Origin of the sequence: Mycolicibacterium duvalii, assembly GCF_010726645.1 — a bacterium.
Taxonomy (GTDB): domain Bacteria; phylum Actinomycetota; class Actinomycetes; order Mycobacteriales; family Mycobacteriaceae; genus Mycobacterium; species Mycobacterium duvalii.
In genome coordinates this window covers 3,980,745-4,036,158 of the sequence record NZ_AP022563.1, presented here as the reverse complement: position 1 = coordinate 4,036,158, position 55,414 = coordinate 3,980,745, and the positions used below count along the sequence as shown (strand labels likewise).

The 55,414-nt window shown below is 69.9% G+C and carries 60 protein-coding genes and 1 riboswitch (3 of these 61 cut by a window edge); of the genes, 27 read left to right on the top strand and 33 right to left on the bottom strand.

The features are described from left to right. Nucleotides 1-656: the 5' portion of a DUF899 domain-containing protein gene (locus G6N31_RS19085; protein ID WP_098001046.1), read on the bottom strand. The gene continues 82 nt to the left of window position 1, outside the view; the window shows 656 of its 738 coding nt (coding positions 1-656); the start codon lies at nt 654-656; its stop codon lies beyond the left edge, outside the window. An 85-nt stretch (nt 657-741) separates the two neighbouring features. Here G6N31_RS19085 and G6N31_RS19080 point away from each other — a divergent pair, with 85 nt between their 5' ends. From G6N31_RS19080 to G6N31_RS19065, 4 genes are read left to right on the top strand one after another with little or no spacing between them, the layout of a single operon-like run. Beyond that, nucleotides 742-1,074, top strand: coding sequence for an ArsR/SmtB family transcription factor (locus G6N31_RS19080; RefSeq protein ID WP_098001044.1), 333 nt, complete (start codon nt 742-744; stop codon nt 1,072-1,074). Next, nucleotides 1,071-1,532 carry an SRPBCC family protein gene (locus tag G6N31_RS19075; protein ID WP_098001042.1) on the top strand — a complete coding sequence of 154 codons (462 nt, stop codon included), beginning with the start codon at nt 1,071-1,073 and terminating at the stop codon, nt 1,530-1,532. The genes G6N31_RS19080 and G6N31_RS19075 overlap by 4 nt, the downstream gene beginning before the upstream one ends. After that, entirely contained in the window at nt 1,510-2,049 is a 540-nt protein-coding gene (locus G6N31_RS19070; protein WP_098001040.1) for a GNAT family N-acetyltransferase, read from the top strand. The genes G6N31_RS19075 and G6N31_RS19070 overlap by 23 nt, the downstream gene beginning before the upstream one ends. Nucleotides 2,050-2,054: 5 nt before the next feature. Continuing rightward, nucleotides 2,055-2,345: a hypothetical protein gene (locus G6N31_RS19065; RefSeq protein ID WP_098001038.1), complete on the top strand. Its 291-nt coding sequence runs from the start codon at nt 2,055-2,057 to the stop codon at nt 2,343-2,345. On the opposite strand, the gene G6N31_RS19060 is transcribed toward G6N31_RS19065, so the two are convergent. Further along, nucleotides 2,327-3,079, bottom strand: a complete 753-nt coding sequence (locus G6N31_RS19060; RefSeq protein ID WP_098001036.1) for an MBL fold metallo-hydrolase — start codon at nt 3,077-3,079, stop codon at nt 2,327-2,329. The genes G6N31_RS19065 and G6N31_RS19060 overlap by 19 nt on opposite strands. 23 nt (nt 3,080-3,102) lie before the next feature. Between G6N31_RS19060 and fgd the strand changes: the two genes are divergently transcribed. Genes fgd through G6N31_RS19040 form a run of 4 tightly spaced genes read left to right on the top strand, consistent with a single transcriptional unit; the run spans nt 3,103 to nt 8,412 of the window. Next, entirely contained in the window at nt 3,103-4,113 is a 1,011-nt protein-coding gene (gene fgd / locus G6N31_RS19055) for a glucose-6-phosphate dehydrogenase (coenzyme-F420) (protein ID WP_098001034.1), read from the top strand. 15 nt (nt 4,114-4,128) lie between these two features. Beyond that, the gene (locus G6N31_RS19050) at nt 4,129-5,100 is read left to right on the top strand and encodes an endonuclease/exonuclease/phosphatase family protein (RefSeq protein WP_098001032.1); all 972 of its coding nucleotides are present in this window, start codon (nt 4,129-4,131) and stop codon (nt 5,098-5,100) included. 40 nt (nt 5,101-5,140) lie between these two features. Then, complete coding sequence (gene pta / locus G6N31_RS19045; protein WP_234815150.1) at nt 5,141-7,198, top strand: phosphate acetyltransferase; 2,058 nt, start codon at nt 5,141-5,143, stop codon at nt 7,196-7,198. A gap of 5 nt (nt 7,199-7,203) precedes the next feature. Further along, complete coding sequence (locus G6N31_RS19040) at nt 7,204-8,412, top strand: acetate kinase (RefSeq protein ID WP_098001141.1); 1,209 nt, start codon at nt 7,204-7,206, stop codon at nt 8,410-8,412. On the opposite strand, the gene G6N31_RS19035 is transcribed toward G6N31_RS19040, so the two are convergent. The 4 genes from G6N31_RS19035 to glnX form a co-directional block, all read right to left on the bottom strand. Beyond that, a complete protein-coding gene (locus tag G6N31_RS19035) occupies nt 8,332-8,790 on the bottom strand; it encodes an STAS domain-containing protein (protein ID WP_098001028.1) in 459 nt (152 codons plus the stop codon). The two genes, G6N31_RS19040 and G6N31_RS19035, sit on opposite strands and share 81 nt — an antisense overlap. A 304-nt stretch (nt 8,791-9,094) precedes the next feature. Further along, a complete protein-coding gene (locus tag G6N31_RS19030) occupies nt 9,095-11,365 on the bottom strand; it encodes a serine/threonine-protein kinase PknG (protein WP_098001026.1) in 2,271 nt (756 codons plus the stop codon). Then, nucleotides 11,365-12,342: a glutamate ABC transporter substrate-binding protein gene (locus G6N31_RS19025; protein WP_098001024.1), complete on the bottom strand. Its 978-nt coding sequence runs from the start codon at nt 12,340-12,342 to the stop codon at nt 11,365-11,367. Before G6N31_RS19025 ends, G6N31_RS19030 begins: the two co-directional genes overlap by 1 nt. Then, nucleotides 12,342-13,661 (bottom strand): protein kinase G-activating protein GlnX, encoded by a 1,320-nt coding sequence (glnX, locus tag G6N31_RS19020; protein WP_098001022.1) that lies wholly within the window; start codon nt 13,659-13,661, stop codon nt 12,342-12,344. The genes G6N31_RS19025 and glnX overlap by 1 nt, the downstream gene beginning before the upstream one ends. 115 nt (nt 13,662-13,776) lie before the next feature. Here glnX and G6N31_RS19015 point away from each other — a divergent pair, with 115 nt between their 5' ends. Continuing rightward, complete coding sequence (locus G6N31_RS19015) at nt 13,777-14,268, top strand: NUDIX hydrolase (RefSeq protein ID WP_098001020.1); 492 nt, start codon at nt 13,777-13,779, stop codon at nt 14,266-14,268. Here G6N31_RS19015 and thiE read toward each other — a convergent pair. Next, nucleotides 14,252-14,920: a thiamine phosphate synthase gene (gene thiE, locus G6N31_RS19010; protein ID WP_098001139.1), complete on the bottom strand. Its 669-nt coding sequence runs from the start codon at nt 14,918-14,920 to the stop codon at nt 14,252-14,254. The genes G6N31_RS19015 and thiE overlap by 17 nt on opposite strands. Nucleotides 14,921-15,081: 161 nt before the next feature. On the opposite strand from thiE, the gene thiO reads away from it, so the two are divergent. The 8 genes from thiO to G6N31_RS18970 are packed head-to-tail and all read left to right on the top strand — an operon-like array spanning nt 15,082 to nt 21,957. Continuing rightward, the gene (thiO, locus tag G6N31_RS19005; RefSeq protein ID WP_098001018.1) at nt 15,082-16,137 is read left to right on the top strand and encodes a glycine oxidase ThiO; all 1,056 of its coding nucleotides are present in this window, start codon (nt 15,082-15,084) and stop codon (nt 16,135-16,137) included. Then, nucleotides 16,137-16,334 carry a sulfur carrier protein ThiS gene (gene thiS, locus G6N31_RS19000; RefSeq protein ID WP_098001016.1) on the top strand — a complete coding sequence of 66 codons (198 nt, stop codon included), beginning with the start codon at nt 16,137-16,139 and terminating at the stop codon, nt 16,332-16,334. The genes thiO and thiS overlap by 1 nt, the downstream gene beginning before the upstream one ends. After that, the gene (locus G6N31_RS18995) at nt 16,327-17,094 is read left to right on the top strand and encodes a thiazole synthase (protein ID WP_098001014.1); all 768 of its coding nucleotides are present in this window, start codon (nt 16,327-16,329) and stop codon (nt 17,092-17,094) included. Before thiS ends, G6N31_RS18995 begins: the two co-directional genes overlap by 8 nt. Beyond that, complete coding sequence (locus tag G6N31_RS18990) at nt 17,091-17,843, top strand: SGNH/GDSL hydrolase family protein (RefSeq protein WP_098001012.1); 753 nt, start codon at nt 17,091-17,093, stop codon at nt 17,841-17,843. Before G6N31_RS18995 ends, G6N31_RS18990 begins: the two co-directional genes overlap by 4 nt. Continuing rightward, nucleotides 17,840-18,745: an ABC transporter ATP-binding protein gene (locus tag G6N31_RS18985; protein ID WP_098001010.1), complete on the top strand. Its 906-nt coding sequence runs from the start codon at nt 17,840-17,842 to the stop codon at nt 18,743-18,745. The genes G6N31_RS18990 and G6N31_RS18985 overlap by 4 nt, the downstream gene beginning before the upstream one ends. Next, the gene (locus G6N31_RS18980; protein ID WP_098001008.1) at nt 18,742-19,491 is read left to right on the top strand and encodes an ABC transporter permease; all 750 of its coding nucleotides are present in this window, start codon (nt 18,742-18,744) and stop codon (nt 19,489-19,491) included. Before G6N31_RS18985 ends, G6N31_RS18980 begins: the two co-directional genes overlap by 4 nt. Nucleotides 19,492-19,508: 17 nt before the next feature. Beyond that, on the top strand, nt 19,509-20,420 hold the full coding sequence (locus tag G6N31_RS27550; RefSeq protein ID WP_098001006.1) for an alpha/beta fold hydrolase: 912 nt from the start codon (nt 19,509-19,511) through the stop codon (nt 20,418-20,420). A gap of 1 nt (nt 20,421) precedes the next feature. Continuing rightward, the gene (locus tag G6N31_RS18970) at nt 20,422-21,957 is read left to right on the top strand and encodes a M28 family peptidase (RefSeq protein ID WP_234815149.1); all 1,536 of its coding nucleotides are present in this window, start codon (nt 20,422-20,424) and stop codon (nt 21,955-21,957) included. Nucleotides 21,958-21,964: 7 nt separating this feature from the next. Here G6N31_RS18970 and G6N31_RS18965 read toward each other — a convergent pair whose 3' ends face one another. The 11 genes from G6N31_RS18965 to G6N31_RS18920 form a co-directional block, all read right to left on the bottom strand. Further along, complete coding sequence (locus tag G6N31_RS18965) at nt 21,965-23,203, bottom strand: uracil-xanthine permease family protein (protein WP_179964203.1); 1,239 nt, start codon at nt 23,201-23,203, stop codon at nt 21,965-21,967. Between the two features lie 8 nt (nt 23,204-23,211). Next, complete coding sequence (locus G6N31_RS18960; RefSeq protein WP_098001004.1) at nt 23,212-24,414, bottom strand: APC family permease; 1,203 nt, start codon at nt 24,412-24,414, stop codon at nt 23,212-23,214. 56 nt (nt 24,415-24,470) lie between these two features. After that, nucleotides 24,471-24,737: a DoxX-related protein gene (locus tag G6N31_RS18955; protein ID WP_098001002.1), complete on the bottom strand. Its 267-nt coding sequence runs from the start codon at nt 24,735-24,737 to the stop codon at nt 24,471-24,473. A 7-nt stretch (nt 24,738-24,744) separates the two neighbouring features. Further along, nucleotides 24,745-26,235, bottom strand: coding sequence for a flavin-containing monooxygenase (locus G6N31_RS18950; RefSeq protein ID WP_098001000.1), 1,491 nt, complete (start codon nt 26,233-26,235; stop codon nt 24,745-24,747). Nucleotides 26,236-26,265: 30 nt separating this feature from the next. After that, a complete protein-coding gene (locus G6N31_RS27545) occupies nt 26,266-26,904 on the bottom strand; it encodes a DUF4190 domain-containing protein (protein ID WP_234815148.1) in 639 nt (212 codons plus the stop codon). Between the two features lie 14 nt (nt 26,905-26,918). Next, nucleotides 26,919-27,539, bottom strand: coding sequence for an alpha/beta hydrolase family protein (locus G6N31_RS27540; RefSeq protein ID WP_234815147.1), 621 nt, complete (start codon nt 27,537-27,539; stop codon nt 26,919-26,921). Next, a complete protein-coding gene (thiD, locus tag G6N31_RS18940; RefSeq protein WP_179964202.1) occupies nt 27,533-28,372 on the bottom strand; it encodes a bifunctional hydroxymethylpyrimidine kinase/phosphomethylpyrimidine kinase in 840 nt (279 codons plus the stop codon). The genes G6N31_RS27540 and thiD overlap by 7 nt, the downstream gene beginning before the upstream one ends. Beyond that, a complete protein-coding gene (gene thiC, locus G6N31_RS18935; protein WP_098000998.1) occupies nt 28,369-29,961 on the bottom strand; it encodes a phosphomethylpyrimidine synthase ThiC in 1,593 nt (530 codons plus the stop codon). Before thiC ends, thiD begins: the two co-directional genes overlap by 4 nt. Then, nucleotides 29,953-30,062: riboswitch (TPP riboswitch) on the bottom strand. (Overlaps the previous gene by 9 nt.) A 45-nt stretch (nt 30,063-30,107) precedes the next feature. Beyond that, a complete protein-coding gene (locus G6N31_RS18930) occupies nt 30,108-30,923 on the bottom strand; it encodes an exodeoxyribonuclease III (RefSeq protein WP_098001129.1) in 816 nt (271 codons plus the stop codon). Nucleotides 30,924-30,928: 5 nt separating this feature from the next. Then, entirely contained in the window at nt 30,929-31,816 is an 888-nt protein-coding gene (locus tag G6N31_RS18925) for an N-acetylglutamate synthase, CG3035 family (RefSeq protein WP_276057859.1), read from the bottom strand. Nucleotides 31,817-31,828: 12 nt separating this feature from the next. Further along, a complete protein-coding gene (locus tag G6N31_RS18920; protein WP_098000994.1) occupies nt 31,829-32,422 on the bottom strand; it encodes a peptide deformylase in 594 nt (197 codons plus the stop codon). Between the two features lie 174 nt (nt 32,423-32,596). Between G6N31_RS18920 and napA the strand changes: the two genes are divergently transcribed. From napA to G6N31_RS18895, 5 genes are read left to right on the top strand one after another with little or no spacing between them, the layout of a single operon-like run. Continuing rightward, nucleotides 32,597-32,905 carry a nucleoid-associated protein NapA gene (gene napA / locus G6N31_RS18915; protein WP_098000992.1) on the top strand — a complete coding sequence of 103 codons (309 nt, stop codon included), beginning with the start codon at nt 32,597-32,599 and terminating at the stop codon, nt 32,903-32,905. Nucleotides 32,906-32,958: 53 nt separating this feature from the next. Next, on the top strand, nt 32,959-33,414 hold the full coding sequence (locus G6N31_RS18910) for a LytR C-terminal domain-containing protein (protein WP_098000990.1): 456 nt from the start codon (nt 32,959-32,961) through the stop codon (nt 33,412-33,414). Between the two features lie 25 nt (nt 33,415-33,439). Further along, nucleotides 33,440-34,147, top strand: a complete 708-nt coding sequence (gene sodC, locus G6N31_RS18905) for a superoxide dismutase[Cu-Zn] (RefSeq protein ID WP_098000988.1) — start codon at nt 33,440-33,442, stop codon at nt 34,145-34,147. Continuing rightward, entirely contained in the window at nt 34,128-35,258 is a 1,131-nt protein-coding gene (locus G6N31_RS18900; protein ID WP_098000986.1) for a glutamate--cysteine ligase, read from the top strand. The genes sodC and G6N31_RS18900 overlap by 20 nt, the downstream gene beginning before the upstream one ends. Before the next feature lie 2 nt (nt 35,259-35,260). Next, nucleotides 35,261-35,893, top strand: a complete 633-nt coding sequence (locus G6N31_RS18895; RefSeq protein WP_098000984.1) for an LON peptidase substrate-binding domain-containing protein — start codon at nt 35,261-35,263, stop codon at nt 35,891-35,893. Nucleotides 35,894-35,896: 3 nt separating this feature from the next. Here G6N31_RS18895 and G6N31_RS18890 read toward each other — a convergent pair whose 3' ends face one another. From G6N31_RS18890 to G6N31_RS18855, 8 genes are all read right to left on the bottom strand, one after another. After that, nucleotides 35,897-36,670 carry an SAM-dependent methyltransferase gene (locus G6N31_RS18890; RefSeq protein ID WP_098000982.1) on the bottom strand — a complete coding sequence of 258 codons (774 nt, stop codon included), beginning with the start codon at nt 36,668-36,670 and terminating at the stop codon, nt 35,897-35,899. After that, nucleotides 36,651-37,019, bottom strand: a complete 369-nt coding sequence (gene mnhG / locus G6N31_RS18885; RefSeq protein ID WP_098000980.1) for a monovalent cation/H(+) antiporter subunit G — start codon at nt 37,017-37,019, stop codon at nt 36,651-36,653. The genes G6N31_RS18890 and mnhG overlap by 20 nt, the downstream gene beginning before the upstream one ends. After that, complete coding sequence (locus tag G6N31_RS18880; protein WP_098000978.1) at nt 37,016-37,303, bottom strand: monovalent cation/H+ antiporter complex subunit F; 288 nt, start codon at nt 37,301-37,303, stop codon at nt 37,016-37,018. Before G6N31_RS18880 ends, mnhG begins: the two co-directional genes overlap by 4 nt. Next, nucleotides 37,300-37,836 carry a Na+/H+ antiporter subunit E gene (locus tag G6N31_RS18875; protein ID WP_098000976.1) on the bottom strand — a complete coding sequence of 179 codons (537 nt, stop codon included), beginning with the start codon at nt 37,834-37,836 and terminating at the stop codon, nt 37,300-37,302. The genes G6N31_RS18880 and G6N31_RS18875 overlap by 4 nt, the downstream gene beginning before the upstream one ends. Nucleotides 37,837-37,844: 8 nt before the next feature. Further along, nucleotides 37,845-39,458, bottom strand: a complete 1,614-nt coding sequence (locus G6N31_RS18870; protein WP_163722257.1) for a Na+/H+ antiporter subunit D — start codon at nt 39,456-39,458, stop codon at nt 37,845-37,847. Continuing rightward, nucleotides 39,455-39,925, bottom strand: a complete 471-nt coding sequence (locus G6N31_RS18865; protein ID WP_098000974.1) for a Na(+)/H(+) antiporter subunit C — start codon at nt 39,923-39,925, stop codon at nt 39,455-39,457. The genes G6N31_RS18870 and G6N31_RS18865 overlap by 4 nt, the downstream gene beginning before the upstream one ends. Further along, nucleotides 39,922-42,816 (bottom strand): Na+/H+ antiporter subunit A, encoded by a 2,895-nt coding sequence (locus G6N31_RS18860; RefSeq protein ID WP_098000972.1) that lies wholly within the window; start codon nt 42,814-42,816, stop codon nt 39,922-39,924. Before G6N31_RS18860 ends, G6N31_RS18865 begins: the two co-directional genes overlap by 4 nt. Nucleotides 42,817-42,931: 115 nt before the next feature. Further along, nucleotides 42,932-43,651 carry a potassium channel family protein gene (locus G6N31_RS18855; RefSeq protein WP_098000970.1) on the bottom strand — a complete coding sequence of 240 codons (720 nt, stop codon included), beginning with the start codon at nt 43,649-43,651 and terminating at the stop codon, nt 42,932-42,934. An 85-nt stretch (nt 43,652-43,736) separates the two neighbouring features. Here G6N31_RS18855 and G6N31_RS18850 point away from each other — a divergent pair, with 85 nt between their 5' ends. Further along, entirely contained in the window at nt 43,737-45,227 is a 1,491-nt protein-coding gene (locus G6N31_RS18850; RefSeq protein ID WP_098000968.1) for a potassium/proton antiporter, read from the top strand. Here G6N31_RS18850 and G6N31_RS18845 read toward each other — a convergent pair. From G6N31_RS18845 to G6N31_RS18820, 6 genes are all read right to left on the bottom strand, one after another. Next, the gene (locus tag G6N31_RS18845) at nt 45,172-45,630 is read right to left on the bottom strand and encodes a DUF1707 domain-containing protein (RefSeq protein ID WP_098000966.1); all 459 of its coding nucleotides are present in this window, start codon (nt 45,628-45,630) and stop codon (nt 45,172-45,174) included. The genes G6N31_RS18850 and G6N31_RS18845 overlap by 56 nt on opposite strands. An 89-nt stretch (nt 45,631-45,719) precedes the next feature. Beyond that, nucleotides 45,720-47,933 carry an AAA family ATPase gene (locus G6N31_RS18840; RefSeq protein WP_098000964.1) on the bottom strand — a complete coding sequence of 738 codons (2,214 nt, stop codon included), beginning with the start codon at nt 47,931-47,933 and terminating at the stop codon, nt 45,720-45,722. A 3-nt stretch (nt 47,934-47,936) separates the two neighbouring features. Continuing rightward, complete coding sequence (locus G6N31_RS18835; protein ID WP_098000962.1) at nt 47,937-48,800, bottom strand: CDP-alcohol phosphatidyltransferase family protein; 864 nt, start codon at nt 48,798-48,800, stop codon at nt 47,937-47,939. Further along, a complete protein-coding gene (locus G6N31_RS18830; protein WP_098000960.1) occupies nt 48,797-49,495 on the bottom strand; it encodes a phosphatidylserine decarboxylase in 699 nt (232 codons plus the stop codon). The genes G6N31_RS18835 and G6N31_RS18830 overlap by 4 nt, the downstream gene beginning before the upstream one ends. 26 nt (nt 49,496-49,521) lie before the next feature. Then, nucleotides 49,522-50,706, bottom strand: coding sequence for a molybdopterin molybdotransferase MoeA (gene moeA / locus G6N31_RS18825; protein ID WP_098000958.1), 1,185 nt, complete (start codon nt 50,704-50,706; stop codon nt 49,522-49,524). Continuing rightward, nucleotides 50,707-51,624, bottom strand: a complete 918-nt coding sequence (locus tag G6N31_RS18820) for an SDR family NAD(P)-dependent oxidoreductase (protein WP_098000956.1) — start codon at nt 51,622-51,624, stop codon at nt 50,707-50,709. A 39-nt stretch (nt 51,625-51,663) separates the two neighbouring features. Between G6N31_RS18820 and G6N31_RS18815 the strand changes: the two genes are divergently transcribed. The 4 genes in view from G6N31_RS18815 to G6N31_RS18800 are tightly spaced (at most 48 nt apart) and all read left to right on the top strand, a layout consistent with a single transcriptional unit that may run on beyond the window. Next, on the top strand, nt 51,664-52,146 hold the full coding sequence (locus G6N31_RS18815) for a PH domain-containing protein (RefSeq protein WP_098000954.1): 483 nt from the start codon (nt 51,664-51,666) through the stop codon (nt 52,144-52,146). A 29-nt stretch (nt 52,147-52,175) separates the two neighbouring features. Then, nucleotides 52,176-53,585, top strand: a complete 1,410-nt coding sequence (locus tag G6N31_RS18810) for a PH domain-containing protein (protein ID WP_098001125.1) — start codon at nt 52,176-52,178, stop codon at nt 53,583-53,585. A gap of 48 nt (nt 53,586-53,633) precedes the next feature. Further along, nucleotides 53,634-54,449: an HAD-IIA family hydrolase gene (locus G6N31_RS18805; RefSeq protein ID WP_098000952.1), complete on the top strand. Its 816-nt coding sequence runs from the start codon at nt 53,634-53,636 to the stop codon at nt 54,447-54,449. A gap of 40 nt (nt 54,450-54,489) precedes the next feature. Beyond that, a protein-coding gene (locus G6N31_RS18800) for a TIGR03621 family F420-dependent LLM class oxidoreductase (protein ID WP_098001123.1) crosses the window boundary here: on the top strand, nt 54,490-55,414 show its 5' portion. The gene runs 8 nt beyond the window's last position; 925 of the gene's 933 nt are visible here — the first part of the coding sequence; the start codon lies at nt 54,490-54,492; its stop codon lies beyond the right edge, outside the window. Further along, nucleotides 55,403-55,414, bottom strand: partial view of an ABC transporter ATP-binding protein gene (locus G6N31_RS18795; protein ID WP_098000950.1) — the final stretch only. It continues 801 nt past the right edge of the window; 12 of the gene's 813 nt are visible here — the last part of the coding sequence; its start codon lies off the right edge, out of view; it ends in the stop codon at nt 55,403-55,405. The genes G6N31_RS18800 and G6N31_RS18795 overlap by 20 nt on opposite strands.

Sequence of the window (55,414 nt, the reverse complement as noted above, 5' to 3'; positions counted from 1 at the left end):
TGGTAGGGCGCAGATTGCGGGTATCCGTCGGGAGAGTCCTCCCACGTTTCCTGTCGGCCCAGCGCCGTCATGTCGAGAAAGCTCCAGGTGTTGACGAAGGCCTCGTCGCCGCGGTTGTTGATGAAGTAGGTGCGATACACCTGATCACCGCCCTCGCCGGGCCAGCGGATGAACGCGTTGGTGCCGTGGTACTCGTCCACGCCGAAGTCGACGTCGAATGCTCCCCGCTCATCGGGAAGCATTGTGTACCAGGGGATCTTCCACCCCATGCGCTCTTTGATTCGCGTCAGATCCCGCTGCTGCGCGCGCGATGCGTAGACCAGGGTGGTGTCTCTGGCGTTGAGGTGCGCGAGGTTGCCGATGTGGTCGGCCATCAGCGAACAACCGACGCACCCGTGTTCGGGCCAGTCGTCGACGCCCGGATCCATGAAGGCGCGGTACACGATGAGCTGGCGGCGCCCCGCGAAGAGATCCAACAGGTTCACCCGGCCGTCCGGTCCGTCGAACAGGTAGTCGGCGCGTACCGGCGTCCACGGCATCCGGCGGCGCATCGCCGCCATCGCGTCGCGGGCCCGTGTCAGCTCCTTCTCTTTGACCAGCAGTTCCGCCAGTGCGGTTTCCCAGTCCGCCGGCGGCACGATCGCGGGAATGTCCATCAGCCTCTGCCCTCCCAAAATATTAAACAAAGTAGTTGAATGTCTGCCTCCAGCTCACCACGGGCAGGCCGCTATAGTCAACAAGATGGTTGAAGATTCGGTGCTCGACCGCGCGTACGGGGCGCTCGCCGATCCCACCCGCCGGCGATTGCTCGAAGCGCTGCGGAACGGCGATGCGCGCATCACCGATCTCGCAGAGCCGCTTCCGATGTCGTTCGCAGGGGTTTCGCGCCACGTCGGAGTGCTGGAGGCGGCGGGCCTGGTCCGGCGGGAAGTCCGAGGCCGCGAACATTGGCTGTCGTTACAGCCCCACGCCCTCGACCACGCCCGGCAGTGGATGGAGGAACAGACCGAGTTCTGGTCGACGCGCGCCGATGCGCTGTCGGAACGTCTGCTCAGAAAGAAGCGCAGCCGGTGACCGCCGCGCCCGTGGTCCGTGTCCAGCGCACCCTGCCCGCTCCGCCCGGGGACGTGTTCGACGAATGGCTGGATCCCGACGCTCTGCTGGACTGGATGTGTCCCCGTCCGTCGCGCTGCGTGGCGGTGCACATCGACGCGCGGGTCGGTGGACGCGTCCGGTTCGACGTCGACGACGAGGGAACCCGGGTGATCATCACCGGACAGTTCCTCGACATCGACCGGCCACATCTGTTGCGGTTCACCTGGAGTCACTCGGGGTGGAGCGACCCGACGGTGACGAGCATCGTGCGGGTCGCGTTCGAACCCGTCGGCGACACCGAGACGCTGATGTCCATCGAGCATTCGCTGCTGCCGGCCGAGGCGTTCGACGACCACGATCACGGCTGGGCCGTGACCGCCGATCAGCTGCTGGCCCTGCTGCCGCGGCGCGCGGATGCGCCGGCCGGCCGTGGATGAACTGCACTTCGTGCCGGTCGGTCAGGACGACCCGCTGGCCGCGCCGCTGATCGACGAGCTCGCCGTGGAATACGCCGACCGCTACGGCGGGCGCCGCGAGAGAGTGCACGCCTGGCTGCGCAGATACCCGGCCGCGGAATTCGAGCCGCCCCACGGGGCCCTGCTGGTCGGACTGCTCGACGGTCGACCTGTGACTGGTGGCGCCTTTCGCCGGTTCGACGACGACACCGCCGAACTGAAGCGGATCTGGACCGATGCGCGGCACCGCCGCCGGGGCCACGGGCGGGCCCTGGTGTCGCGGCTGGAAACCGACATCGCCGTCGCCGGCTATCGCCGGATCTATCTGACCACCGGCGACCGGCAGCCCGAGGCGGTGGCGCTCTACGAGTCTCTGGGCTACACGCGGCTGGCCGCGCCATTGCCGACCGACGGAGACGAGGTCTACCCGGTGGCGTTCCTCAAAGAGCTGGCCCCTCCGCCGACACGCCCTGCGCGACGGCCCCGCTCTATAGGCTGAAACCCGTGTCGGAAGCCACCGTCGGTGTGATGCTGCTGGGCGCTGCCGCACTGACGTTCGTCATCGGGGGCGTGTCCCGGCTGCTCGTGGGGCGCTACCGCCAGAGCCGAGCGGTCCGCGCTCTGGTGCACATGTTCCGCCGCACCGGTATCGCCCGGGTGTTCTTCGGGCGGTTCGAAGGCGACGTGCTCGACGACGACGAGATCGACACGATGATCTTGATGCCGTCGATCGTGGTCGCCTGCGGGCTGTGCCTGACGGCGTTGTTCCTGCTGGGCTACGACACCCTGGCGTGAGCAGCGGCGACGGCGTCGCGCACCGGGCCCCGCCACACCGGGCCGTGTCCGGGCAGCAGTACGTCGCAATCGAGCATCCCCAAAGCGTCCAGGCTGCGACGGCAGGCGTGCTCGTCATGGTTGAACACCGACGGCAGCAGCTGCGGGCCCGGTCGCGCGGCCACCGGATGGCCGGTGACCAGTGCGTCCCCGCTGACCAGCACCCCGTCCACCAGGTAGGAGCAGTGACCGCCGGTGTGTCCGGGCGTCGGCACCGGCATCGGCGCGCCCGGGAGGCCGGCCGCCACGTCGGCGGTCAGCGGCTGTGCGCCGGGGATCCCCGCGTGGGTCAGCGCTCCTTTGCGCATGATCGCGACCGACCAGGCCAGCCAACGCGGTTGCCACGCGTGGGCGGCGATCTGCAGCGGCGCGGCCTGCTCGAGGTACTCGCGGCGGGTGTGCCCGACCTCGTCGGCGTGGCAGTACACCGGCACCCCGTGGGTGTCGGCGAACCAGATCGCGGTGCCGAGGTGGTCGACGTGGGCATGGGTCAACACGATCGCGCGCACGTCGGCCGGACCGAAACCGATCTGCCGCAACGAATTCAGCACATCGTCACGACTGCCGGGGAAGCCTGCGTCGATCATCATGACTCCGCCCCCGCTATCGATGTCGCCGGCCACCAGCGTCCAGTTGACCAGGTCGGTCTCAACGAAATGAACGCGGTCGGTGATGGCTGTCAGCGCCGGGGCCATTCGGCGAGTGTAGAAACATAGTTATGGCTGAACTGAAACTGGGCTACAAGGCGTCGGCGGAGCAGTTCGCGCCGCGGGAACTCGTCGAACTCGCTGTCGCCGCCGAAGAGCACGGCATGGACAGCGCTACCGTCAGCGACCACTTCCAGCCGTGGCGCCACGAGGGCGGTCACGCGCCGTTCTCCCTGGCGTGGATGACGGCGGTGGGGGAGCGCACCAAGCACCTCACGCTCGGCACCTCGGTGCTGACCCCGACGTTCCGCTACAACCCCGCCGTCATCGCCCAGGCGTTCGCGACCATGGCGTGCCTGTACCCCGGCCGCATCTTCCTCGGCGTCGGCACCGGCGAGGCGCTCAACGAGATCGCCACCGGCTACGAGGGCGAGTGGCCCGAGTTCAAGGAGCGCTTCGCCCGGCTCCGCGAGTCGGTGCGGCTGATGCGTGAGCTTTGGCTCGGTGACCGCGTCGATTTCGACGGCGACTACTACCGCCTCAAGGGCGCGTCGATCTACGACGTCCCCGACGGCGGGGTGCCCGTCTACATCGCTGCGGGCGGCCCCGTCGTCGCCAAGTACGCCGGCCGGGCCGGGGACGGGTTCATCTGTACGTCGGGCAAGGGCGCAGAGCTCTACCAGGACAAACTCATCCCCGCGGTGAAAGAGGGCGCCGAGAAGGCCGACCGCGACGTCGCCGACATCGACCGGATGATCGAGATCAAGATCTCTTACGACACCGATCCCGACCTGGCGCTGGAGAACACCCGGTTCTGGGCGCCGCTGTCGTTGACCGCCGAGCAGAAGCACTCCATCGACGACCCGATGGAGATGGAGAAGGCCGCCGATGAGCTGCCGATCGAGCAGGTCGCCAAGCGGTGGATCGTGGCGTCGGACCCCGACGAGGCCGTCGCCAAGGTGAAGGACTACGTCGACTGGGGTCTCAACCACCTCGTCTTCCACGCGCCGGGGCACGACCAGCGCCGCTTCCTCGAGCTTTTTCAGCGGGACCTGGAACCCAGGCTCAGACGCCTCGGCTGACGTCGACGACGCGAGATGATGCGAATTCTCGCGACGGTGTCGGGCGGAGGGGCCCTGGCCGTCGCGGTGGTGGCGCTGGTCGCCCGGTATCTACCGATCACCAGCCACGCCACGATGATCCTCGCGGTCGCGGCGCCGTTCCTGTCGGTGGCCGCACCGGTGGCCATGGTGGTGCTGGCGCTGGGCCGACGGTGGGTCCTGACGCTGGTCGCCGTGGTGGTGACCGTGGCGACGTTGTGGATCTACGTCCCGCGCTATCTCGGGCCGCCGACGGCGCCCAACCCTGCCGTCGACGTGCGCGTCCTCACCGCCAATCTCGCTAAGGGGCAGGCGGATTCGCAAGCCTTCGTGGCCCTCGCGGATGCAGCGGCCGACGTGGTCGCGGTGCAGGAGATGACCCAGGAGGCCGCCGACGGCCTGTCCGCGGCCGGGATGAACACCGCCTTCCCGTACCGGGTGGTGCTGCCCGCGCCGCAGGCGTCCGGGATCGGCATCTGGAGCCGCCACCCGATCGTGCATTCCGGCCGGATCGACGGCTACTCGCTGCCGATGCTCGGGACCCGGATCCGGATTCCGGGAGTGGTCGTCGACACCACGGTGCTGTCCGTGCACCTCGCCGCGCCCTGGCCGCAGCCGATCGATTACTGGCGGCGCGACCTCGCGGCGTTTCCGGAAACGCTGCGGGACATGGCCGAACGCGCCGGGGCCGGTGCGGTGATCGTGGCCGGCGACTTCAACACCACCGTCGACATGGCGCCGTTCCGCGAATTGCTCGAGCAAGGCTACGACGACGCCGGGGTGCAGGCCGGCGGCGGTGCTGCCCGCACCTATCCGGGACGGGGGATGATTCCACCGCTCATCGGGATCGATCACATCCTGGTGCGTAACGCCACCGCGGCGACCGTGCACGCGGTGGCGGTACCCGGAGCCGACCACCGCGCGCTGCATGCCACGGTGCGGGTGCCGGTGGACATCACCGCGAGCTGACCGACCGAGCCGAAGGGCCCGTATCAGTAGGCTGTGGTCTGTGACGACAGCGATCTACATCGCCTCGCCGGAGGGTGACACCGGAAAGTCGACGATCGCGCTGGGCATCCTGCATCGCCTCGCGGCCACCGTCGCCAAGGTCGGGGTGTTCCGTCCGATCACCCGCCTGGGTGAAGACCGTGACTACATCTTGGAGCTGTTGCTGGGCCAGACCACCGCCGGTCTGTCCTACGAGGACTGTGTCGGGGTCGGTTACCAGCAGCTGCACGAGGACCGGGAGGCCGCACTCGGCGACATCGTCGACCGCTACCACCGGGTGGCCGACCAGTGCGACGCCGTGCTCATCGTCGGCAGCGACTACACCGATGTCGCGACACCCAGCGAGCTGTCGACCAACGCGCAGATCGCGGCGAACCTGGGCGCGCCGGTGATCCTGGCCGTGAAGGGAAAGGACCGCACGCCGGAGCGCATCGCCGCGGTGGTCGATGTCTGCGTCGACGAGATCGCGGCCCAGCATGCCCACACCGCCGCGGTGGTGGTCAACCGCTGCGATCCCGGCCAGATGGCCGCCGTGGCCTCCGCGCTGGCCGACGGTCAGCCGCGCACCTACGTCATTCCGGAGGAGCCGCTGCTGTTCGCGCCCTCGGTCGGCGAGCTGCAAACCGCTGTCGAAGGCACCCTGGTGCGGGGCGACCGGGCGTTGCTCGCTCGTGTGGCCCTCGACGTCCTGGTGGCCGGCATGACCGCCGAACACGTGCTCGAACGCCTGACCGAGGGTGTCGCCGTCATCACCCCCGGCGACCGCTCCGACGTGGTGCTCGCCGTGCTCAGCGCCCATGCCGCAGAGGGATTCCCGTCACTGTCGTGCGTCATCCTCAATGGCGGGCTGCAGATGCATCCGGCCATCAACTCGCTGGTGACCGGTCTCGGGCTGGGCGTCCCCGTCATCGAGACGCGCTTCGGCACCTTCGAGACCGCCGGGCGGGTGGCCGCGACCCGCGGCCGGGTGACCTCGCAGTCCCACCGCAAGATCGACACCGCACTGGCTCTGATGGAAGCACACGTCGACGTCGCGGATCTGTTGGCGCAGCTCGCCATTCCGATCCCGTCGGTCGTCACCCCGCAGATGTTCACCCATCAGCTGATCGAACAGGCCCGTGCCGACCGCAAACACATCGTGCTGCCCGAAGGCGATGACGACCGCATCCTCACCGCCGCCGGCCGGTTGCTGCAGCGAGGCGTGGCGGATCTGACGATCCTGGGCGAGGAGTCACAGGTGCGGGCCCGGGCCGCGGAGCTGGGGCTGGACCTGTCGGCGGCCGCGGTGCTCGACCCGCGCCGCAGCGAGTTGTGCGACCAGTTCGCCGAGCAGTACGCGGAGCTGCGGAAGCACAAGGGCGTCACCGTCGAACAGGCCCGCGAGATCATCCACGATGTGTCCTACTTCGGCACCATGCTCGTCTACAACGACATGGTCGACGGCATGGTTTCGGGAGCCCGGCACACTACTGCGCACACGGTGCGGCCCGCGTTCGAGATCATCAAGACCCAGCCCGACGTGTCCACCGTGTCGAGCATCTTCCTCATGTGCCTGGCCGATGAGGTGCTGGCCTACGGGGACTGCGCGATCGTGCCCGACCCGACCGCCGAGCAACTCGCCGACATCGCGGTGTCGTCGGCACGCACCGCCGCGAAGTTCGGAATTGAACCGCGGGTGGCGATGCTGTCCTACTCCACGGGCACGTCGGGATCCGGGGCGGAGGTCGAAAAGGTCAGGAAGGCAACCGAACTCGTGCGTTCCCGGGCTCCTGAGCTGCTGGTGGAGGGCCCGATCCAGTACGACGCCGCGGTGGAGCCGTCGGTGGCTGCGACCAAGATGCCCGATTCCGAGGTGGCCGGCCACGCCACCGTGCTGATCTTTCCCGACCTCAACACGGGGAACAACACCTACAAGGCGGTGCAGCGCAGCGCCGGGGCGATCGCGATCGGTCCGGTGCTGCAGGGACTCAACAAGCCCGTCAACGACCTGTCCCGCGGCGCGCTGGTGGAGGACATCGTCAACACCGTGGCGATCACCGCGATCCAGGCGCAGGGGTGACCGTGGTGAAACCATCGGTGTTGGTGCTCAACTCCGGTTCGTCTTCGGTGAAATTCCAGCTGCTCGAGCCGGATTCGGGACGCTCGTTGGCCGAGGGCATCGTCGAACGGATCGGCGAGGAGGCGTCGTCGGCGTCGCTGACCGCAGGTCCGCAGGCCCTCGAGCGCGACGACCGGGTGGCCGACCATGAGGCCGCGCTGCAGATGGTGTCGAGCCTGCTCGACGACGCCGGCATCCGCCTGGCCGAGCTCGATCTGATGGCCGTCGGGCACCGGGTGGTGCACGGGGGCCCGGACCTGTACCGGCCCACCGTCGTCGACGATGCGTTGATCGCGCGGTTGCGGGAGCTCAGTCCGCTGGCGCCGCTGCACAATCCGCCCGCGATTCTCGGTATCGAAGTGGCGCGCAAGGCGCACCCCGACGTCCCGCATGTAGCCGTGTTCGACACCGCGTTCTTCCACGACCTGCCGGCCGCGGCCGCCACGTACGCCATCGACCGCGAGCTGGCCGAGCGCTACGACATCCGTCGGTACGGCTTCCACGGCACCTCGCACCAGTACGTCAGCGAGCAGGCCGCCGCGTTCCTCGACGTGCCGACGGCGTCCCTGCGTCAGATCGTGTTGCATCTGGGCAACGGTGCGTCGGCGTCGGCGATCGTGGGGGGCCGCCCGGTCGAGACATCGATGGGGCTGACCCCGATGGAAGGTCTGGTGATGGGGACCCGTTCCGGGGACCTCGATCCGGGGATCATCACCTACCTGTGGCGTGCCGCGGGCATGAGTGTCGAAGACATCGAGTCGATGCTCAACCGGCGCTCGGGCGTGCGCGGTCTCGGCGGTGAGGTGGACTTCCGCGTCCTGCACCGGCGGATCGCGTCGGGTGACGCCGCGGCGCAGTTGGCCTACGACGTCTACATCCACCGGTTACGTAAGTACATCGGTGCGTATCTCGCGGTGCTCGGTGGCGCCGACGTCATCACCTTCACCGCGGGAGTCGGGGAGAACGACGCGACGGTGCGACGCGATGCGTTGTCCGGTCTCGGTGCGTTCGGTATCGAGGTCGACGAGCATCTCAACGAGAGCCCCGCTGCGGGGGCCCGACGGATCTCGCCCGACGGCGCGCCGACGACGGTGTTAGTGATCCCCACCGACGAGGAGCTTGCGATCGCCCGGGCCTGTGCGGCTGTACTTGGCGACGGGGACGGCGACGGGTAATTCGTTGAGCGGGTCGCAGATCCGGAGCAGCCGCTGCACATGGGCGCCGGCCAACAGCGTCCAGCGCACTCCGGCGCGGTCGCAGGCGACGTTGATGTTGGTCAGTGCAGCAAACCCCGACGCGCCGAAGAACTCCACCGTTTGCAGATCCAGCGCGAGCGCCCGCGCGGCACCCAGCCGCTTCTCGACATAGCGGGCGAGCGGGATCGCGTTCGTCGCATCGATTTCACCGTGCACGGTGACCCGGATCGTGGACTGCGGCAGCTCGCTCACCGAGAACGTGGCGCGGTGGTGTTCCTCGCGTAACGCGAACGAGGTCGGGTCGGGGCGGAACACGCGCTGCGTGCTCGGCGGCGGGAGAGATTCTGACAATGACACGCAGGCCTCCCTCAGACGAAACTCTCGTAGATTCGCACTGTGGGTGGCGTCAGGGGATCGGGCCCTACTTCTCAAAGCCGTCACGTTAGTCGCTGGACGACTATCGCCGATGACGTCACCGATCTGGCTGACCCTTCAACCAGGTGGGCCCACGATACTACGGATTCCGTGGCTTGACCATAGGCTTTTGCTTCAACTCTGACAGCCGCCTTCACCTGCGGCGTCGGCAAATTCTCGGTTGGTAGCTACGCAGCGGGGCGGGGCGGCAACGTCGATATCGCGGCCGACGGCCACGGAATCCGCATCAGAACGTCGACATCGGCCGGACGCTGTTGGCGAGGTCGACGAGGGCGTACCTGTGCGCCTGGGTGGGGGCCACCCGGGCCAGGTTGCGCAGCGAGGCCTCGACGCCCAGTCGCAGGCCGTGCTCGGTGAAGGGGAACCCCAGGATGTGGTTGGTGCTGGCGGTGTTGTCGGCCAGCCAGTCCATCGCGGTGCCGAGCACCAGCGCCCGAATCTGCAGCACCCGCGGCTCGGTGTCGGGCAGTGCCTCCACCCGCCGCGCGGCATCGCGGATGTGTTGCTCGGTGATCTCACTGCTGGACCGGCCGGAGAGCAGTGTCACCGCACTGGTCAGCCGCGCGGTGGTGAAATGCCTTGAGGTGGCCGGCACTTCGTCGAGAGTGCGGACCGCGGCATCGCGTTCGCCGGCGGCCGACTGGGCGCGCGCCAACCCGAAGCCGGCCGAGATGATGCCGTGGTCGGTCGACCACACCGTGTTGTAGAACTTGCGCTCGTCGGCGGTGCCGGCCAGCTCGGCGGTGGCGGCCAACGCCAGCTTGGGCGCCAACTCGCCGGGCAGGGTGTCCAGAACCTGGTTGAAATGCTTGGTGGCCGACTCGTAGTCGGCGGTCAGCAGCTCCGACACCGCGCGGAACCACGTCAGCCGCCAGCGCCACCCCACCCGCTGGGCCAGGTCGTCGAGTTTGCGCGTCGCCTTGGCCACGTCTCCGAGGTCGAGCAGCGCGCGGACCTCCATCAGCGGTAGCTCGACCGACTCGCTGAGGTCGACGCCCTCGGAGTCCAGCGCACCATGCCGCGCCGCCCGCAGCGAGTCGAGGGTCTGCACCGGCTGGCTCAACACCGTGGCCGACAGCACCGCCGCGCCGACGTCGGAGGAATCGACCAGCGGCACCTGCAGCGCCCGCACGATCTCCGCGGCCGTCAGCTTCTCGGAATGGACCTGCCCGTCCAGGTAGACATCAGTGTGAGCGACCAGGAGATCCACACCGAACGTCGAGCGCGACGGACTGAACACGGTCGACAGGCCGGGCCGCGGAACCCCGGTGTCCTTGGCGACCGCCTCGCGCAGCACACCCATCAGCTGACTGGTCATCTCCTCGGCGCTCTGGAAACGCCGGCGCGGATCGCGGTCGGTCGCGCGGCGCAGCAGACGGCCGAACGAGTCGTACTCGGCCAGCACCGGGTCGTCCTCGGGCAGCCCGTCGACGTAGCGGCCCTTGTGGGTGCGCAGTTTCAGGGTCAGCGCCGCCAGGGTCCGGCCGACCGTGTAGATGTCGGTGGCCACGGTGGGCCCGGTGCGCACGATCTCGGGCGCCTGATAGCCGGGTGTGCCGTAGAGGTATCCGAACGAGTTGATGCGCGACACCGCGCCGAGGTCGATCAGCTTGAGCTGGTCCTCGGTGACCATGATGTTCTCGGGCTTGAGGTCGTTGTAGACGAGTCCGAGCGAATGCAGATAGCCCAGCGCAGGCAGGATCTCGAGCATGAACCCGATGGCCTCGGCCACCGGCAACCGCGTCCGTTCCGAGCGGTTGAGGTGCGTGGCCTGCTTCAGCGACGTCCCGCCGACGTATTCCATGACGATGTAGCCGACCGGGCTGCCGTGTTTGTCCTCGTGCTCGACGAAGTTGTAGATCTTCACGATGCCCGGATGGGTCACCTCGGCGAGGAACTGCCGCTCGGCCATCGCGATCGCCTGGGCCTCGGCATCGCCGGAATGGACCAGACCCTTGAGCACCACCGGCCGGTCGTTGACGTTCTTGTCGAACGCGAGGTAGACCCAGCCCAGGCCACCGTGGGCGATGCAACCCTTGATCTCGTACTGGTCGGCGACGATGTCGCCGACCGCCAGTTGCGGCAGGAAGGAGTACGCGCTGCCGCAGTGCGGGCACCAGCCCTCCGAGAGCGCCTTGCCGTCCTTGGTCGACCGGCCGACCGGACGGCCGCAGTTCCAGCAGAACCGCTTCGACTCGGCCACCACCGGGTCGGTCATCAACGCGGTCAACGGATCTCGTGCGGGTACCCGCGGGATCTCCACCAGGCCGCCACCGAGCCGGCGGGTGCGCGACAGCGAGCGCGTCAACGTCGACGTGGTCTCCTGCGGTTCGGTGTCGCCGGTGTGGATGTCGTCGTCGTCATCGTCGTCGAAGTGCGGACGGAACACCGCCTGGGTGGCCATCGGCCGCTGGGTGGCCGTCGAATCCATGGCCAGCTCGTCCAAGCCCGCGGGCTGGGTCCCGGGGTCGGCGTCGGTGTCGATGTCGTCGGTCATCAGTCCGAATACCTTGCCACCGGCGGCGCTGGCGCGGGGCCGAGCACCGTCAACCACTTGCGGTACAACGTGTTCCAGGTGCCGTCCCGACGGATCCGCTCGAGGGTGCCGTTGACGAAGCGCACCAGGCCGGGGTTGTCCAGGTTGACCCCGATGCCATAGGCCTCCTCGTTCATCGACGGTCCCACGATGTGCAGGTACGGATCCTGCGACACCAACCCGGCCAGGATCGAGTCGTCGGTGCTGACCGCGTCGACCTGACGCTGCTGCAGCGCGACCAGGCAGTCGGCCCACGTCACCACCGCGACGATGATCGGCGGCGGCGATATCTGCTGAATCCGGTCCAGCGACGTCGTGCCCTTGGCGACACAGACCCGCTTGCCCGACAGGTCCGAGGACTGCCGGATGGGCGAATTGCGCGGCGCCAGGATCCGTTGCCGCGCATTCAGATACACGGTGGAGAAGTTCACCAGCTTCTTGCGTTCGCAGGTGATCGTCATGGTCTTGACCACCACGTCGACCTCGTTGTTCTGCAGCGCCTCGATCCGGTCCTCCGACGACAGGATGCGGTACTCCACCTGCGAGGGTGTGCCGAAGATGTCCCGGGAGATCTCGCCGGCGATGTCGACGTCGAAGCCGGTGATCTCACCGGTGATCGGGTCGCGGAAACTGAACAGGTTGCTGCCGATGTCGAGACCGACGATCAGCCGCCCGCGGGCCTTGATCGCCGCGACCGCCTCGTCGGCCTCGGCTTTGGTGTCGAACGGGCGCAGGCTCGCGGTGGGGTTGCAGTCGTCGGCGCCGCTCGTCGGCGGGTGCGCCGGTTCGGGCGGCAACTCCTCCATGCCGGCCGGGGTCGGCGGGGCCACCGTGACGCTCGGCGTCGGCTCCACCGGTTCGGCCTGCCCACACGCGCTGATCACCAGCGCGGCGAGCACCGCGCCCCACCTCTTCGGATCCAGCCCCCGCTTACTCATTACCGATACTCGCTCAGCCTCGGCCAGATCCCCAGCGCCACCGCGACGGCCGCCACCACCGAGAGCGCGGCCGCGCCGACGGTGGCCCCCGAGAGCACCCGCCGCGCGTTGACGATCTCGTTGCGGAGCTGGCTGCGGCTCTGCTCGATGCCCTTGGTCAACGCCTCGTCGAGCTTGTCGAATGCCGGCGTCGAGTCGTCGTCGCCGGTGCCCAGCGCGACCTGGGTGGCGGCCTGGTAGTTGCCGACGGCGATGTAGGCGCTGATCCGGTCGTCGGCGGCCCGCCACCGCTCCAGCAGCGATCCGGCGTCGGCGAGGTCGGTCTTGTCGATCGAGTCGTCTCGTTCGAGGTACCGGGTCAGCTGTTGCTGCATCATCTCGATCCGCTGGTAGTACGACTGCTTGCGCAGATTCTCGTCACCCCGCCGGATCAGCGACAGCGTCTCGTCGGCACGTGCCTGCTGCGCGGTGATGGCCAATGTGGTGACGGTCTTCAGCGATTCTGCCGCGGTCTCCTTGGCACTGCGGCTGTCGCTGGTCGAGATGATCAGCGCGGTGCCGACCCACATCAGCATGATCAGCACCGCCAGCCCGCCGGCGATGAAACCGATGTTGACGCGCCGGCGGGTGCGTTTGGCCAGCCATCGGTTGGCGAACACACCGAACAACAGGGTCGCGACCACCACCAGGATCACCGGCGTCGGGATGCGGGTGGAGGCCGTGGTCTCGGCATCGACCCGCGCCGAGGTCTGCTCGTAGAGCAGCTGCGCGTCGGGCAGGATGCGCTCCTGCATCAGCGACGACGCTTCGGACAGGTAGGACGAGCCGACGGGGTTGCCGGCGCGGTTGTTGGTCCGCGCGGTCTCCACCAGACCGGTGTACACCGCAAGCCGGGCGTTGATCCGGCCCAGCAACTGCACCATCGGTTCGTCGGTCAGACCGCTCGACGCCCGCGTCATGGCGACCGCGGCGTCGGTGATCGCCTGCTCGTAGCGCTGCCGGACCGCCCGCGGCTCGGTGCCCGCGATGAAGGCGGTCGCCGCGGCCGCGTCGGCCACCGAGAGCGTGGTGTAGAGCTGTCCGGCGGCGAACGACAACGGCTCGGTGTGGTCGAGAACCGTGGTCAGCGCCTGCTGACGGTCGTTGATCGTGGTCGACGTGGCGAATGCGCTGAGCACCACCAGGGCGGCCAGCACCAGCCCGATGCTCAGGATTCGGCCGGGGGTCGTCCACAGGAACCACCAGCGCGGATGGGCCCGGCCCGTGGGGGACCGCGACGCCAGGGGTTCGGTCGAGGGATGCGCCAACTCCACTGTCACGTCTGCGCGGACCTCACCTTGGTTTCGATCTCTTCATCGTCGCGGTCAACTCTATGAAAGAAGTCTAAGAGCTCGCCTCGCGGCGTGTGGTGATTCGGTTCCCTATCCTGAACGCGTGCGCGGTGATGGTGACGGCTGGGTGGTGTCGGCCAACGGTGCTGCCTACTGGGGCCGCCACGGCGCGGCCGGACTGCTGCTGCGGGCGCCCGGTCCGGACGGGAAGGCCGCGGTGCTGCTGCAACATCGCGCGCCGTGGAGCCATCAGGGCGGCACGTGGGGCCTGCCCGGCGGCGCCCGCGACAGCCACGAGACCGCCGAGCAGGCCGCCATCCGCGAGGCGATCGAAGAAGCCGGCCTGCCGCCGGACCAGCTGACTGTGCGCACCACCGTGGTGACCGCCGAGGTCACCGGCTGGACCTACACCACCGTCATCGCCGATGCCGACGAACTGCTCGAGACGGTGCCCAACCGGGAGAGCGCCGAATTGCGCTGGGTGGCCGAGGACGCGGTGGCCGACCTGCCGCTGCACCCCGGGTTCGCGGCCAGCTGGGTACGGTTGCGCGAGCTTGCGGCGTCGATTCCGCTACTGGTCAACGGGCAGAACTGAGCACCGCGCGCAACGCCTGCGCCGCCGCGCGCGGATCCTCTGCGCCGGTGATCGCACGCACCACCACCGCGCGCCGGGCGCCGGCGGCCACCACCTTGGGCAGCCGCTCGGCGTCGATCCCGCCGATCGCGAACCAGGGCTTCGCGGTGCCCAACGCCACGGTGGCCCGCACCAGGTCCAGGCCGGGAGCAGGCCGGCCCGGCTTGGTCGGGGTGGGCCAACACGGGCCGACGCAGAAATAGTCCACGTCCTCGGCGACGGCCCGTTCGACCTGCTCGAGGTCGTGGGTCGACCGGCCGATCACCCGGTCCCCGACGATCTCGCGGGCGGTGCTCAGCGGCAGATCGTCCTGCCCGAGGTGCAGCACATCGGCCCCCGCCGCGCGCGCGATGTCGGCGCGGTCGTTGACCGCGAGCAGTGCGCCGTGGCGGCGCGCGGCGTCGGCCAGCACCTCGAGCGCCTGCAGCTCCTGCCGCGCCTCCAACGGGCCGAAGCGCTGTTCACCGGGCGAGTTCTTGTCCCGTAGCTGCACGATGTCGACGCCGCCGGCCAGCGCCGCATCGGCGAATTCGGCCAGGTCACCGCGTTCGCGGCGGGCGTCGGTGCACAGGTAGAGCAGGCAGGACGCGAGACGGGGCGCGGCGGTAGGCACACCGGTCACGCTAACGCGGCCGGCCGTCGTGGGCGGTCAGTAGGCTGGTACCCGAACGACACCGACCACACGGGAGTCCCGGGTTCGGGGACTGAGAGTGCGCCCGCCGGCTCTGACCGTCACACCTGATCCGGGTCATGCCGGCGAAGGGAGGATGCCCGATGACTCCGACACCGACCGCACAGGGGTCGCTCACCGTGATCGGCGGCGGCGTGATCGGGCTGGCCGTGGCCCGTCGTGCCGCCCAGGACGGCTGGACCGTGCGGGTGCACCGCGGCGAGGATCGGGGCGCCTCCTGGGTGGCCGGGGGAATGTTGGCCCCGCACAGCGAGGGCTGGCCCGGCGAGGAACGGCTGTTGCACCTCGGTCTGGAGTCACTGAACCTGTGGCGCAACGGTTTTCTCGACGGGCTGCCGCCCGAGGTGGTCACCGCGCACAGTTCGCTGGTCGTGGCCGTCGACCGCGCCGACGCCCAGGATCTCCGGACGGTCGGGGAATGGCTGACCGCGCAGGGCCATCCCGTCACCCTGACCACCTCGGCGCGTGACATCGAACCGCTTCTGGCGCAGGGAATCCGACACGGGTTCGTCGCCGAGACCGAGCTGTCGGTGGACAACCGCGCCGTGGTGGATGCGCTGGCCGCGCACTGCGAGCAGCTCGGCGTGCAGTGGGCCCCGCCCGTGGGCACGCTGGATGAGGCCGGGCCCGCCGACGTCGTGGTGATCGCCAACGGTATCGACGCGCCGTCGCTGTGGCCCGGTCTGCCCGTGCGCCCGGTCAAGGGTGAGGTGCTGCGGCTGCGCTGGCGGCGCGGATGTATGCCGGTGCCGCGCAGGGTGATTCGCGCCCGCGTGCACGGCCGGCAGGTGTACCTGGTGCCGCGTGCCGACGGGGTGGTGGTCGGCGCCACCCAGTACGAACACGGCCGCGACACCGCGCCCGCGGTGACGGGCGTGCGCGAACTGCTCGACGACGCGTGCGCGGTGGTGCCCGCGCTCGGGGAGTACGAGCTGGCTGAATGCGCCGCGGGCCTGCGACCGATGACGCCGGACAACATGCCGTTGGTGGGCCGTCTAGACGACCGCACGCTGGTCGCGACCGGACACGGCAGGTCGGGTTTTCTGCTGGCGCCGTGGACCGCTGAGGCGATTGCCGCGCAACTGCGCGGGGAACCGCTGGTCGAGGACCAGCACAGTACGAAGGTTGGAGCGAGCTGATGAAAGTCACGGTGAACGACGAAGACGTCGAAGTCGACGACCGCACCACGATCGCGTCGTTGCTGGAGGGGCTCGGTTTCCCGGAGAAGGGGATCGCGGTCGCGGTGGACTGGTCTGTGATGCCGCGCTCGCAGTGGGACACCGCGCTGACAGACGGTGCGAAAGTGGAAGTGGTGACGGCGGTGCAGGGTGGCTGAGCCGACGACGTCCAAGCTGGGCATCGCCGGACGTGAGTTCGGTTCCCGGTTGATCCTCGGCACCGGCGGAGCGGCCAACCTGGCCGTCCTGGAGGAGGCCCTGGTCGCCTCGGAGACCGAGCTGACCACCGTCGCGATGCGTCGCATCGATGCCGAGGGCGGCACCGGGGTGCTGGATCTGCTGAACCGTCTGGGCATTACCCCGCTACCCAACACCGCCGGGTGCCGGGGCGCGGCCGAAGCCGTGATGACCGCCCAGCTGGCCCGGGAAGCGTTGGGCACCAACTGGGTCAAGTTGGAGGTCATCGCCGACGAGCGCACACTGCTGCCGGATGCCGTCGAATTGGTCCGGGCCGCCGAACAACTCGTCGACGACGGGTTCGTGGTGCTGCCCTACACCAACGACGACCCGGTGCTGGCGCGCCGCCTCGAGGACACCGGTTGTGCCGCGGTGATGCCGCTGGGATCACCGATCGGCACCGGTCTGGGGATCTCCAACCCGCACAACATCGAGATGATCGTCGACGCCGCGTCGGTGCCGGTGATCCTCGACGCGGGGATCGGCACCGCCAGCGACGCCGCCCTGGCGATGGAACTCGGTTGCGACGCCGTGCTGTTGGCCACCGCGGTGACCCGGGCAGCCGACCCGTCGGCGATGGCCACCGCGATGGCCGCCGCGGTGAAGGCCGGCTACCTGGCGCGGCACGCCGGGCGGATCCCGAAGCGTTTCTGGGCGCAGGCGTCGAGCCCCTCTCTATGAGCCGCTATGTCGCGCTGGGCAGTTCGATGGCTGCCGGGCCGGGGATCCGACCGCGTGCGACCGGCTCGCCGCGGCGCGCGGGGCGTTCGGCGCGCAACTATCCCCACCTGGTCGCCGACCGCTTGGGGCTGCCGCTCGTCGATGTCACGTATTCCGGCGCCGCCACCGCTCACGTGCTCGCCGAACGGCAGCATGGTGCGCCGCCGCAGGCCGACGCACTCGACGGGTCCGAGTCGTTGGTGACGGTCACGATCGGCGGCAACGACGTCGGCTACGTCCCGATGCTGTTCGCCGCCGGGCTGCCTCGTGCCGCCCGTTTCATTCCGTTGCTGGGCACAAAGATTCGTGATCTGCTGAACCCGCAGGCCCGATTGCGTGCTCTCGACGAAGTGGGTGACGCGCTCATCGCGGTCGGGCAGACGCTGCGCGCCCGGGCCCCGCGGGCCACGGTGTTGTTCGTCGACTACCTGACGCTGCTGCCGGACGATCCGCCGTTGCGCGACGCCGACGCGCGGCTCGCGCGCCACCTCGCCGCCACCCTCGAGCAGCTGACCGCCGATGCCGCGCAGGCGACCGGTTGCGGGTTGGTGCGTGCCGGTGCGGCCAGCCGCGACCACCACGCCTGGGCCCCGGAGCCGTGGACCACCCGCTTCGGCGTACCCGCTCCGGGCCGGCCCGCCCCGCTGCATCCGAACGCGGCGGGCATGCGCGCCGTCGCCGAGCTCGTCGTCGCCGCGGTCACCGGATGATCGAGCTGCACGCGCTGACGAAGGTCTTCGGGCGCACCCGGGCCGTGGACGGACTGACCTGCACGGTCGAACCCGGGGTGGTCACCGGGTTCCTCGGGCCCAACGGCGCCGGCAAGACCACCACGATGCGGATGATCCTCGGTCTGGACCGCCCGACGTCGGGAACCGCGACCATCGACGGCCGGCCCTACCGCGACCTGACCGACCCGCTGCGCACGGTCGGCGCGCTGCTCGACGCACGCCAGGTGCACCCGACCCGCTCGGTGCGCAACCATCTGCGGTGGATCGCCGCCGCCAACCGCATCCCGCGCGGTCGGGTGGACGAGGTCCTCGATCTGGTCGGCCTGTCCACCGTGGCCGGTGCGGGTGCGGGCACCCTGTCGCTCGGGATGAGCCAGCGGCTGGGCATCGCGGCGGCGCTGCTCGGCGATCCCCCGGTGCTGTTGTTCGACGAACCGGTCAACGGCCTGGACCCCGAGGGTATCCACTGGATGCGCACGCTCATGCGCACGCTGGCCGCCGAGGGTCGTACCGTGTTCGTCTCGAGCCATCTGCTCTCCGAGATGGCCAACACCGCCGACCGCCTGGTCGTGATCGGGAAGGGCAAGCTGATCGCCTCCACCACGGTGGCCGAGTTCGTCGACCGCTCCGGCGCCGCGGCGGTGCGCGTCCGCAGTCCCCAGCTGGCCGCGCTGCGCGACGTGCTCACCGGTGCCGGCTTGACCGTGCACGACGAACCCGGAGCGCTGACGGTGCATGAGAGCACCACCGAGGCGGTCGGCGAGCTGGCCGCCCGGCACGGGATCACGATCCACGAACTGAGCGCGCGCCAGATCTCGCTCGAACAGGCCTACCTGGCCTCGACCGACGACGTCACCCAGTTCCGCGGCAGGGCCCGATGACGCTGGTCGCCGCGCTGCACGCGGAACGGATCAAGCTGTTGTCGGTGCGGTCGGCGCTGTGGTCGGCTGCGGTGGCCGCGCTGCTGAGCTTCGGCATCGCCGCGCTGCAGGCCTCGGTGGCCTACGACTACGAGCGGTTGACGGCGACGACGGCTGCGCTGGGCGTCGCGGTCTTCGGGGTGCCGGTGCTGACCGTGCTGTCGGCGATGACCCTCACCGGCGAATACCGCAGCGCGATGATCGCCACCACGTTCGCGGCGGTACCCCGTCGCACCGTGGTCATGGTGGCCAAAGCCGTTGTGGCCGCCGTGTTCTGCAGCATCTCCGCAGCTGCGATGGTGCTCGGTTCGGCGGCGGTGGTGCGGTTCGTCGCGCCCGCCCAGGCCGGCCGGACCGTCACGTCGGATCTCTGGCCGACCGTCGGCGGAGTCGCCCTCTATGCGGCGCTGGCCGCGGTCCTCGGGGTGGGCGTCGCGGGGCTGGTACGCCACACCGCAGGTGCGGTCGCCGTGCTGCTGCTGTGGCCGCTGCTGGTCGAACCCTTGCTGGGTAACCTGCCCGGCCGCGGCGCCCAGATCGGCCCGTACCTGCCGTTCGCCAACATCTACCGCTTCCTCGACGTGTCATGGCTGTTCCCGACGTATGTCATGCGCTGGGGTGCCGTGGGGTCGCTGCTGTACTTCGCCGCGCTGGCCGGTGTGGTGTTCGCCGCCGCGGTCGTGGTAGTCAATCGGCGAGACGCGTGAGCGACGAAAGGACCCCGATGACAGACCTGCCCCCCGCCCCGCAGAGACTGTCGCTGACGCTGCCCCACCTCGAAGTGGCTGCGCTGGCCTGGGGACCCGAGGACGGCCGTCTGGTGTTGTGCCTGCACGGTTTTCCGGACAGCGCGTGGGGCTGGGGCCGGCTGGCACCGCTGCTGGCGCAGCAGGGGCTGCGGGTGGTGGCGCCGTTCATGCGCGGCTACGCGCCCACCGGCCCGGCCGCCGACGGGGACTACCACATCGGCGCGCTGATGTACGACGCGCTGGCCGTTCACCGCCACCTCGGCGCGCCGGGCGATGCGGTGCTGGTCGGACACGACTGGGGTGCGTTCGCCGCCAACGGCATCGCCGCGTCCCCCGATTCGCCGTTCGCGGCGCACATCACGTTGGCGGTGCCGCCGGTGGCAGCGATCAACGCCACCCGCGAGCCGGTCGGACGGCAACTGCAGATGCTGCCGCGTCAGCTCCGCAACAGCTGGTACATCCAGTTCTTCCAGCTGCCCGGGGCCCCCGAGCGGCTGCTGCCCCGCATCATCCGCAGGCTCTGGCGCGACTGGGGGCCGCCGGGGTATGACACCACCGCCGAGTTGGACGCGGCACTGGCAGCGCTGCCGAGCCTGGCCCACCGCCAGGCCGCGGTCGGCTACTACCGCGCGCTGATCCGTCCGGGCCGGCCGCTGGCCCGCTATGCCGAACCCCACTCGCACCGCTTCGAGCTGCCGCGGGTGCCGATTCTGCACATGCACGGCGAGCAGGACGGTGCCATGCTCGCGGAGTACTCCAAACCGATCCCGGCGGTGCTGCCCCGGGGCAGCCGCGTGCAGTTCGTGCCGGCCGCGGGCCATTTCCTGCAGATCGAACGTCCTGACGTCGTCGCCACGGCGATCCTGGACTTCGTCCGGTCCCGCTAACGTGGTGGCTGTGACCCGGACGAAACTGGTGGCCGGGCTGGCTGTCCCGGCCTTGGCCCTGGCCACTGCCCTGGCGCTGGCCGTCGGCAGCTGCAGCCGCGACGCACCGAATCCGACGGCGGTGCCGTCTCCGAACCCGGCAGCCGCGGTGGAGTTCGCCGAGTCGCTGGCCACCAAGGTCACCGTCGACGCGACGATGGCGCACCTGCAGAAGATGCAGGACATCGCCGACGCCGAGGGCGGCAGCCGGGCGCTGGGCACCTCCGGCTACGACGCCAGCGTGGACTACGTGGTCACGGCGCTGCGCGACAAGGGCTTCGACGTGCAGACCCCGGACTTCGAGGTGCGCCTGCCGTGGGCCGAGGAACCCACGTTGACGGTCGCCGACGGCGACGTCTCGGCCCGCCCGCTGGAATTCACCATCGGCACTCCGCCCGACGGGGTGTCGGGTCCCCTCGTCGCGGCGCCGGCCGAGGAGACCCCGGGCTGCACCGCCGACGACTACGACGGTCTTCCGGTGCGCGGCGCGGTGGTGCTGGTCGACCGGGGCGCGTGCCCGTTCGGGACCAAGCAGGCCGTGGCCGCCGACCGCGGCGCGGTGGCGCTGATCGTGGCCGACAACACCGACGCCGACGAACTGGTCGGCGGCACCCTCGGCGACGACACCGACGTGAAGATCCCGGTGATCGGCATCGGCAAGGACGCCGGGGCCGGACTGCGTGCCCAGCCCGGTGCACCCACCACGATCCGGATGAACGCGGGGGTGCGTACCGAGCGCACCCGCAACGTCATCGCCCAGACCACGACCGGCTCGACCGCCGACGTGGTGCTGGTCGGCGCACACCTCGACAGCGTCGCCGAAGGCCCCGGTATCAACGACAACGCCTCCGGAGTGGCGGCGGTGCTGGAAACCGCGCTGCAGCTGGGCAGCTCGCCGAACATCACCAACGCGGTCCGGTTCGCGTTCTGGGGCGCCGAGGAGGTGGGGCTGGAAGGCTCCAACGCCTACCTCGCATCGCTGGACACCGAGCAGCTCAAAGACATTGCGCTGTATCTGAACTTCGACATGATCGGGTCACCGAACCCCGGCTACTTCACCTACGACGGCAACATGTCGATACCGCCCGATCCGCGCCTGGGCGTGCCGCGGGTGCCGGAAGGCTCCCCGGGTATCGAGCGCACCCTCGCCGACTACCTCGATCGCGCCGGAAAGCCGGCGCAGGACACCTTCTTCGACGGCCGATCGGATTACGAGGCGTTCACCCGTGCCGGGGTGCCTGCGGGCGGGCTGTTCTCCGGGGCCGAGGACGACATGACCGCCGAGCAGGCCGAGCTGTGGGGCGGTCGAGCCGACGAACCGTTCGATCCGAACTACCACAAGGACACCGACACGTTCGACAACATCGACCGCACCGCGATGCAGATTCACGGCAGCGGGGTCGGATACGTCGTCGGTCTGTATGCCCAGAACCAGCGGGGGCGCAACGGAATCCCGGTGCGGGAGGACCGCGTCCGCCACGAACTGCAGGAGTCCTGAACTCCCGTCAGGCGCGGTAACCGAGCAGCCGCATCCCGTGGTAGATCGCCAGCGCCGCGATCGAGCCGAGCGCGATGCCGGTGAACGTCAATCCGCCGGCCTGCCACGTGAAGTCCGCGATGCCGATGATCAGCGGGATCGCGGCGGTCATCTGGTTGACCGGTTTGGCGAAGTCCACCCGGTTGGTCAACCAGATGCGCACGCCGAGGATGCCGACCAGTCCGTAGAGCACGAGGGTGGCCCCACCGAGCACCCCGGCGGGAACGGCCTCGATGACCGCACCCACCTTGGGACACAACGACAGCGCGATGGCCACCGCGGCCGCCACCCAGTACGCGGCCGTCGAGTAGACCCGGGTGGCGGCCATCACGCCGATGTTCTCCGCGTAGGTGGTGGTCGCCGAACCGCCGCCGAACCCGGCCAGGGTGGTGGCCACGCCGTCGGCGGCCAGCGCCCGGCCCAGCAGCGGATCCATGTCGGTGCGCGTCATCTGCCCCACCGACTTGACGTGCCCGATGTTCTCCGCGATCAGCGCGATCACGGCCGGCAGGAACATCGGCAGCACGCTGAACGTGAACGTCGGGGTCGCGAACTCCGGCAGCCCGAACCATTTCGCGTCGGCGATCGCGGTGGTGTCGACCTCTCCGAGCAACAGGGCCAGCCCGTAGGTCGACGCGACCGCGAGGAAGATGGCGAGCCGGCCGATCATGCCGCGGAAGAACGCAAGCGCCCCCACCAGCAACACCAGCGTGACGAACCCGAGCAGCGGGCCGTCCTCGAAATTGTCCTTGGCCACCGGCGCGAGGTTGAACCCGATCAACGCGACGATCGCGCCGGTGACCACCGGCGGCAGCGTCAGGTCCAGCCAGCGGGTGCCGGCCAGGTGCACCACCCCGCCGACCAGGATCAGCACCAGCCCGACCGCGACGATCCCGCCCAGCGCGCTGCCGGCGCCGTCCGATGCGACCGCGGCGACCACCGGGGCGATCACCGAGAAGCTCGAACCCAGGTAACTGGGTAGCCGGTTGCCGGTGATCAGCAGGAACAGCACCGTGCCCACGCCGGAGAACAACAGCGTCGTCGCCGGCGGGAAGCCGGTCAGCACCGGCACCAGGAAGGTGGCGCCGAACATCGCGACGACGTGCTGGGCGCCCAGCCCGATCGTGCGCGGCCAGCTCAGCCGCTCATCGGGCGCGACGACGAAGTCGGCGCCGGAGCGGGAGGGGACGGGCGTCCAGAAATGCACGGATGTGACTACACACCATCGCGCCAGGCACCGCCAGCCGAGGACAGTGCGCGGCGCACCCCGTAGAGCAGCGCGCCGCCCGCGACGACGGCCGCTCCGCTGACCACCGACACCAGCGGCAGCGCGAACGCCAGGACCACGCACCCGGCCACGCCGAGCAGCGGTATCAGCCGCGGTGGGCGACCCTCGTCCGGATTCAGGGTCCACGCAGCGGCGTTGGCGATGGCGTAGTAGAGCAGCACGCCGAATGACGAGAAGCCGATCGCGCCGCGCACGTCCACGGTCGCCGCGACCACCACCACGACCGCCGCGACGGCCAGTTCGGCGCGGTGCGGGACTCCGAACCGGGGGTGCACCGCTGCCAGCACGTGCGGAAGGTGGCGGTCCCGGGCCATCGCCAAGGTGGTGCGGGACACCCCCAGCACGAGGGCGAGCAGCGATCCGAGCGCGGCGACCGCCGCGCCGACCTGCACGACCGGGACCAGGCCGGGGACCCCGGCGGCGCGGACCGCGTCGGTCAGCGGGGCGACCGACGCCCCCAGGTCGTCGACCCCGAGGACGGTCAGCGCCGCCACCGCCACCGCGGCATAGACGGCCAGCGTGATGCCCAGCGCCAGCGGGATCGCCCGGGGGATCGTCCGGGCCGGGTCGCGGACCTCCTCGCCCAGCGTGGCGATCCGGGCGTACCCGGCAAACGCGAAGAACAGCAGCCCCCCGGCCTGCAGCACCCCGCCGACGGTGATGTCGGCTCCGAAGCTCAACCGGGCGACGTCCGCCCGGTCGGAGGACAGGCAGGTCACCACCACGGCCGCCAGCACCCCGAGCACGACCCCGACGATCGCCCGGGTCAGCGCCGCGGACTTCTGCACGCCGCGGTAGTTCACCGCGGTCAGTGCCACCACCGCGGCGACCGCCACCGCGCCGGCATGGGCCGGCCAGACATAGGCCCCGACGGTCAGGGCCATCGCCGCGCAGGACGCGGTCTTGCCGACGACGAAGGACCAGCCGGCCAGGTAGCCCCAGAAAGCGCCGAGCCGTTCGCGGCCGTACACATACGTACCCCCGGACTGCGGGTAGCGGGCGGCCAGCCGGGCCGAGGACGTCGCGTTGCAGTACGCCACCACGGCCGCGATGGCCAGTCCGATCAGCAGTCCGGACCCGGCCGCTGCGGCCGCGGGTCCGAGCGCAGCGAAGATTCCGGCCCCGATCATCGAGCCGAGGCCGATGACGACCGCGTCCGAGACGCCGAGGCGGCGCTGCAGAGAGGTCAGCGGTTACGCACCACGTTCGCGCCCAGGTAGAGCAGGTAGCCGACCAGGCCGGCCAGCGCGATCTTGCGGGTCTTCGGCACCGCCAGGCCCACCCCGACCGCCGTCTCGATCGCCCCGTCGATGTAGACGTGGGTGCGGGTGTCCTCCGGGAACGCCGGCTTGGTGAACTCGTCGTAGAGCTGCGGGGCGACGAAGTGGGACAGCCCCGTGACGGCCAACAGGATTCCGGTGATGGTCGCAGCGCGTGAGTTCTGTTGGGGCACGATGCTCCTAGGTGAGTTGGTAGTCGGTGAGCGGGAAGGTCGAGGCCTCCTCGATGGCGTCCTGCGTCGACATCGGCCGCAGCAGGCTCGGTTCGCCATGCGGGTTGAAATAGTACGACCGCGACCCCGCACAGTTACCCAGCGTCCACAGCGAGTCGCCCAGCAGTTCGGTCATCCGGTCCAGGTAGGCCGCGTTGGCCTGCTCGGTCACCTCGAACGTGGCGGCGCCGCGGTGCTGGAGTTCACCGAAGAGCCGGTCCATCAGCCGCATCTGGTACTCCATGGTGTTGAAGAAGTTCAAGCCCAGGAACGCGTACGGACTGGCCAGGCTCAGATAGTTCGGGAAGCCGGGCATCGAGACACCCTGATAGGCGCAGAACCTGTTCTCGCGCCACCACTTTCCGAGGTTGCGGCCGTCGCGGCCGATCACCTCGATGGCCGGGAAGTTGGCCTCCCACAGATCGAAGCCGGTGGCCAGCACCAAGGTGTCGATGGCGGTCGTGGTGCCGTCGGCGTTGACGATCCCGTCGGCGGTGACGTGGTCGATGCCGTCGCTCTGCAGGTGCACGTGCGGCTTGGTGAAGGTGCGGAAGTAGCTGTTGGAGAACGTGGGCCGCTTGCACCCGATGTCGTAGTCCGGCGTGAGCCGGCGCCGCAGCTCCTTGTCCCGGACCTGGATGAACTGGTTGATCTTGCACAGGTCCATCGCCGAGATGTTCAGGCGGCGGAACAACGGGACGCGGTAGTGCACCACCCCGACGTTGATCATGGCCTCGTAGATGGTGTCGGTGATCGCGCGGACGATGCGCTGCGTCCACGGCAGCCGGGCGAACAGCCGCTTGGTGCGGTCGGAGATCGGGAAGTCGAGCTTGGGCGCCACCCAGATCGGGGTCCGCTGGTAGACGGTCAGGTCGGCGGCGGTCCTGGCCAGTTCGGGGATCAGCTGAACGGCGGTGGCGCCGGTGCCGATCACGGCGATCCGCTCACCGGTGGGGTCGTAGGTGTCGTCCCAGTCGGTGGTGTGCACGACCTTGCCGGCGAAGTCGGCGATGCCGGGGATGTCGGGCAGCTTGGGCTGGGACAGGAACCCGGTGGCGGTGAACAGGAACTGTGCTGTCAGCTCGGGACCGTCGGCGACGTTGACCCGCCACAGCGACGCGTCCTCGTCCCAGCGGGCGCCCTCCACGGTGGTGTTGAACCGGATGTGGCGGCGCACGTCGTACTTGTCGGCCACATCGTCGGCGTACCGCTTGATCTCCGTGCCGGTGGAGAACAGCCGCGACCAGTTGGGGTTGGGCTCGAAGAAGTACGAGTAGGTGGTGGTGGGGACGTCGACGGCCAGACCCGGGTAGTGGTTGACGTACCAGGTGCCGCCCAGGTCGTCCTCGCGGTCGAGGATCACGAAGTTCTGGTAACCCATGCGCTTGAGTTGGATCGCGGCGCCGATCCCGGCGAACCCCGCACCCACGATGAGCGCGTCGAAGTGCTCCGAAGGCATGACCAGACGGTACCCGAGGTCCGGGGAAACTCAGCCTCGGAGAGACCCGGCCCGCGGCGGGTCCGTCGTCGCGATGCAGGTCACTGCGCGGTCGCCGTCGGCCCAGGTCTCTTCGGTCGGGTAGAGCACGTAGAGCTGCACGGAGTCGTCGGTGACCGCCGACGGCGCGTAGGACTCCAGCTCAGGTGCGCAGTTCTCGGAGTACGCGGCGATGGCCGCGTCGCCGGGGAACTCGCCGTCGGGCACCATCAGCACCGCGAAAACCTCACCGGCGTGCGGCTGCGCACAGTCGACGGTCTGCACCCGCAGCACCCGATCTCCCTCGGGGATCTCGGCCAGGCAGTCGCCCTCGGCGACGTCGGTGGCGGTGACGTTGCCTGTGGACGTCCCGAACACACCGAAGATCACGATGGCGACGCCCACACCGACCATCCACACCACCGAGAGCACGATCCCGGCGATCGCCATCCCCCGGCCGCGGCCGTACTCCTTGCTCTTGATCAGGCCCACCACGCCGCAGGCCAGGCTGATCACCACACCGCCGATGAGGCCGAAGACCAGCGACACGATCGCCCACCAGTTGGTCCTGGGCGCCTGGCGGTACGGCGGAGGGCCGCCCGGCGCCGGGCCGTACTGGTACGGCAGCGGGGGCGGTGGCGGTGCGGTCACCCGGCGACGATAACTCAGCCCAGCAGGTCCAGGGCGGCGTCGACGGCCAGCGCCGGGACGTCGAGCGTCTTGGCGGCCAGATCGTGGCGCGCGCCGGTGACCTCGACGATCCGGGTGGGCGCGGCGATCAGGTCTACCGCCGGGCGCAGTTCGTCGATCGTGCCGAACGGATCGGAGGTGCCGTGGGTGAACACCGTCGGCACGGCGATCCGAGGCAGGTGCTCGGTGCGGGACCGTTCCGGCTTGCCCGGCGGATGCAGCGGATAGGAGAACAGCGTCAGCACGTCGACCTCGAGGCCGTCGGCGACGGCCATCGAGGTCAGCCGACCGCCGTAGGAGTGTCCGCCGGCGATGACGGGCCCGGCGGCGAGGCCCCGCACCGTGGCGACCGCCTCGACGATGCCCGCCATGTCGGTGGCCGCCGAACCGGACGGTGGGCCCTTCGGTCGGCGCCGGCGGTAGGGCAGGTTGTAGCGGACCGCGAGCCACCCGCGCCGCGCCCACTGGTCACACAGCGCCGTGAGCATCGCCGATTCGCGGCTGCCGCCGGCGCCGTGGGTCAGCGCCACCACGCCGACCGGAGTGCCGTCGGGTTCGTGGGCGATGCCGGCGATGTCGTCGAGTCCGGCTAGCATTCGCCGAGCCGGAACAGCGCCGACACCGGGCCGTGGCCCTGACCCAGCGGGTAGGCCGCCTTCAGGCATTCGGTCACCCAGCGCTTTCCGAACGCGACCGCGTCCGGGACCGGGTAACCGTGTGCCAGCGCGCTGGCGATCGCCGCCGCCAGCGTGTCGCCGGCACCGTGGTCGTGGCCGGTGTCGATGCGCACGGAGTCGAACTCGTGAAAGTCGTTGCCGTCGAACAGCAGGTCCGGGCTGTGCGTCGACGCGCGCAGGTGCCCGCCCTTGACCAGCGCCCACCGCGGCCCCATGGCGTGCAGCGCCCGCGCGGCCGCGCGCTGGCTGTCGTCGTCGACCACCTCGATGCCGGTGAGCAGACGCACCTCGTCGAGGTTGGGAGTGACCAGCGTGGCCAGCGGAAACAGCCGGTCCTTCAAGGAGGTCAGCGCGCTGGGGTGCAGCAGCGGATCGCCGTGCATCGAGGCGCACACCGGGTCCACCACCAGCGGAACCCGCCCGGGCAGGCCCTGACGCTCCCACGCGTCGGCGACGGTGCCGATGATCTCCGCCGACGCCAGCATGCCGGTCTTGGCGGCCTGCAACCCGATGTCGGAGACCACCTCGTCGATCTGCCCGGCGATCACGTCGAGCGGGATCTCGTGGAAGCCTTTGACACCCAACGAGTTCTGCACCGTCACGGCCGTCACCGCGACCAGCCCGTGCACCCCGAGCAGGGCGAAGGTGCGCAGGTCGGCCTGGATGCCCGCACCGCCACCGGAGTCCGACCCCGCGATGGTCATCACCCGCAGCGGGGTGCGGCCGGGCGGTGACAGCGGGAGATAGGTCACGGCGTCACGACCGGTAGGTACACCCGGTTGCCGTGCTCGGCGAACTCGCGGGCCTTGTCGGCCATGCCCTGCTCGTAGACCTGGTTCTGATAGGTGTCGCGCACCTCGTGGCTGATCCGCATCGAGCAGAACTTCGGCCCGCACATCGAGCAGAAATGCGCGGTCTTCGCCGGCGCGGCGGGCAGGGTCTCGTCGTGGTACGCGCGGGCGGTGTCGGGGTCCAGCGACAGGTTGAACTGGTCTTCCCAGCGGAACTCGAACCGCGCCCGCGACAACGCGTCGTCGCGGAGCTGCGCGCGGGGGTGCCCCTTGGCGAGATCGGCTGCGTGCGCGGCGATCTTGTAGGCGATGACGCCGTCCTTGACGTCCTTGCGGTTGGGCAGGCCGAGGTGTTCCTTCGGGGTGACGTAGCACAACATCGCGGTGCCGGCCTGGGCGATCATCGCGGCGCCGATCGCCGAGGTGATGTGGTCGTAGGCCGGTGCGATGTCGGTGGCCAGCGGACCCAGGGTGTAGAAGGGCGCCTCGTCACACCACTCCTCCTCGAGCCGGACGTTCTCGACGATCTTGTGCATCGGCACGTGCCCGGGTCCTTCGATCATCACCTGTACGCCATGCGATTTCGCGATCGTCGTCAGCTCACCGAGGGTGCGCAGCTCGGCGAACTGCGCGGCGTCGTTGGCGTCGGCGATGGACCCCGGTCGCAGCCCGTCGCCGAGCGAGAAGGTGACGTCGTACCGGGCGAGGATGTCGCAGAGCTCTTCGAAGTGGGTGTAGAGGAACGACTCCTGGTGATGGGCCAGACACCAGGCCGCCATGATCGAGCCGCCGCGGGAGACGATGCCGGTGACGCGGTCGACGGTCAGCGGGATGTGGCGCAGCAGCACCCCGGCGTGCACCGTCATGTAGTCCACACCCTGCTCGCACTGTTCGATCACGGTGTCGCGGTAGAGCTCCCAGGTCAGCTTGGTCGGATCTCCGTCGGTCTTCTCCAGCGCCTGGTAGATCGGCACGGTGCCGACCGGAACGGGGGAGTTGCGCAGAATCCACTCCCTGGTGGTGTGGATGTCGCGACCGGTGGACAGGTCCATGATGGTGTCGGCGCCCCATCGGGTGGCCCACACCATCTTGTCGACTTCCTCGGCGATCGATGACGACACCGCCGAATTGCCGATGTTGGCATTGACTTTCACCGCGAACGCCTTGCCGATGATCATCGGTTCGGCCTCGGGGTGGCGGTGGTTGGCCGGGATGACCGCCCGGCCGCGGGCGACCTCGTCGCGAACCAGTTCTGCTGGCACGCCTTCGCGTTCGGCGATGAAGGCCATCTCCGCGGTGATCTCGCCGCGGCGGGCGCGCTGCAGCTGGGTGCCGCGGTCGGTCACCACGGGCCGGCGGGGCAGGCCCGCCTCCAGGTCGATCACGGCGGTGTCGTCGGTGTACGGCCCCGACGTGTCGTACAGGTCGAGGTGCTCGCCGGTGGTGAGGTGCACGCGGCGGAACGGGACCCGCGAATCGCCGGCATAGACCTTGCTGCTGCCCGCGATGGGGCCGGTGGTGACAACTGGTGCGACACGGACATCAGACATTTCGGTCCTCCCTACGCCGGCATTACCCGGTCAGGTTCGTACGGTCGACGGGCCTACCCGTCCTCTCAGCGCGCTCGGTACGCGCTCCCGCGTGGTTGACGGGTGCCACGCTAGCGCAGTCGGGTAACGCTGTGAAGGGGAGACCGCTACCGCAGTGTCACCAGCACGGGCGCGTGGTCGCTGGGACTGCCCACCCGGTTCTTGCCGGTCTTGCGTTCGTCGCGGACGATCTCGGCGTGCTCGACACGCTCGGCCAGAGCCGGTGAGCCGAGAATGAAATCGATGCGCATGCCGCGGTTCTTCGGGAACCGCAACTGCGTGTAGTCCCAGTAGGTGAACACGTCCGGGCCGGGCGTGTGCGGGCGGACCACGTCGGTGAAGCCGGCTTCGACGATGGCCGCGAACGCGTCGCGTTCGGGTGGGGTGACGTGGGTGCTGTGCCGGTAGAACTCCACGCTCCAGACGTCCTCGTCGGTCGGGGCGATGTTCCAGTCGCCGACCAGCGCGATCGGCGCCGCGGGGTCCGTCGTGAGCCAGTCGGAAGCTGTCTTGCGGAGCGCGGCAAGCCATTCCAGCTTGTAGGCGTAGTGCGGTGAGTCGACCGTGCGCCCGTTGGGGACGTAGAGGCTCCACACCCGCACTCCGTCGCACGTCGCACCCAGCGCGCGTGCTTCCGCGGCGGCTTCGGCGTCGGGTTTGTCACTCCAGGTCGGCTGGCCGTCGAAACCCACCGCGACGTCGTCGATGCCGACCCGCGAGGCGATGGCCACCCCGTTCCACTGGTTGAAGCCGCAGTGCACGACCTCGTAGCCCAGCGCGGCGAACGGCATGGTCGGGAACTGGTCGTCGGAGCACTTGGTCTCCTGCATCGCCAGCACGTCGACGTCGGCGCGGGACAGCCAGTCGGTGACCCGGTCCACCCGCGCGCGGATGGAGTTGACGTTCCAGGTGGCCAGACGCATGGACTTCACAGTAGAGCGTCGGCGCGCACGTACCGCGACCGATGGTGCACCCAGAAGCCCATCGACTCGTAGAGCGAGCGCGCGCCGGTGTTCTCGACCACCACCTGCACGTAGGCCTGTGTTGCTCCGCGTTGCCGCGCCCAGCCCAGCAGCCCGGTGCACAGCGTTCGCGCCAAGCCTTGCCGGCGCGCGGACTCGGCCACCCGCACCGCCGAGATGCCGGCCCACCGCGTCCCGTCGGGAGCCTCGGTCAGCGCGACGCGGCCCACCGCGGCATCGGCCAGCGAGCCGAACCCGACCTGACCGTCGACGACGGCGGTCAGCACCTCGATCGGCACGTCCCGCTGGTAGAGCTCGAGCCAGCGGTCACCCGGCACGGCAGACACCTCGATCGGGGCCGCAGCGTCGGTGTCGGTGCCGATTTCGCTTGCCATGACCAGGTTCTCGGCGTCCGTCGGGACGCCGCCGGGGATCCGGAAGAGCCGGTCCGGCGCGGAGATCAGGGCCGGGAGGCCACGGTCGGCATACCATCGGGCCACGGCAGCGATCTCACTGTGGGAGGTGAAGCGCAGCGGCACAGCGGAATTGGCGCGGCGGGTGGCGCCGCCGTGGCGCAGGAACCAGCCGTCGACCCACTGCTGCTCGGTGCCGGGCCAGGCCAGTGCTGCGGCGTGCTCGAGGTTGCGGATCGCGCCGGTGCGCACCGGCACCTCGGGCAGCACGCGCACGGCCACCACGTCGGCCGGGTCGATCGTGACGACCTCGCCACTTCTGGTCTGTACCAGGACAGCCGGCGCGGTCTCGAGGAGGCGGCCGACCGCATCGGTCAGCGGTGGGACCTCTCCCGGCGGTAACCGGTAGCGCAGGCTGACCCGGGCCCCGGCCTCCGGCATCGCGGGCACGGCTCAGTGCCCGAACGGATCGGGATCCTCGCCGGGCATCCAGGACAGCCCGGGTACGCCCCAGCCGTGGGATTTGACGGCGCGCTTGGCGCTGCGGGCGTTGCGGCCGATCAATCGGTCCAGATAGAGGAAGCCGTCGAGGTGCCCGGTTTCGTGTTGCAGCATCCGGGCGAACAGATCGGTGCCCTCGATGGTGATCGGTGCGCCGTCGGCGTCGAGTCCGGTCACCCGCGCCCACGACGCGCGTCCGGTCGGGAAGGACTCGCCGGGCACCGACAGGCAGCCCTCGTCGTCGTCCTCGGGGTCGGGCATGGTTTCGGGAACGTCTGACGTTTCCAGTACCGGGTTGACCACGACCCCGCGCCGACGCAGGGTCTTGCCCCGCGCGTCGGCGCAGTCGTAGACGAAGACCCGCCGGGACACCCCGATCTGGTTGGCGGCCAGCCCAACTCCGTGGGCGGCGTCCATCGTGTCGTAGAGATCGGCGATGAGGTCGGCGACATCGGCGGGCAGCGAACCGTCCTCGGCGACCGGCACCGGCTCGGTGGCGGTGTGCAGAACGGGATCGCCCACGATGCGGATCGGACGTACGGCCATGGTGGGCCAGCTTAATGCCGCGCCCCCTGCGAGATTCTCCGTGCGGATCTTCGGGCCGATTTTCCCGCCGACGCGCGGCGATCCGCGGCCCCGCCTGTGACCGAGCCGTGATTGAATACCAGCGAAAAACCACACGGATGTCATTCTCAATTGTCGGAAGGGTCCAACAGCGATATGGACGGCGCCATCGCGCGGGCTGAGCAGTCCGGGGACGACACCGAACCCGCCGACGGCCTGAGCCGTCGGGAGCACGACATCTTGGCCTTCGAGCGGCAATGGTGGAAGTACGCGGGGTCCAAGGAAGACGCCATCAAGGAGTTGTTCTCGATGTCGGCCACCCGGTACTACCAGGTGCTCAATGCCCTGGTGGACCGCCCCGAGGCGCTGGCTGCCGACCCGATGCTGGTCAAGAGGCTGCGCAGGCTGCGGGCCAGCCGGCAGAAGGCGCGGGCCGCGCGTCGTCTCGGCTTCGATGTGACCTGATCGGTACGCGAGCTTTTCCTGCCCGGCCGACGAGGTCGATACAGTAGGCGCCGATGAACCAGCGAGATTCCTCAGGGCTGCCCCTGCGCGCCATGGTGATGGTCCTGTTGTTCCTCGGCGTGGTTTTCCTGTTGGTGGCGCTGCAGTCGCTGGGCGGCGGCTCCGACGACGAGGAGTCGTCGGTCGCGGCCACGACCACCACCACCACCTCAGCGACGCCGACCTCGGCCGAACCGGCCCGGCCCGAGGTGCGGGTGTTCAACATCTCCGAGGTTGCCGGCGCCGCGGAGGCGACCGCCAACCGGTTGCGCGACGAGGGGTGGACCGTCGCCGAGACCGGGAATCTGGCGCTGCCCGAAACCACCGTGACCACGGTGTACTTCAGTGATGCGCCGGGCGAGCAGCAGGCCGCCGAGGACATCGGCAGGCTGCTCGAAGCGCCGGTCGCTCCCCGGGTGCCGCCCCTGGTGGAGCAACCACCGGGCGTGATCGTCGCGGTCATTGGCTAGGCTCTTGCTCATGCGTAGGACCCCCATGCGTAGGACTGTCGCCGCCACCCTGTTCGCCGCGCCCGCACTCGTGTTGAGCGCCTGCTCGCCCCCGGGGGAGGTCCCGTCCGATACGCCGGGCACCACTCCGGCCATCTGGACCGGGTCGCCGTCGCCCACAGCCGGGCCTGACGAGCACGGATCGGGTCACGGGGGTACCGCCGCCGGTAGCGGAGAGACGTTGAGCGCCGACATCCGCAATGCCGAGGGCACCACCGTGGCCACCGCCGACATCCAGTTCGGCGACGGCTATGCCACCGTCACCGTCGAGACCACCGGGCAGGGCCGGCTGACGCCGGGCTTCCACGGTCTGCACATCCACTCGGTCGGCAAGTGCGAGCCCGACTCGGTGTCGCCGACCGGAGGCGCGCCCACCGACTTCGGTTCCGCGGGCGGCCATCTGCACAGCGCCCGGGACAACGAGGGCCACCCGGCCAAGGGGGACCTGTCGGCGCTGCAGATCCGGCAGGACGGCGAAGGCATGCTCGTCACCACCACCGACGCGTTCACCGCCGAGGATCTGCTGGCCGAGGGCGGCACGGCCATCATGATCCACGAGAAGCCCGACAACTACGCCAACATCCCGCCGGAGCGCTACCAGCAGATCAACGGCGACCCGCCACCGGACCAGACCACCCTGGACACGGGCGACGCCGGCGCGCGGGTGGCGTGCGGTGTCATCGGCCGCGGCTGACACCCGGATCGAGTTCGCCGGGTCGGCCCGGCCGACCGTCGGTGTGGAATGGGAGTTCGCACTCGTCGACGCCGAGAGCCGGGACCTCAGCAACGAAGCCGTCTCGGTGATCGCCGAACTGGGCGAGAATCCGCGCGTGCACAAGGAGTTGCTGCGCAACACCGTGGAGATCGTCACCGGGATCTGCGAGAACTCCGGGCAGGCGATGGATGACCTGGCCGCCACGCTGCGACCGGTACGCGAGATCGTGCGGCAGCGCGGCATGGAGTTGTTCTGCGCGGGCACGCATCCGTTCGCGCACTGGTCTGTGCAGAAGCTGACCGATGCGCCCCGCTACGCGGAGCTGATCAAACGGACGCAGTGGTGGGGCCGGCAGATGCTGATCTGGGGCGTGCACGTCCACGTCGGGGTGAGCTCGGCGCACAAGGTGATGCCGATCATCACCTCGCTGCTGCACTACTATCCGCATCTCCTCGCGTTGTCGGCGTCGTCACCGTACTGGGACGGCGAGGACACCGGATACGCCAGCAACCGGTCGATGATGTTCCAGCAGCTGCCGACCGCCGGGCTGCCGTTCCATTTCCAGGAGTGGCGCGAGTTCGAGGGTTTCGTCTCGGACCAGAAGAAGACCGGGATCATCGACCACATGAACGAGATCCGTTGGGACATCCGCCCTTCGCCGCATCTTGGCACCATCGAGGTACGGATCTTCGACGGGGTGTCCAACATCCACGAGCTCTCCGCATTGGTGGCGCTGACGCACTGCCTGATCGTCGACCTGGACCGCCGGTTCGATGCGGGCGAGACGTTGCCGGTGATGCCGCCCTGGCACGTGCAGGAGAACAAGTGGCGCGCCGCCCGTTACGGGTTGGACGCGATCGTCATCCTGGACGCCGACAGCAACGAGCGGTTGGTCACCGACGACCTCGACGAGCTGTTGGAACGTCTTGCGCCGGTGGCGAAGTCACTGCGGTGCTCCGACGAACTGGCCCGGGTGGCCGACATCTACCGCACCGGCGCCTCCTATCAGCGTCAGCGCCGCGTCGCCGAGGAGCACGACGGTGACCTGCGAGCGGTGGTCGACGCGCTGGTCGGCGAGCTGGTGGTCTGAGCGTGCCGACGCTGCCGATGTTCCCGCTGCAGGTGGCCATGCTGCCCGGTGAGGAACTGCCGCTGCGGATCTTCGAGCCACGGTACGCCGCGCTGGTGCGGGACTGCCTGGCCACCGACGACCCGGCGTTCGGCGTGGTGCTGATCGCGGCGGGCCGGGAGGTCGGTGGGGGAGATGAGCGCAGCGATGTCGGAGCGCTGGCCCACATCACCTCCTACGCCGACCAGGGTGCCGGCCGGTATCGACTCGAATGTGCGATGGGCGAACGGATCCGGGTGCTCGAGTGGCTACCCGACGACCCGTACCCACGTGCGGTCGTCGAGTTCTGGCCCGACGAGCCCGGCCGGCCGGTGGACGTCGCCGCGATCCGCGACATCGAGGACCGGATGGTCGCGCTGTTCGAGCGGATCGCCGCCCAACGCGGGGTCGAGGTCCGCGGGCGCGACATCGTCGCCGGCGCCGACGAGTCGGGTGATGCCGCACTGTGGTTGTACGCGTTGACGACCCGGCTCCCGATGGGGCAGGCGGACCGCTACGCGGTCCTGTCCGCCCCGACGGTGGCCGAGCGGGTCGCGGCGCTGTCCGACGCCGTGGACACCGTGGTGGCGATGGTGGAGTTCGGGCTGTCGGACTGACCGCTAGAGCAGTCGGCCCTCGACGAAGATGTTGCGCCCGAGTGATTCGTCGCCTCCGGGAGCGGCCGCGCGGTGGTATCGGCTGAACAGTTCCGCGGCGTCGATCGATGTCACCTCCCAGCGCTGCGCACACAGCCATGCCGCCACGTCGGCTCCGTCCGGGGGGAGGCCGGCCTCGACCGCGATCCGGCTGCCGCGGGCGCTGTAGAGGCCGATCCGCTCGAACAGTCGGTGCTGAGCCGCCGTGGAGATGCACGGCAACAGCCCTTCCACCGACCACGCCGTGGGTTCGCAGGGGTCGAAACCCGCGTCTCGCAGTGCCTGCGGCCAGTCGTCATGCAGGTCAGCGGGCACCGGCACGTACGCGGTGTTCGGTTGAGCGCCGGAGACTTTCAGCGTCTCGACCTTGAACTGCAGCAGCTTCGGCCGGTCCACCTCGTAGACCACGGTGTCGGGCAGCCACGGCAGCCGCCAGGCGCGGGTGTCCAGTTCCGCCGCGATCATCACGACCTGGGCCAGGCCGGCCGCACTGGCGGACAGAAAGTAGTCGTCGAACCACTTGGTCCGGGTGGCGGCATAGCTGGTCGCCGAGCACTGTTGCTGCTCGGACAGTCGGGGGGTCATCGCGGCGGCAGCGTCGACGAACAGGTGCGAGAACGGATCGGTGAACAGCGGGCACTGCGACGAGCTTTCCTGGGCCCGGGCCATGGCCACGCCGAGCGCGGTGCGGCCGACGCCTTCGTCGGCGCCCCAGTTCTCAGCGTGGGGGAGAGTCATGCCCGCCGGGTTCCCGATCGGCGGCGGATTCAAGCATCTCGTCCCTGGTCAACAGATCGTCGCGAATGTTCTGCTCCCGGTAGGCCAACTGGCCGACCCGATTGGCGATCACCGGTGCGGTGATGACGGTGAACATCCCGGTCAGGATCAGCATGCCGAAGTCGACGTTGCCGCGCAGGCGGATCGCCGCGCCGGCCAGCACCAGCAGCAGACCCAGCACCTGGGGCTTGGTCGCCGCGTGCATGCGTGCCAGGGTGTCCGGGAAGCGGACCACGCCGATGGCGGCACTCAGCGCCAGCGCCGACCCGGACAGGACCAGCACGCTGGTGACGATGTCGGCCACGGTCATCGCTCGGGTCCTTTCTCGGCGGGATCGGCGACATCGGGGACGCGGAAGCGCGCGACGGACACCGAGCCGACGAAGGTGATCAGGGCCAGCGCGGTGAGGCTGTAGGTGACCGTGGTGTCGCGGCTGAATGCGGCCCAGGTGCCCACGGCACACATCGTCACCGCGACGAGCGTGTCCAACGCCACCAGCCGGTCCAGGGTGGTCGGACCCATCAACATCCGCAGCATGGTGGCGATGGCAGCTGCGGCCAGCATCACGCCCGCCGCTGTCCAGACGACGTTCATCGCGAATCCTGTTCCCGTGCCGACGGTTGCCAATCGGCGTCGCGTTCGAACGCCGTGACCAACAATTTCTCCAGACTCGAGATCTGGTGGTAGAAGCTCTGCAGCGCCCTGTCGTTGTCGACGCCGAGAACGTGGATGTACATCAGGCGGCGGGGCTGATCGATCTCCAGCGCGATGGTGCCCGGCGTCAGGTTGATGATGTTGGCGGCCAGCGCCAGCACCAGGTCCGACTTCACGTTGACGTGCGCGCGCAGCACTGCCGACATCGGGGGCGGGCCCGGGCGGATGGCCAGCCAGGCGACCTGCGCCGACGACACCACCAACCGACCGGCCACCATGAGGACCAGCCGGATCAGCGAGAGCAGGTGCACCCGGCCTTCGACCGGCACCGGCGGCAGCGGAAGCAGCAGCATGATGACCAGCGCGACGGCCAGGCCGGACAGGATGTTGGCCGCCGAGACGCTGCCCCACAGCAGCAGCCACACCAGAACCAGCCAGCACACCAGCCAGATCCGCAGCGCCATCGCACGCATCGGCGTCTTCATCGGCTGTCCCCCAGCACCGCGGTGATGTACTGGCTGCGGTCGAGGACCTCCTGCGCGGCGCGGTCGCTGTAGGCGACGATCGGCCCGGCCAGCACCGTCAGCAGCAGCCCGACCACGATCAGCGCGCCGGTCGGGATCAGCATCCCGGGAGGCATCCGGCCGACGTCATCGCGGTCGACGTACTCGACGTCCATCGACTCCTCGGTGTCGTCGAGCAGTACCGCCGGGGCGGCGGCCGACAGGTGGCCTTCCGGGGCGTCCTTGCGGGCGCGCCAGAATGCCTTCGTCCACACCCGGGCGACCACGTAGAGCGTCAGCAGGCTGGTGACGACGCTGCCCGCGACCAGCATCCAGGCCAGCACCGACCCGACCTCGGCGCCGGCCTCGAGCAGCGCCACCTTGCCGATGAAGCCCGAGAACGGCGGGATGCCACCGAGATTCAACGCCGGCACGACGAAGACGAACGCGAGCAGCGGACTCGCGGCGGCCAGGCCGCCGAGCCGCTGCAAGGTCGAGGCGCCGGCTTGGCGTTCGATCAATCCGACCACGAGGAACAACGTCGTCTGCACCAGGATGTGATGGGCGACATAGTAAATCGCGCCGGACATGCCGAGCTGGGTGGACAACGCCACGCCGAACACCATGTACCCGATGTGGCTGACCAGGGTGAACGACAACAACCGTTTGATGTCGCTCTGCGCGATGGCGCCCAGGATGCCGAGCAGCATCGTCAGCAGGCCCGCCACCAACAGCACCCGGTCCATCCCGCCGCCGGGGAACAGCAACGAGTGCGCACGGATGATCGCGTAGACCCCGACTTTGGTCAGCAGGCCCGCGAACACCGCGGTGACCGGCGCCGGCGCGGTGGGATACGAGTCGGGCAGCCACGACGACAGCGGGAATACCGCCGCCTTGATGCCGAAGGCGACCAGCAGCACCGCGAACAGCGCCATCCGCGTGCCCTCGGGGATGTCGGCCAGCCGCAGCGACAGTTCGGCGAGGTTGAGGGTGCCGGTGGCGGCGTAGACGAGACCGATGCCCAGCAGGAACACCAGTGAGGACACCATCGACACCATGACGTAGGAGACGCCGGCCCGCACCCGCTCCTTGCTGCCGCCGATGGTCAGCAGCACGAAGCTCGCGATCAGCAGCACCTCGAAGCCGACGAACAGGTTGAACAGGTCGCCGGCCAGGAACGCCATGAACACGCCGGTCGACAGCACCAGGTAGGTCGGAAGGAAGATCGACACCGGTTGGCGGCCGTCACCGTCCCGGATGCCCTGGCCGATCGCGTAGAACACCACCACCAGCAGCACGATCGACGACACCAGCACCATCAGCGCCGAGAGGCGGTCGACGACCAGGGTGATGCCGAGCGGGCCCAGGCCGTCCTCGGTCGGACCCCACCCGCCGACCTGCAGGGCGATCGTGCCCGCGTGGTCGGCGAGGTAGGTCAGCACGGCGGCGACGGCGACGACGACCGACAGCGCGACGATGGCGATCGCCCGCTGCAGTCGCGGCCGCCGGCCGGCGAACAAGGTGGCCGCGGCGGCAAGCAGCGGCACCAGCACCGGCAGCGGCGTGAACGTCGTCGCGAAGTTCTCGATCACCGCGACCCCTGATGTCCGGGGAGGGCGTCGAGTTCGTCGGGCAGATCCGTGTCGATGCTGGAGTCGGGCTCGGGCAGCCCCTCGAAATCGTCGATGACGTCGGAACCGCTGCGCTGCGAGACTCGAGTGTCCTCGGGGTCGTTGCTGACTTCCTCGATGGTGTTGAGCCGGTAGGACCGGTAGGTCAGTGCGAGCACGAACGCCGCGACGCCCATCGTGATCACGATCGCGGTCAGGATCAGCGCCTGCACCAGCGGGTCGGCGGTGGTCGTGTTCTCACCGCTGGTGCGGCCCCGCACCGGCGGGTTGCCCGACCGGCCGCCGGCCATCAGGATCAGCAGATTGATGGCATTGCTGATCAGCAGCAGCCCGAGCAACATGCGGGTCAGGTGCCGTTCGAGCAGCAGATACACCCCGGCGCTGACCAGCCCGCCGATGATGACCAGGGAGAAGATCGGAACCGTCATCGCGGGGCCACCACCGTCCGTCGTTGCTCGGTCAACTCCTCGTCGATGCGTGCTCCGAGACTGCGCAGCACGTCGAGCACCAGGCCCACCACGATCAGGTACACGCCCAGGTCGAAGAACAGCGCGGTGACGAACTTGACGGTGCCCAGCACCGGCACCTCGACCTCGATCAGCGCCGAGGACAGCGCCGGCGCGCCGAGCAGCACCGATCCCACCGCGGTACCGGCCCCCAGCGCCAGCCCGGTGCCGAGGATCTTGCCCGCATCCAGCGGCAGGGTTTCCCCGAGCTCGTAACGGCCGCCGGCCAGGTAGCGCAGCACCAGCGCGAGGCCGGCCATCAGACCGCCGGCGAAGCCGCCGCCGGGCGTGTTGTGCCCGGCGAAGAAGAAGTACAGCGACAGCACCATCATCACCGGGAAGATCAGCCGGGTGGCGACCTCGAGGACCAGCGAGCGGTTCCGCGGGTCGCGCAGCTCGCTGCCGCGCAGCCAGGTGATGTCGCCGGCGGCGGGGCTGTGCTTGACGTGTGCCACCCTGCCGATGTCGGGCTGACCGGCGTCGGCGACCCGGGGCGCGGCGCCGAAGCGCCTGTCGCGGAACACCATCGACGCGACCCCGGTCGCCGCGACCAGCAGTACCGCGACCTCGCCCATGGTGTCCCAGGCGCGGATGTCGACCAGCAGCACGTTGACGGTGTTGTAGCCGTGGCCGCGCTCGTAGGCGGCGTCGGGCAGGAGTTCGGCGACCGACCGGCCGGAGCGGGCAGCCATCGCGAACGCGGCGATCGTGCTGACCGTCGCTCCGACCGCCAGCGCCAGCGCCGCCCGCGGCCACCGGAAGCGTCGGATGTCCTCGCCGCCGGTCTCGGCCGGAAGGACGCGGAGCACCAGCACGAACACCACCAGCGTCAGCGTCTCCACCAGGAACTGCGTCAGCGCGAGGTCCGGGGCCCCGTGGAACGCGAAGATCGCGCCGCAGCCGTAGCCGGTGACACCGACCAGCAACACCGCGGCCAACCGGTTGCGCATCACGGTCGTCGCCAGTGCCGCGGCGAGCATCAACAGCCCGACGACGACCTGTGGGGCCGAGTTCAGGATCTCGAACCGCGGCCGGTCGCGGGCACCGACCCACAACACGACGAGCGGCAGTACCACCAGTGTCGACAGGATCACCGACTGCGTGGCCGGGATCGAACCGCGCTGGATCACCGAGGTGGCCCGCACCGAGAGCAGGTCGGCGCCGCGGACCACGGCGTCGTAGATCTTGTCGGCGTTGCCGAGGGAGGCGCGAAGAGGCCTGCGCCGCAACGTTCGTCGCGAGAAATACATCGCGGCGCCGCCGGCCAGCACGACCGCCGACAGCAGCAACGGCAGGTTGAAGCCGTGCCACAACGCCAGGTGGTAGTCCTTGGCGACATAACCGGCCGGGTCGGGCACCGTGTCGGAATAGAGCTGCAGCACCCGGTCGAGCTCGGTGGGCCACAAGCCGAAGATCAGGCCCGCCGCCGACAGGATCGCGGGCGGGATCAGGAACGTCGGCTCCGGGCGGTGCATCTCGGCGACCCGGGTGCTCGGTTGCGGCAGGCCCTTGCGCCCGAACGCACCGAACATGAACCGCAGCGAGTACACCGTCGTCAGGACCGAGCCCGCCACCAGACCGGCGAGGACGAACGGGGCCGCGGCCCCGAGATACGGGCTGTGCAGGACGGTTTCGAAGTCGGCCTCCTTGGCGATGAAGCCGAAGAAGGGGGGCAGCGCGGCCATGCTCGCCGTCGCGCCGGCGGCGATGAACAGCAGAGGCTTGCTGCGGTCACCGAGCCAGGCCAGCCGGCGGATGTCGCGGGTGCCGGTGGTGTGGTCGATGATGCCCACCACCATGAACAGCGTGGCCTTGAACATCGCGTGCGCGCACAGCAGCGCCAGTCCGGCCAGCATCATCTGGCTGCCACCGGTGCCGACCATGACGGTGATGAAGCCCAGCTGGCTGACCGTGCCGAACGCCAGGATGAGTTTCAGGTCGTATTCGCGCATTGCTCGCCAGCCGGCGAGCAGCATCGTCAGCAGCCCGAGGCCGATCACGGTCGGGCGCCACTCGGGGGCGTCGGAGAAGCCGGGGGTCATCCGGGCGATCAGGTAGACACCGGCCTTGACCATGGCCGCCGCGTGCAGATAGGCGCTGACCGGGGTGGGTGCCGCCATCGCGCCGGGCAGCCAGAAGTGCATCGGCACGATCGCCGACTTCGACAGCGCGCCGACCAGGATCAGTACCACGGCGACCGAGGCTGCGAGGCTGCTGGGCGGCTCGGCGATCAGCTCCGACAGCAGGTAGGTGCCGGACATGTTGCCGAGCATGATGATGCCGACCAGCATCGCCAGGCCGCCGAACGTCGTCACCAGCAGCGCCTGGGTGGCGGCGCGGCGGCTGGTGGCGCGCTCGGCGTAGTGGCCCACCAGCAGGAACGACAGCACCGTGGTGGTTTCCCAGAAGACGTAGAGCACCAGCATGTTGTCGCTGGTGACCAGGCCGAACATGGCACCGGAGAAGGCGACCATCTCCGCGGCGAAGCTGGGCAGCCGCCGCTCGGGGCGGCCGTCGTGGTGACGGAAGTAGTCGGCGCAGTAGAGCAGCACCAGCGCCCCGATCCCGAGCACCAGCACGCTCATCAGCGCGGCGAGGGGGTCGAACCGCAACGCGATGTCCATCGACAGCTCCGGCACCCACGGCACGGTGACGGTGTGGGACTCGCCCTGGCCCGGCCAGTTGGTCAGCACCCACACCAGCGAGCCCAGCGGGACCAGCGCCAGCGGATAGAACGCGCCGCGGCCCCAGCGGTACACCAGCAGCGGCGCCAACACCGTGGCTACTGCATGGGCAGCAAGGATGGCGAGCATGGCTCCGTCTCGTCGCGGGGTCGGCGGGGCGCCCGTGGAGACACCCTGGGGGCGGAGGCCGTCGGGCATAGCACCAGATACGGGACAGCCGACGGACTCCGAAGTCCCTCCCAGTCTACGGGGATGTCTTTCGGCGGCGAAGTCGTGGCAGTGCGGCACCGGAGACCATGGCCGTGACGCGGTCTTCGGCCGCGGCGCCGGACACGAAGACGAGCTCGTCGCCGGCGCGCAACTCGTCGTCGGCCGCGCCCAGGATCAAGCGATCGCCCCGCACCACGCTGACCAGCGCGGTGTCGTCGGGCAGCGCGAGCTCGCCGATCCGCCGCCCGACCAGTGGGCTGTCGTCGGGCAGAGTGAATTTCGCGACGTTGGCCGAGCGCCGCCCGGCGCCCGTCGGCAGGCTGCGCCCCAACTCCATCAGCCGGACCAGGTGCCCGACGTCGATCGCCCCCTCCACCGCGGCGACCAGGGCCACCGGCGTCGACACCGCGACGTCGACGCCCCACGCTTCGGTGAACAGCCACGCGTTGCGTGCATCGTTGATGCGGGCCACGACGCGGTCGATGCCGAACTCCGACTTCGCGAGCAGCGCCATCGCGAGGTTGGCCTTGTCGTCGCCGGTGGCCGCGATCGCGACGTCGCAGATCTGCATCTCGGCTTCCTCCAGCGATGCGACCTCACACGCGTCGGCGAGGAACCACTCGGCACCGGGGACCGTCGCCGGCTGATAGCGCTCGACCAGCTTCTCGATCAGCAGCACCTTGTGTCCGTAGGACACCAACTCCTGTGCGACCGACCGCCCGACGGCACCGGCCCCGGCGACGGCGATTCGCAACGCAATCTCCTTTCGGCGCGGTCGCGGGGCGGCCGCTGCTGATTTACTGGCAACCGGAACCCGGCCACGACGCGAGTGAGGACTGTTGAGCCTGCACCAGCTGTACGTGGCCTTGTTCATCGGCGGCTTGGTGCTGCTGGCGAGCATCGTCGCGACCAGGTTGGCCACCGGGGCCGGCCTGCCCAGCCTATTGCTCTTCCTCGCCGTCGGTATCGGGATCGGTCAGGTCGGCCTCGACTTCGACAATGCGCAGTTGGCGCAGGAACTGGGGACCGCCGCGCTGGGCGTGATCCTCGTCGAAGGCGGGCTGACCACCCGGTTCAGCGACATCCGCAAGGTTCTGGCTCCGGCCGGCGTGCTGGCCACCGTCGGTGTCGGAGTGAGCACCGTGGTGACCGCGGCGATCGTGCACTTCCTGCTCGGAATGGACTGGCAACTGGCGCTGCTGCTGGGCGCGATCGTGTCCAGCACGGACGCCGCCGCGGTGTTCTCCATCCTGCGGGTGGTGCCGCTGCCGCGGCGGCTGAGCGGACTGCTCGAGGCCGAGTCGGGGTTCAACGACGCCCCGGCAGTGATCCTAGTGCTGTTGTTCAGCGTGACGCCGCTGCATCTGGAGCCCGGTGAGATCGCGTGGACGCTGGTCTATCAGCTGTCGATCGGTGCGCTGATCGGGCTGGGGTGCGGTCTGCTGGGGGCGATGGCGTTGCGGCGGATCGCGCTGCCGGCGGCGGGTCTGTACCCGCTGGCCACCTTCGGGCTGGGCATGCTGGCGTTCGCCGCGGCGGGCGCGGCGAACGCCAGCGCCTTCCTCGCCGCGTATCTGGCCGGGGTGGTGCTGGCGAACTCCGGTCTGCCGCACCGGTCGGCGACCCGGTCCTTCGCCGAGGGGTCGGCCTGGCTGGCGCAGATCGGCTTGTTCGTGATCCTCGGTCTGCTGGTGACGCCGATGGACCTGATCGACGAGATCGTGCCGGCGGCCGTCGCCGGGCTGGGGTTGCTGCTGGTGGCTCGTCCGTTGTCGGTCCTGGTGTCGCTGTTGGGGTTTCGGATTCCCGTGCGCGAGCAGGTGTTCCTGTCCTGGGCGGGGCTGCGCGGCGCGGTCCCGATCGTGCTCGCGACCTACCCGATCGTGGAGGGGGTGGCCGACAGTTGGCGGCTGCTGCACATCGTGTTCATCCTCGTCGTGCTGTTCACCGTGGTGCAGGGACCGAGCCTACGGATGGTCGCGGCGCGACTGAATCTGATCCCGCGCGACACCACCCGCGAAATCCAGGTCGACGCTGCGCCGCTGGATGTGCTCGGCGCGGAGTTGCTGACGATGACTGTGCTGCCCGGGTCGCGGTTGCACAACGTGACGGTGCTCGAACTGCGTCTGCCCGACCCCAGCGTGATCACGCTGATCGTGCGGGACGGCAGGTCATTCGTCCCCGAGCCGCTGACCCGACTGCAGGTGAACGACGACTTGTTGATCGTCACGACCACCGCCACCCGCGATCTGGCCGAGCGGCGGCTGCGCGCGGTCAGCCGGCGCGGCAAACTCGCGTACTGGTTCGATGAGTACGGCGAGTCGGGTTAGGCATGGGCGGCCCGCAAGGAAGCCGGTGCGCGACCAGGCCGATGCCCGCACCCATGATCGGCCAGATGGGCCAGAAGTACCACGCGCCCGAAGACAACCCGACGGCCAGCCAGACGGTCAACACGACGACCACCATCGTCAGGTAGGCAGCCAGGTGAATCCGGAAGGCCCGCCGCGCTGCGGCGCGGCGCGCGGCCCGGCGGCGCGGGTCGTGTCGCCGGAGCTGGGCCACGGGTAGGTCCGCGGTGAGCCGGTCCAGATCCGGCGTCGTGGTGGCGTCGTAGACGGACTGCAGGCGGGCGTCGTACTCGGCGAGGTCGAGGTACCCCTCGACCAGTGCCTGTCCGAGCACGCCTGCGGTCGCGTCGCGTTGTCGGTCTCCGGCGCGCGTTGTCGGGGTCATGGAACCTCCCAAATCTTGACAGCGACTAGTTCCACGATGCCGCACCATCTTGTCGTTGTCAAGATATTATCCACGGGTGAATCTGCAGGTCAGCGATTGTCGGCGAAGGCGCGCAGCGCCTCGACCTGCCCCGCGTCCAGCGACGGGCGGACGGTCTCGCGTGCTGCCGCGACGTCGGCGGCGGTGACGTCGGCCGCGTCGATCGAACGGCGCATCGCCGTCAACGCGGCCTCACGCAGCAGGGCCACGCAGTCGGCGGCGCTGTAGCCGTCGAGATCGGCGGCCAGGGACTCGAGGTCAACGGCGTCTGGGCCTTCGGAGGCCAGCGGCACGGCCTTGCCCGCCGTCCGCAGAATCTGGGCGCGGGCCTCGGCGTCGGGCGGTTCGACGAACACCAGCTTCTCCAGCCGACCGGGTCGCAGCAGTGCCGGGTCGATGAGGTCGGGCCGGTTCGTCGCGCCCAGCACTACGACGTCACGCAGCGGCTCGATGCCGTCGAGTTCGGTGAGCATCGCGGCCACCACTCGGTCGGTGACCCCGGAGTCGAAACTCTGGCCGCGCCGCGGGGTGAGCGCATCGATCTCGTCGAGGAACACCAGCGACGGTGCGGAGTCGCGGGCGCGCTGGAACAGCTCGCGGACCGCCTTCTCCGAGGAACCCACCCACTTGTCCATCAGCTCAGCGCCTTTGACCGCATGCACACTGAGCCGGCCCGAGCTCGCCAGCGCCCGCACGACGAACGTCTTGCCGCAGCCGGGCGGGCCGTAGAGCAGCACGCCGCGCGGGGGCGCGACGCCGAGACGTTGGAAGGTCTCGGGATGCTGCAGCGGCCACAGCACCGCCTCGGTGAGTGCCTGCTTGGTGTCGGCCATGTCGCCGACGTCGTCGAGGGTGACCGCGCCGACCGACACCTCCTCGGTGGCCGACCGGGACAGCGGCCGGATCACGCCGAGCGCTCCGGTCAGGTCTTCCTGCCGCAGCGTCGGCGGCTCCCCGGTTTCGCTGGCGCGCGCGGCGGCGCGCAACGCGGCCTCCCGGATCAGGGCGGCCAGGTCGGCCACGACGAATCCCGGCGTGCGGTCGGCGATCTCCTGCAGTGCGAGATCCTCGGACGGCACGTCACGCAGCAGTGCCTCCAGCAGCTGCGCCCGGACGGTGCCGTCCGGCAGGCTCAGGCCCAACTCGCGGTCGCAGAGATCGGGCGCGCGCAGTCGCGGGTCGATGGCGTCGGGCCGTGCCGTGGTCGCGACGAACGCGACCCCCCGGGTGGACACCGCCTTGCGCAGTTCGGTGAGGATCAGCGTGGCCACCGGGTCTGCGGGCACCCCCAGCAGCGCATCGATGTCGGTGACCAGCAGCACCCCGCCGCCGTCGCGCACCGCGGTCACCGCCGAGGTCACGTTGGCCAGCCGGTCCTCGGCGCGCACCGAGCCGACCTCGGGCCCGTCCAGCTCCACCAGGCGGCGGTCGGCGCAGACGGTGCGCACCAGCGTCGCTTTGCCGACACCGGCCGGCCCCGACACCAGCACACCGAGATTCGCTGTGGCGCCCAGCTTTTCGAGGAGCTCCGGCTGGTCCAGGGCCAGCTTGAGCCACTCCTTGAGCCGGCCCGCCTGGGTGTGTGCGCCTTTGAGGTCATCGAAGCCGATGGTCGGTGGCGCCGACGCGGTCACGACGTGTGCTCCGGTGCGCGGCGGCGCTGCTGTGCTGGCTGAATGACCCCAGCAGACCATCGAATTCGGTTGCACGCTCACCGGTCCGGCGGGATCGACACCGGTGACCGTCAGCAGCTCGGAGGTCCAGGTGATCCCGACCGTGGCGGCCAATGCGCTGCTGGCCGCCGACGTCGAGGTGCCCGGGCCGAGGTCGCGCGGCAGCAGCGACACCGTGTCGCCGACGGTCATCACCTTCCCGAGCAGGGCCTGGCGCAGCGTCGCCGGCGACAGCGACTGGGTCGTGAGCCGTGAGCCGCTCAGCGTCACCTCGCGGGCCCCGAGCACGGTCACCGGCGACACCAGCACCGCGCTGTCTTCACGCAGGCCCGCATTGGACAGGGTCACGTCGTCGAGCAGCGCGGTCCCCGTCGGAGTACCGGCCGGCGCCATTCCGACGACCGCGGCGGTGGTGCGCGTCCCGGTCAGCGACACCGCGTCCCACTCCCGGATTCCCAGCGCGGCGACGGCCTCGGGGTGCAGCCGCACCACGCCGCGGCGCGAGTCCAGCGCGGAGGTGTTCAGCCGGGCGGTCAGCGTCAGATGCGGGGGTGTCCCACCGCGGGCCGCCGCCTCGTCGACCGATGACACGGGTCAGTTCCTCGGCGGTCGGCGCAGCCCGAGCCGGGCCATCGAACGGCGGTGCGGTTGCGCGCGGCGGATCGCGCGGCGGGCCGCCCGTTGCTGGCGCGGCTTGTCGCCCCACACCTCGGGGTGTGCGGCCAGGAAGCGGCTGGTGCGAATCGCGAACGGGATGTGGATGACGTAGGCGACGATGATCACCAGGATCACCAGGTAGCCGTACAGGATCGCGGCGGCCACGGCGATCGCCAGCAGCGCCAGCAGCGGCGCGACCATGTTCGGCGGCACCGAGAAGGTGTGGATCTTGCGCATCGGCACAGTGGAGACCACCAGCAGCGAGACGCCGATCATCCAGATCACCACGGCCGGTTCGGAGGTCCACCAGCCGTCGCCGAATTGCATCTTGGCGGCCAGGGGCCCGATCGCGCCGATGGCGCCGGCCGGGGCGGGCATCCCGACGAAGTACTTCGACGCGTAGCTCGGTTGGTCGACGTCGAGCATCGCGTTGAACCGGGCCAGCCGCAGCACGATGCACACCGCATAGAGCAGCACCACGATCCAGCCGATCCGCGAGGTCGACAGCAGTGTGCCGTAGACGATGAACGCCGGCGCGACACCGAAATTCACCGCGTCGGCCAGGGAGTCGATCTCTTCGCCCATCCGCGAGGTGGCCTTCAGCGCGCGGGCCGTCCTGCCGTCGAGCGCATCGAGGATCGCCGCCGCGGCCAGGAACGCCATCGCCTCGGTGGGCCGGTCGTCCAAGGCGAACTTGACCGCCGAGAGGCCCAGACAGATCGCCACCACCGTCATCGCGCTGGGCAGGATGCGGGCGCTGACGACCGGTGCCCGCAGACGGGGCTTGCGCGGTTTGATCATGGCATCTCGGCCAGCACGGTCTCGCCGGCGAGGGCGCGCTGACCGTTGGTGATCAGCACCCTCGACCCGGCCGGCAGATACGTGTCCAGCCGCGAGCCGTACCGGATCAAGCCGTAGGTGTCGCCGATGGACAGGGTGTCACCGGCGTGGGCGTGGCAGACGATGCGCCGCGCCACCAGACCGGCGATCTGCACCGCGATGACCGTCGCGCCGTCCGGCGTGCGGATCACCACGCTGTTGCGTTCGTTGTCGGCGCTGGCCGCTTCGAGATCCGCCGACCCGAACAACCCGGGCCGGTGCACCACCGAGATGACCTCGCCGCTGACCGGGGCGCGTTGCACATGGGCGTCGAGCACCGACAGGAAGATGCTGATCCGGGGCACCGGCGTGGGGTCGAGCCCCAACTCTGCCGGCGGACTGTGCTCGTCGACCACACAGATCAGCCCGTCGGCCGGAGCGACCACCACCCCGGGGCGCACCGGGGGCGTCCGCGGCGGGTGCCGGAAGAACGCGGCGTTGGCCGCGGCGGAGGTCAGAGCTGCGCGACGGACCCAGCGTGACCGTCTCCCGAGCAGAGCCACCGCCAGGCTGGCGCCGACGAACGGCAGACCTTCGGGGTGCATCGGGGGAACCGAGGAGCGAACCAGGGCTGCCAGCCGCGCTGGGCCTGTTGTGAGGTCGGGGCGTCGGGCCATCGTGCGCCGATACTACCCACGAGCGCTCAGCGCAGGTCCCACACCTGGACCCGGGACCCGGCGGCCACCTCGCTGGTGTCCTCGTCGATTTCGAGCAGACAGTTCGCCGAGGCCAGCCACCGCAGGTGGTGTGAAGCGGGTGGTCCGTAGCTGGTGACCGAGTCACCGTCCAGAACGCCGCGGCGGAACTGCCGCTTGCCCCTGGGCGACGTGAGGTCCTCGGCGAGGACCGCGGCGCGGCGGGGCCGCTCGGTGTCGGAGCGCCCCATCGCCGCCCGCAGCGCGGGGCGCACGAACACCTCGAACGACACCAGCGCGCTGACCGGGTTGCCGGGCAACGTGATCACCGCGGTGCCGTCGACCCGGCCGGCGCCTTGCGGCATCCCGGGTTGCATGGCGACCTTGACGAATTCGACCTGACCGGTCCACGCGTCCTTGACGACCTCGTAGGCGCCGGCGCTGACGCCTCCGGTGGTCAGGATGACGTCGGCGTCCCCGGCGCCGCGCACCGCGGCGGTGAACGCGTCGACGTCGTCGCCGGCCATCGGCGCGGCCACCACCTCGGCGCCCGCGTCGCGCACCGCCGCGGCCAGCATCACGCCGTTGGACTCGTAGATCTGACCGGGTTGCAGCGGTGTGCCGGCGCTGACCAGTTCGGTGCCGGTGGAGACCACCAGCACCCGCAGCCGCGGCCACACCTGCAGCTCGGTCAGCCCCAGCGCGGCGGCCAGCCCCAGCGCGGCCGGGGTGAGCACCTGACCGGTCCGCAGCACGGTGGTGCCCGCGGTGACGTCCTCGCCGGCGCGGCGGATGTGCTGCCCGGGCCGCGCGCCGGCCCGGACGGTGACGACGTCGGTGCCCGCGTCGGTCGCCTCGACCGGTACCACCGCGGTGGCGCCGGTGGGCAGCGGCGCGCCGGTCATGATCCGGTGCGCGGTGCCCGGCGCGAGGACCGGGATGTCGGTGCGGCCGGCCGGGATGTCCTCGGCCACCGGCAGCTGGACGGGAGCGTCGGCGCCGGCGGCCGCCACGTCCTCGGCCAGGACTGCGTAGCCGTCCATCGCGGAGTTGTCGAACGCGGGCAAAGCGACACCCGAGACCACGTCACGGGCCAGCACCAGGCCCAGCGCGTCGGCCACCGGGACCGCCGCCGGCGAACGCGGACGGATCAGCCCGGCCACGACCTGCCGGTGCTCGTCGACAGACCGCATCTAGATCTCGTAGGTGACGCCGGTGAGTTCCTCCGACACGGTCCACAGCCGCTGCTGCGTGGCCGCGTCGTGGGACTGCTCGGTGGACCGGACCAGGACGGGATGGCCGATGAGCTCGCGGAAACCGGACGGCCCGTAGTACTGCCCGCCCCGCACCGCGGGGTCGGTGGCGGCGCGCAACGTGGCCAGCGCGCCGACGGCCGGACTGTTGGTGACCAGCCCGACGAGGCGCTCGACGCCGGGCAGGCCCGTGCCGGGGATGTGCCGCATCAGCTCGGTGTTGGAGATGCCGGGATGGGCGGCGACCGCGATGGTGTTCGCCCCCGCGGCGGCGAGCCGGCGCTGCAGCTCGTAGATGAACATCAGGTTGGCCAGCTTCGACTGCCCGTAGGCGGCGACGCGGTTGTAGCTGCGTTCCCACTGCAGGTCCTCGAAGTGGATCCCGGCCCGGATGTTGTGGGCGATGCTTGCGACGCTGACCACGCGGGACCCCTCCACCGGCAGCAGGTGATCGAGCAACAGGCCCGTCAGGGCGAAATGACCGAGATGGTTGGTGCCGAACTGCAGCTCGAAGCCGTCCTCGGTGACCTGCTTGGGCGGATACATCACGCCGCCGTTGTTGATCAGCAGGTCGATGCGGGGATGGGCAGCTCTCAGGTCGTCCGCGGCGCGGCGCACGCTGTCCAGCGACGAGAGGTCGAGTTCCTGCACGCTCACCTCGGCGCCGGGAGTGGCGCGGGTGATGCGCTCGTCGGCGCTTCGGCCCTTGGCAAGATCACGCACCGCCACCACCACGCGGGCTCCCCTCGCGGCCAGCACGGCAGCGGTTTCGTAGCCGATTCCGGTATTGGAGCCGGTGATTACGGCCACCCGGCCGGCCTGGTCCGGAACGTCGGCAGCTGTCCATTTCGGAGTCATGGGTTCAACTTACTGACATCGGCCAGGCATTCTCGACACATGGACCTGGTCGAACCGGCGCACCCGCCCAGCCGCAAGGCACCGTTGGTCTGGGCGATCGGCGCGGCGATCCCGTGGGCGCTGGCCGTGGTCGGCCAGGTGGTGTGGTTCGCTCTCGACGGCCGGTGGGTGTGGCTGCACGTGCTGGCGGCGGTGGCCACGGTGCTGGGCATCGTGGCCAATGTGGTGATCGCCCCGCTGTGGCGATACCGGGTGCACCGCTGGGATCTGGACGCCACCGCCGTCTATACCCGGACGGGATGGCTGGTCCAGGAGCGCAGGATCGCACCGATCTCCCGGGTGCAGACCGTCGACACGTACCGCGGCCCGCTGGACCGGCTGTTCGGCCTGGCCAACGTGACCGTGACGACCGCATCCTCCGCGGGCGCGGTGCGAATCGTCGCGCTGGACAGCAACGTCGCCGACTGGCTGGTGGCGCGGTTGACCGACATCGCGGCGCTGGGCGGCGAGGACGCGACGTGACCGACGACTGGCAACGGTTGAGCCCGCGGATGCTGCTGGTGCACCCCGTACACGAGGTGCTGCGCCAGATCCCGGTGCTGATCGGCTCGTTCGTGCTCGGCTCGGCCACCGGGAACCCGTTGTGGGCCGTGTTCGGGATCGTCCTGATCGTCGCGTACGGGCTGGCCCGGTGGTTCACCACGACCTACCGCATCGGTGCCGATGACGTCGCGCTCCGATCGGGGGTGCTGCAGCGCAAGGTGGTGTCCCTGCCGCGCAACAGGATTCGCTCGGTATCCACCGATGCCCGGTTGCTGCACCGACTACTGGGCCTCACGGTGGTCACGGTCAGCACCGGTCAACAGGCCAGCACCGAGACGGCGTTCGCGCTCGACGCGGTGCCGGCCGCCGAGGTGCCGCGGCTGCGAGCGACCTTGTTGGCCGAGTCGTTGGTGCCGGCGGCGACCTCCACGCCGGGGCGGGTGCTGGCCCGCTGGCAGCCGTCGTGGCTGCGGTACAGCCCGCTGACCTTCGCCGGTGTGGTCACCATCGCGGCGGCTGCCGGCGTGCTGACGCAAGCCGGTCTGCTTCGCGCCGTGGAGGATTCACCGTGGGCGCGCGCCGGCGCCGGGGTGGTGGACACATTCGGTGTGCCCGCGGTGGTGGCGGCGGTCGCGATCGCGCTGGTGCTGGCGTCGGTGGCGCTGTCGGTGACGCAGTCGTTGTTGACCTACGCGAACCTGGTGTTGCGACGCGACGCCGACATCCTGCACCTGTCGCACGGATTGGTGCGAATCCGAGAACACACCTTCGACATGCGCCGGTTGCGCGGCGGCACTCTGCGGGAACCTCTGCTGGTGCGGCTTTTCGGCGGTATGCGGTTGGACGCGGTGATGACGGGGGTGTCCGGGGTGGGGGAGGCCTCGCAGTTGCTTCCACCGTGTCCGCGCGTCACCGCCACCACCGTGTTGCAGGACCTGATCGGCCAGCCGGACCTCGTCGACGGTCCGCTGCGCCCGCACGGTCCGGCCGCCGTCCGGCGGCGCTGGATCCGCGCGATGGCGCTGCCGGTCACCGCGGCGCTGGCTCTGGGTGTCACCGCGTTCGCCGCGACGGTGCCCGGGTGGGCATGGGTCGTCGTCGGAGTGCTCGCGCTCGCCGCGGCGGGGCTGGCCGCCGACCGCTCCCGGGCGCTCGGCCACCGGGTCGGCAACGGCTGGCTGGCCACCCGCGCGGGCAGTCTGTCCCGGCGCCGTGACTGCGTGGTCGGCGCCGGCGTCGTGGCGTGGACGGTGCGCCAGACCTGGCCGCAGCGCCGGGCCGGGGTGGCCACCCTGGTGGCGGCGACCGCGGCGGGCGTGAAGCGCTACGAGGTCGTCGACGTGCCCGCAGACCAGGCGTGGGCGATCGCGGCGGCAGTCTCACCGTGGGTAAGCGCGAGCAGTTGGGCGCGCGACTGAGCCACGTCCTGGACTTGCATCCGCTCGGTGGCGGTTTATCGTCGCAGGATGGCTGTCGGTGGGGTGCTCTTTGACATCGATGGTGTGTTGGTGACCTCGTGGAAGCCGATCCCCGGCGCAGCCGAGACGCTGCAGAGGCTGGCCGCGCAGCAAGTCGCCTGCGCTTTCCTGACCAACACCACCACCCGCACCCGCGTGCAGATCGCCGAACTGCTGACCGACGCCGGCATGGCGGTGCAGCCCGATGAAGTCATCACCGCGGCGGTGCTGACCGCCGAATACGTCCGCACCCGCTACCCGGGCGCCCGCTGCTTCCTGGTCAACAGCGGCCAGATCGCCGAGGACATGCCCGGGGTCGACATCGTCTACTCCGGCGAGTTCAGCGGACCCCGCGCCCCGGCGACACCCGATGTGGTGCTGCTCGGCGGTGCCGGTCCGGAGTTCAGCCATCTGGCCCTGTCGTGGGTGTATGACTGGATGGCTCAAGGGGTTCCGGTGGTCGCGATGCACCGCAGCACCGCCTGGACCACGGTCGACGGGCTGCGCATCGACACCGGCATGTATCTGATCGGCATGGAGGAGACCTCAGGGCGTAAGGCGACCGCCGTCGGCAAGCCGGCACCCGAAGGCTTCCTGGCCGCAGCCGGGCGCCTCGGGGTGGAACCCGACGAGATGTACATGATCGGTGACGACCTGAACAACGACGTGCTCGCCGCTCAGGTGGTCGGAATGACCGGAGTGCTGGTGCGCACCGGCAAGTTCCGTCAGGACACGCTCGATCGTTGGGCGGCAGACGAATTCGCGATGCAGCCCAACCACGTCATCGACTCCGTCGCCGACCTGCCGGGATTGCTCGGGCTGTAGCGTCACACCGGTGAGCACCGACGCGCACGCCACCCGGCCGATGCGGTTCGGGCTGACCACTGCGCTTCCCCGCGCCAGGACACAGGCCCGGGCCTTCGTCGAGGCAGTGCAAGCCGCGGGCATCGACGTGCTGACCTTCGCCGACCATCTCATGCCGATGGTCGCGCCGATCAGCGCGGCAACCGCCGCCGCAGCGGCCACCACCCGACTCCACGTCGGAACTCTGGTGCTCAACAACGACTTCCGGCATCCTGTCGAGACGGCGCGGGAGGCAGCGGGGATCGCCACGCTGTCCGACGGGCGCTTTGAGCTCGGCATCGGCGCCGGACACATGAAGTCCGAGTACGACGCGGTGGGCCTGATCTTCGACGACGGGCGGACGCGGGTGGCGCGCCTGGAGGAGGCGGTGCCGATCATCCGGGCGCTGCTCGACGGCCAGGCAGTCGACGTCGACGGCGCGCACTACCGCGTTCACACCGGTGCCGGTCAGATCGTGGCGCCGCCGCCGCACCGGGTGCCGATCCTCGTCGGCGGCAACGGCACCCGGGTGCTGCAGCTCGCCGGCCGTGTCGCCGACATCGCAGGATTCGCCGGCATCTCCCACAACCGCGACGCCACCCTGGTGCGGCTCAGTCATTTCGACGGCGCCGGCCTGGCCGACCGCATCGCCGTCGTCGCTGACGCAGCGGGGGAACGGTTCGAGCAGATCGAACTCAACGCGCTGATCCAGGCCGTCGTCGTCACGGCCGACCGGCGCGGCGCCGCGGCCGAGTTGGGCTCGGCGCTGGGCGCAGACCCCGACGCGCTGCTGGGCTCGCCGTTCGTGCTGCTCGGCACCCACGAGCAGATGGCCGAGCAGCTCAGCGCCCGGCAGCGCGAGTTCGGGATCAGCTACTGGACGGTTTTCGACGAGCTGCCGGGGCGGCCCTCGGCGCTGCCGGACATCCGCGAGGTCATCGCCCTGC

Excerpts from the sequence above, each read along its gene's own strand:
- G6N31_RS19025 (WP_098001024.1), bottom strand. The coding sequence starts at position 12,342 with ATGAGTAAGCGGGGGCTGGATCCGAAGAGGTGGGGCGCGGTGCTCGCC.
- G6N31_RS18910 (WP_098000990.1), top strand. The coding sequence starts at position 32,959 with ATGAACCAGCGAGATTCCTCAGGGCTGCCCCTGCGCGCCATGGTGATG.
- fgd (WP_098001034.1), top strand. The coding sequence starts at position 3,103 with ATGGCTGAACTGAAACTGGGCTACAAGGCGTCGGCGGAGCAGTTCGCG.
- G6N31_RS18920 (WP_098000994.1), bottom strand. The coding sequence starts at position 32,422 with ATGGCCGTACGTCCGATCCGCATCGTGGGCGATCCCGTTCTGCACACC.
- G6N31_RS18985 (WP_098001010.1), top strand. The coding sequence starts at position 17,840 with ATGATCGAGCTGCACGCGCTGACGAAGGTCTTCGGGCGCACCCGGGCC.
- G6N31_RS18860 (WP_098000972.1), bottom strand. The coding sequence starts at position 42,816 with ATGCTCGCCATCCTTGCTGCCCATGCAGTAGCCACGGTGTTGGCGCCG.
- G6N31_RS19030 (WP_098001026.1), bottom strand. The coding sequence starts at position 11,365 with ATGACCGACGACATCGACACCGACGCCGACCCCGGGACCCAGCCCGCG.
- G6N31_RS18930 (WP_098001129.1), bottom strand. The coding sequence starts at position 30,923 with ATGCGTCTGGCCACCTGGAACGTCAACTCCATCCGCGCGCGGGTGGAC.
- G6N31_RS18880 (WP_098000978.1), bottom strand. The coding sequence starts at position 37,303 with ATGAACGTCGTCTGGACAGCGGCGGGCGTGATGCTGGCCGCAGCTGCC.
- G6N31_RS18805 (WP_098000952.1), top strand. The coding sequence starts at position 53,634 with ATGGCTGTCGGTGGGGTGCTCTTTGACATCGATGGTGTGTTGGTGACC.
- G6N31_RS18925 (WP_276057859.1), bottom strand. The coding sequence starts at position 31,816 with ATGCCGGAGGCCGGGGCCCGGGTCAGCCTGCGCTACCGGTTACCGCCG.
- G6N31_RS18875 (WP_098000976.1), bottom strand. The coding sequence starts at position 37,836 with ATGCGTGCGATGGCGCTGCGGATCTGGCTGGTGTGCTGGCTGGTTCTG.
- napA (WP_098000992.1), top strand. The coding sequence starts at position 32,597 with ATGGACGGCGCCATCGCGCGGGCTGAGCAGTCCGGGGACGACACCGAA.
- thiS (WP_098001016.1), top strand. The coding sequence starts at position 16,137 with ATGAAAGTCACGGTGAACGACGAAGACGTCGAAGTCGACGACCGCACC.
- G6N31_RS18890 (WP_098000982.1), bottom strand. The coding sequence starts at position 36,670 with ATGACTCTCCCCCACGCTGAGAACTGGGGCGCCGACGAAGGCGTCGGC.
- thiC (WP_098000998.1), bottom strand. The coding sequence starts at position 29,961 with ATGTCTGATGTCCGTGTCGCACCAGTTGTCACCACCGGCCCCATCGCG.
- G6N31_RS18845 (WP_098000966.1), bottom strand. The coding sequence starts at position 45,630 with ATGACCCCGACAACGCGCGCCGGAGACCGACAACGCGACGCGACCGCA.
- G6N31_RS18865 (WP_098000974.1), bottom strand. The coding sequence starts at position 39,925 with ATGACGGTTCCGATCTTCTCCCTGGTCATCATCGGCGGGCTGGTCAGC.
- G6N31_RS19080 (WP_098001044.1), top strand. The coding sequence starts at position 742 with ATGGTTGAAGATTCGGTGCTCGACCGCGCGTACGGGGCGCTCGCCGAT.
- sodC (WP_098000988.1), top strand. The coding sequence starts at position 33,440 with ATGCGTAGGACTGTCGCCGCCACCCTGTTCGCCGCGCCCGCACTCGTG.
- G6N31_RS18810 (WP_098001125.1), top strand. The coding sequence starts at position 52,176 with ATGCTGCTGGTGCACCCCGTACACGAGGTGCTGCGCCAGATCCCGGTG.
- G6N31_RS18950 (WP_098001000.1), bottom strand. The coding sequence starts at position 26,235 with ATGCCTTCGGAGCACTTCGACGCGCTCATCGTGGGTGCGGGGTTCGCC.
- G6N31_RS18990 (WP_098001012.1), top strand. The coding sequence starts at position 17,091 with ATGAGCCGCTATGTCGCGCTGGGCAGTTCGATGGCTGCCGGGCCGGGG.
- G6N31_RS19050 (WP_098001032.1), top strand. The coding sequence starts at position 4,129 with ATGATGCGAATTCTCGCGACGGTGTCGGGCGGAGGGGCCCTGGCCGTC.
- mnhG (WP_098000980.1), bottom strand. The coding sequence starts at position 37,019 with ATGACCGTGGCCGACATCGTCACCAGCGTGCTGGTCCTGTCCGGGTCG.
- G6N31_RS18835 (WP_098000962.1), bottom strand. The coding sequence starts at position 48,800 with ATGATCAAACCGCGCAAGCCCCGTCTGCGGGCACCGGTCGTCAGCGCC.
- G6N31_RS18820 (WP_098000956.1), bottom strand. The coding sequence starts at position 51,624 with ATGACTCCGAAATGGACAGCTGCCGACGTTCCGGACCAGGCCGGCCGG.
- G6N31_RS18830 (WP_098000960.1), bottom strand. The coding sequence starts at position 49,495 with ATGGCCCGACGCCCCGACCTCACAACAGGCCCAGCGCGGCTGGCAGCC.
- G6N31_RS18815 (WP_098000954.1), top strand. The coding sequence starts at position 51,664 with ATGGACCTGGTCGAACCGGCGCACCCGCCCAGCCGCAAGGCACCGTTG.
- thiO (WP_098001018.1), top strand. The coding sequence starts at position 15,082 with ATGACTCCGACACCGACCGCACAGGGGTCGCTCACCGTGATCGGCGGC.
- G6N31_RS19070 (WP_098001040.1), top strand. The coding sequence starts at position 1,510 with ATGCGCCGGCCGGCCGTGGATGAACTGCACTTCGTGCCGGTCGGTCAG.
- G6N31_RS18960 (WP_098001004.1), bottom strand. The coding sequence starts at position 24,414 with ATGATCGGGGCCGGAATCTTCGCTGCGCTCGGACCCGCGGCCGCAGCG.
- G6N31_RS18980 (WP_098001008.1), top strand. The coding sequence starts at position 18,742 with ATGACGCTGGTCGCCGCGCTGCACGCGGAACGGATCAAGCTGTTGTCG.
- G6N31_RS19060 (WP_098001036.1), bottom strand. The coding sequence starts at position 3,079 with ATGGCCCCGGCGCTGACAGCCATCACCGACCGCGTTCATTTCGTTGAG.
- G6N31_RS27540 (WP_234815147.1), bottom strand. The coding sequence starts at position 27,539 with ATGCTAGCCGGACTCGACGACATCGCCGGCATCGCCCACGAACCCGAC.
- moeA (WP_098000958.1), bottom strand. The coding sequence starts at position 50,706 with ATGCGGTCTGTCGACGAGCACCGGCAGGTCGTGGCCGGGCTGATCCGT.
- G6N31_RS27550 (WP_098001006.1), top strand. The coding sequence starts at position 19,509 with ATGACAGACCTGCCCCCCGCCCCGCAGAGACTGTCGCTGACGCTGCCC.